Source organism: Heliomicrobium gestii (genome assembly GCF_009877435.1).
In the GTDB taxonomy this organism is placed as follows: domain Bacteria; phylum Bacillota; class Desulfitobacteriia; order Heliobacteriales; family Heliobacteriaceae; genus Heliomicrobium; species Heliomicrobium gestii.
Map to the genome: position 1 here is coordinate 1 of NZ_WXEX01000002.1, position 57,671 is coordinate 57,671.

The following is a 57,671-nucleotide window of genomic DNA, read 5'->3' on the forward strand; positions in this document are numbered from 1 at the left end:
TTATTTGAAAAATAAACTCACCCTCCCATCGGCAATGCTATAATGATATCTACATAAAAAGGGTTATTTGCTAAGGAGGGCACATACTTTGAAATCTCCCTTGTCAGGTTGTCTCCCGCCGTTTTGGCGTACTGGATTAACGATACTTTTACTCGTATGCGTTATGCTGGGACAACCTGCTTTCGTTGCCCAGGCTGCGCCATCGGCCTCTACACCGTCTTCGAGCCCCTCCCCTAACAGCCCTAATGATGCCGCCTTTGAACCACCCCAAGAGATGTATCTGAAAGGGAAGGTCGCCTCCATACTGGCGGAGTATCCGGAAGCGGATCCCCTTAACGCCGACGCTCCATCATCGCTGCTGCGGCAAACCCTCCTGGTGGAGTTGCTCGACCCGCCTTTTCAAGGGCAGACACAGGTGATCACCAACAGCGTCAACCTGCAGAATCCCTATAACGGCATCTACCTCCATCCGGGCGAAGAGGTGGTCGTCTACGGCACCCTAGACGCTCAGGGCCGTTTGCAGGGCGCCGCGATTCAGGATTTGATCCGGCACCGCCCCATCCTCACCGTAGCGGCGATCTTTGTCGTGCTCATCGTCGTTCTCGGCGGTCGTCGCGGCATCGCCGCCCTCGTTACCCTGGCGTTGACGGGCGTGCTCATCTGGTACGTACTGCTCCCGGCCATATTGAAGGGGCAAAGCCCGCTCCTGGCCAGTTCTCTCGTCTGCGCCGTCATCGGCCTGATCGGCACCCCAATCATCGGCGGGTTGAATCGAAAATCACTGGCCGCTGTGGCCGGCATCATCGCCGGCGTCATCGCCGCCGGCCTCTTGGCCTATCTGACGGGGCAACAGGCCCGCATCACCGGCATCGAGTTTGAGTACGCCACGATGATGCTCGCCATCCCGAACCGACCGCCCCTCGACTTGCAGGGCGTCTATTTTGCCGGCGTGCTCATCGGCAGCCTGGGGGCCGTCATGGATACGAGTTTGACCGTCGCTTCGGCGGCCCAGGAGATCCGCCAGTTGCACAAGACTGTGGGCCGGAAAGAACTCTGGCAAGCCGGCATGAACGTGGGGCGCGACACGATGGGCATGATGTCCAGCACCCTGATCCTGGCCTATGTGGGCGGCGCCCTCTCCCTCCTCGTCCTGTTGATGGCTTACGAGACGCCAGCCCTGAAGATCATCAACTCCGACCTGCTCGTCAGCGAGATCATCCGCTCCGCCGCCGGTTCCATCGGCCTCATCCTCTGTATCCCCGTAACGGCCTTCTGTTCGGCCTTTCTGCTTTCAAGCTCCGGAACTGCTACAGACAGCGCAGACGAGGACAAGCGCACTGCCGATTGACGAAATGCCATCTTCTTTCCCACATGGAAGCTACCCCCACACTAACATCCCTGCGCCGCTGAAAATCAGCGGCCTTTTTTTTCGCGCCTTTTCTAAGATGTTGATCGGCACTGGCCGATTCGCCCTCCCCTTGGTGGAAGGGAACGACGACGCCGCGATTTGCCCCTCTCTCCGTTACCGTCTTCATTACCTTGCCCCCGGCCCCTGTTTTTTATTGTCTCCTTCACCACAATCCAGCAACAGGGCGACGTCGAGCTATGGGCGAGCCAGCGCATAGGATGGTATTCTCTGACGGAAAGTAATGAAAGCGCTGCGACCGTTCCATTCATAAGGAAAGGTGGCCTGTGACCCTATGAACAAAAACCGGACGTTGCTCCTGATCGGACTCTTTTTAGCCATGTTTTTCGGCGCCCTCGACCAGACGGTGACATCAACGGCCATGCCGACCATCATCGCCCAACTGGGCGGTTTTCCGCTGATGGCCTGGCTCGCCACAGCGTACATGCTCAGTTCCACCATCGTCGTACCCATTGCCGGGAAACTGGCCGATCAATTTGGACGCAAACCGGTCTACCTCTTTGGACTTGGCCTGTTTATGGCGGCCTCGGCCCTCTGCGGGTTGGCCGGTTCCATGGAGCGGCTCATTCTTTACCGCGCCCTCCAAGGGATCGGCGGCGGGGTGATGATGCCCATGTCCCTGATCATCATCGGCGATATCTTTACCGGCGAGGAACGGGCTAAATTCCAGGGTGTCTTCGGCGGTATCTTCGGCCTCTCCTCAATCATCGGACCCCAGATCGGCGGATGGTTTGTCGACCATTTGGCCTGGCAGTGGGTTTTTTACATCAACCTCCCCTTCGGGCTCCTAGCGGCGCTGTTCATCGCCCTCGGCCTGCGCGATGAGCGGATCCGCGGGAAAGCGCCCATCGATTACAACGGCATCGCCACCTTCACCATCGCCATGGTCAGCCTGCTGCTGGCGCTGAGCCTCGGCGGGACCGAATATCCCTGGCTTTCCTGGCAGATCGCCGGACTTTTCGCCGGCTTCGCCGTCTTCCTCCTTCTCTTTCTGCGGGCGGAAAAAAGGGCCGAGGAGCCGCTCCTGTCGCTGTCTCTCTTCCGCAACAGATCCTATGTGCTGTTAAACCTGATCGGCTTTTTCATGACCATGGGCATGTTTGGGGCCATCATGTTCATGCCCCTTTTCATGCAGGGTGTCGTCGGCGTAACCGCATCGGGTGCGGGAACGACGATGACGCCGATGATGCTGTCCATGATCGTCGCCAGCACCCTAGGGGGACGGGCGCTGCTCCGCCTCGGCGTGAAGCCGCAGGTTCTGGGCGGCCTGCTCATCATGATGGCAGGCTTGTTGCTGGTAACCACCCTGGGTGTCGGCGCGACCCGTTGGACGGCGTCGCTGTACCTGGTGATCATCGGCTTTGGGTTGGGCCTGGTCATGCCTGTGCTGACCATCGCCCTGCAAGAGATCTTCCCTCGCCACCTGCTTGGCGCCGTAACCGCCTCAGGGCAATTCTTTCGCTCCATCGGTGGCACCTTCGGTGTAGCCCTCTTCGGCGCTGTGATGAATCAGGTGTCCGGGCAGTCCCTCCGGCAGGATCTCCTGCCCCTGCTCGCCCAGGCCCCCGCCGTGACCCGACCCGTCGTCGAGCCGATCCGGTCACTGCTGGAGACCAACCCCCAGTCGCTCTACTCCATGCTGCTCCAGGGCGATGTGATGGCCCGGATCCCCGAATCCTTCCGTGTGCTCATCGAACCGGTGATCAAATCCTCCCTGGCTGCATCGATCCACGCCGTTTTCTGGACAGCCGCCGGCGCTACGGTGCTGAGCTTTCTCACTACCCTCTTCCTTCCCACGATCCGCATCTCCCAGGCCGCCACTGGCAAAGGGAGGGATATCGCCGGAGAAGCGGAGCGGCAGGCAAGCGCTGAGCCGGCGCTGGAAAAAGGCCCACGCTAGTGGCGGGCGCCCGCCGGTTTTACCGTTCAACAGGCCAACCAAAAAAAGAGCGCCGCCCCTGTAACAGAGACGACGCTTTGTTGACGACTGTTTTTCCCTTTTACAGTCGAATACCCTCAATCAAACGGTTCAGCCTCTCTACGCTGCGGACGTTATCATCGGTCCGTTCCATCATGGCCTGGACCGTCTGGGCAATGGCCGCCGACTGTTCGGCGATCTCCTCGGCGCCTTTGGCGCCTTCGTCGACAGCCTGGGTCACCTCTTGGATCGCTTTGGCGATCTCTGTCACAGAGGCATTCAGTTCCTGGGCGGTAGCAGAAAATTCGTCCATAATCGCCTTGACCAACACAGCGTCATCCCTGTATTGGCTGCCGACAGCGATCAACTGGCCATAATCGGCCAACACCTGCTCGTCAAAAAACCGCAGCATTTTTCCGGAACTGCCAGACAGATTCGCTACGGCTCCGTTGACCGCGCCGACAGTTGCTTGAATGTCGGCGGCTGCCCGAGAGGACTGGTCGGCAAGCTTGCGAATCTCTTCGGCAACAACGGCAAAGCCCCGCCCGGCATCGCCGGCTCGCGCCGCCTCGATGGCCGCGTTCAGAGACAACAGATTCGTCTGCTCGGTGATCTGCAGGATCGCCGCAGCTAACTGGTTGATCTGGTTCACCGCTTGTGACTCAGCAATGGCCTGCTCGACAAGTCCTTTGACATCTTCATAAACGACCTGAGCCTGATCATAGGAATGCTGGGCTGAATTCCGCAAATCTTCGGCGCGCCCATTGATCTCCAGCGATAAATCCGCCCCTTCACTCGCTTTGACAGCGACATAGTGAGCCGCCTTCTCCATCTCGCCGACGGAAGCGGTGATCTCCTCTGTCGATGCTGCCGACTGCTCCATACCGGCCGAGAGCTCTTCCGTGGCCGCCGAAGCGCGACCTGCCTGGTCGACAACCTGGCCGATATTTTCCTGAACCGACCGGGCGTTTTGCCGGATCGCCTCAGTTGACTCACTGATCTGGGCCGTCATCGCGCCGATGGTCTTTCGCATAGTCAGCATGGCCCGCGCCATGGCCCCCGTTTCATCTTTGGCGCCTGTCAGGTGATCATAACCTTTCTGATCCTCACGGAAATCAAATGCCGCTGTCTGATCGATCAATTTTGTCACCGTTATGACAGGTGCAAGAAAGCGGTTGGCGAGCAGCCACACAACGCCGGCGGAGAGCGCTGTCATCACCAGAGAAAGCAACAGAATGAAGCGCCCCATCTCTTCGACCGGTTTTTCCATATCATCCACACTGCCGGTCAGAACGAGGGTCCAATCCAATTCCGGAATCAGCACATAGGCAGCCAACTTTTGGGCGCCTTCAAAGGAATACTCGAGGTATCCCGGCGTCAGTTCCTGAACGGCTCCCTTGCGCTGTACCAGGTCGCTAATCTCCTGGACAGGGACTTGTTTTCCAAGCATTCTTTTGTCCGGATGGGTGATCAGGTTCCCCTTCTTGTCCACTAAAAAGCCATAACTGCTATCGGCATCAATAAAGCGCAGTTTCGACAGATCAGAGGTCAATTTATCGGCGAACACAGCGAAACCAACTGCTCCGATCGGCTTCCCCTCTCCCGATTTGACAGGGGCTTGATAGACGATGATCTGACTTTCCGTTGATTTTGAGGTCAGCGTTTCACTGATGACCGTTTGTCCAGTCGACATGGCTCTTCGAAAGTAGTCCCTTTCCGATATGTTCACGCCGATCAAACGGGGATCCGTGTCGACAACGATCCGACCTGTAGCATCGACGATGAAGATATGCTCTAGCTCTGGCGCCGCCTGAATCACTCTTTTCAGTTCCTCCGTCTCACTCATGATGAGTGACCGGGCTTTTTCGGCGCTTCCGGGCAAAGCGTTCTGTAGAAGCAAGTCGCTAACGGTTTGCTTCAGCGCCACCATCTCACTTCGCTTTTTCCAACCCTCTCCCTCGCGGACGATGTTTTCGGCTACCGTCAATCCGATCTGGTTGATGCTTCGCTTGATCTGCGCCAACATGATGTCGGCCGACCTGTTATAAGCCAACAGGCCGAGCATCGTTGAGGTGAGGATGATCAACGTCACCATGGTAGCCATAATCTTATACCGGAGCGAAATAGGAACCGCCTCCTATCTTTTAAAAGTGCGATTAAAGGATCGATTGAACGATTTCGCGGTTTCAAAAGGGCTGCTTTCACAGGAGCGATTGACGCTTCTGCCATAACCATTTTATAATCAATTAATGCACCTTGCAACTTTTTACACAATCACAATTCCGCCATTTGTTCTTGTTCATAACATCTTCACCATTTTCTACCTTTTCTCGATTTTCACATTTGCAATTCGAAGGAGGGAACACCGTTGAAAAAACGCATCCTCGTCGTCGTCGACGCCGCATTTATGCGAATGACCTTGCGAAAGATGCTGGAGGAAGCGGGCTATGACGTGATGGAAGCGCCCAACGGCAACGAAGCCGTTCGACTGTGGGAAGAACTGGCGCCCGACCTGGCCACGATGGACATCACCATGCCCGAAATGGACGGCATCAGCGCTGTCCGGGCGATCAGAGCCCTCGACCCCAAGGCCAAAATCGTCATGTGCAGCGCCATGGGACAACAATCCATGGTGGTAGAGGCGATCACCGCCGGCGCAAAGGACTTTATCGTCAAACCCTTTCAGAAGGAGCGAGTGCTCAAAACGGTCGGGAATGTGCTCGAATAATTGAAGCGAGTGTTCAAAGACATCGTGAAAAGCGAAAAAGAGGCAGTGCCATCGACGACGATGGCGCTGCCTCTTTTTATGTTCATCACAGCAGCCTTCCGCTGTTTCGCTGATTAACTTCCGAATTTCCAGGGCTTTTTCAGTTCCGAGATGTTGGATGTTTCCAGCGATTTGACTCGGAGCATCTGCTCCATCTTGTATTGGGCGATGTCATCGGTGAAGAACCATTCAAACATGTTGCATACTTCCTTTCGTCAGGCGGTTCATTGAGAACCGTTTTCATTTAGAAGTATACGCCTCCAATGTGCGTCCTGTCAACCCTGTTCTTGAGAAAACAACCCACTGCCGCCCATTTCTTGCGGCTTCTCTTCTTTCCCATATCCCGCTTTATCCTGAATAGACAGCGTTTTCCCTCTCTATGCATTGCCCTTTGCCTTCATCTTCCCGACTTGGCACTTGCCTCCAATGAAATTATCCGTTATACTCAAAGCATAGACATAACCTCTACAATTCCGCATAAGGTGTCAAAGGGGAGTAGCTCACTGCTGACGGGTCAACAGCCGGCTTGTAAAGGCCTGGCCCTCAGGGTTCTAAGACCAGCAAGACCTTTGATTCAAAGTCGCACTTTGAATCAAAGGTCTTTTTACATAAGTCAGATTCATGATAAAGGGAGTGCGCATGTTGGAATTCCTGGGGAGCATCAGCGGAATAAAATGGAGTGATTTTGCCGAGCCCGCCTTTTGGCTGGCCATCGGGAGCATCATCCTCATCGATTTGATCCTGAGCGGCGACAACGCGATCCTGATCGCCATGGCTTGCCGGAACCTGCCGAGAGAACTGCGGACCCGGGGCATCATCTGGGGCACCCTTGGCGCTATCGCTTTGCGGATGGTCCTCGGAGCAGTCATCATCTATCTGTTGCAGGTGCCCCTGCTGCAAGCGGCAGGTGGGTTGCTCCTCGTCTGGATTGCTCTTAAACTCTTGATACAAGAGGACGACCACAATCATGTGGATGCGCCCAATCGCTTGTGGCAGGCGGTCAAGACGATCGTGATGGCAGACGCCGTCATGTCCCTAGACAATGTGGTCGCTGTTGCCGGCGTGTCCCATGGCAAACCGGGCCTGCTCTGGTTCGGCCTGCTCGTCAGCATCCCCCTCGTCGTCTACGGCAGCCGCCTCTTCCTGGCTCTCCTTGACCGTTATACGATCATCCTCTACGGCGGCGCCGGCATCTTAGGTTGGACGGCCGGCAAGATGCTGATTCACGACCCGCTCCTCTTGTCGAGCCTGCAAACACTGGGCATGCCGCCTCTTTTGCTCAACGAATCCGCTGTCGGGGCTGCCGTCACGGCCATCGTCCTGATCACGGGATGGTTCATCAATGACCGCAAAAAGCGGAAGCCCGCGGGCAGAGAAGCGCAGATCCTGTAACCCCCATAATACAAGGACGACACTCGGCCTGTGACGCACCAGGCGAACGAAGGCATAAAGGGCGATCACGGGGGCATGCTACGGTCGGAGGAGGTGAGCGTATTGTCGCATATCCGGTGCAATGTTGAGGAGTGCCACTACAACAACAGCGAGATCTGCCAGGCATCGACCATCAAGGTTCGCTCCCGTGTCACTGACCACATGACCAGCATCTCTGACGATACGGCCTGCGAAACATTCGTTCCGAAAAAGGTGTGACCTTTTTCTCTCAAAGGCTCTCCCATGTCAAGGGGTTGTCTCATGTACCAGACAACCCCTTTGTTACGCCCTTTTGTAGTGGAATCGGTCACATCCATCTATTACGACATTTATGTTCTGTTTTTCTCAAATATGGACCATGTGTGTTCCACATCAACCGTCAATTCGACCAACGCACCCGGAGACAGGGGATAATCCTGCCATTCGCGCAAAGACATGCGGATTCGCCACACCTCGTTGCTCCGGCAAATCACCATCACCTGCGCGCCTTCCATGGTTACCTCGTCCACCACCGATAACCAGCGGTTGACCCTTCGCCCGGCGGGAGCTTTGGTCTGGTCACAAAAGGGAGGCGTCACCTTGATGTGTTCCGCCCGGACGCAGAGCCACCCTTCCTGATGGGTTGCCGCTTCGTTGCTTGCTCCCTTTCCCCCTCCATCGGTTGTCCAATCGAAGGACTCGGCGACAAATCGTCCGTCCCGGCATTGGACATCGTTGAGGCGTCCGTCTCCCCCATCGGTCGTGACAGGAATCAGGTTGTCCATCCCCATGAATCGGGCAGCAAAGAGGGTCTTCGGACGGTCATACATATCCAGCGGCGCTCCATCCTGCTCGATGCTTCCCTCCCGCATCAACAGCATCTGGTCTCCCAGCCGGATCGCTTCCCCAAAATCATGAGTCACATGGATCACGGCAATCCCCCGTTCCCGATGAAGGCGGCGCAGCAATTCCTGCATCTTGTCGCGTGTCCGGGGATCGAGGGCTGACAAGGGCTCGTCCAACAGTAACAGCGACGGCTCCGTCATCAGCGCCCGCGCCAGGGAAACCCGTTGCCGTTCCCCTCCGCTGAGGTGCCCGGGAAACCGCTCCAGGAGGTGAGCGATTTCCATCGATTCGGCCAGTGCTTCCAGCGATTTTTTGGTTTTATCACTATCGACGCCTTCTTCCTTCGGCACCCCAAAGAGGATGTTCTCACGAACCGATAAGAAGGGATACAGCAGGCTGTCCTGGTAGGCGAGACCAAACCGGCGCCGTTCCGGCGGCAGCGCGGTAATGTCTTTTCCATTAAAAGAGAGCGATCCGCCCGTGGCGGCGCGAATGCCGGCGATCATTTCCAGAAGCAAGGTTTTGCCGCATCCTGTCGGTCCCACGACGACCAGATATCCCTGCGGTTTTACCTGAAAAGTGATATCACGCAATTCAAAGGTTCCCGCCGACAGGTTCAGGTTTTTTGCCTCCAATAATCCCGGTTCTTTCTCCATGCGCTCCAATCGAAAGGCCCCCCTTTTCAAAAAGTTGCGTTATGTCCGCATCCCTGCGCCTGTGACACCACGAAAAATCACCAACACGGTGAGAGCGGCCAACCAGAGCACGGTAGCCGTGGTGAGTGCAAAGGGAAGATCGCCGACAGACACGCTAAGGTAAACAGCGGCAGAAAGGGTCTCCGTCTTCATCCGGGTCACACCCGCCAACATGGCCGTGGCGCCAAACTCACCGAGGGTCCGCGCCCAGGTCATGGCGACACCGCCAAGGATTCCTTTTCGCGCCATCGGGAGCGTTACCCGATAAAAGGTCTGCCACGATGTATGACCGAGGGTGCGAGCCACCTTCTCATAGCGGGGGTCGATGGCGGCAAAGGCTTGACTGAAGGTCTTGATGGCGAAGGGCGTGGCGATAAACCACTGGGCGATGACAACGCCACGGGCGGTAAACACGACATCCTGCCCCAATCGGGACAAGCCGTTGCCCAGGACTGGCCCGAAAAGGATCAGCAAGGCCACACCGGATACGAGGGGCGGCAACACGATAGGGAGATCGAGCAGCGTATCAAGGAGTGCTTTGCCGGGGAATGAATGCCGAGCCAGCACAAAGCCACAGGGAATGGCCGCCAACACGGCGGCGACGGTAGCGAGGACTGTTGTCCCCAGCGTAAACAGGGCGGCAAACTGAAATTCAGGGTTGGCGATGACCTCCCGAAACTGACCGGGCTGCCCATAGAGAAGGAGCACCCCGAACACAGCGGCCATGAACCCGGTCATCAGGACAAAGATCAACCGAAAGGAGCGTTCCATTGCGCCCGCCTCCTTCATCGATTTTCTCCAAAAAAAACTCAATGGCAGAATGGTGCGCTGCATCGCGCCTCTCGCCATTGAGACAGAACTGGTCTATCTACCGGATAAAACTGCACATAAACATACAAAAACGAGCTATGCGAACATGATAATGATCTGCGCCTTGCTTGTCAATCCTTACTTCCCTTGACATAGCACGTCCTTTCCACTATCATTTGAGTAAGGATTCCATCACGTTTTGTCTTATTCCCTTTTATCATCCTGCGCTCGACGGCGAGATTCGTCGTTTCTGTTCAATCTGTACAGAAACCTGAACTCGCCGTTTTTTCGTAACGAATTTCTCGTCTGCTCCTGAACCGCACCAGTGACGATGCAGGGGGAATGGCCATGGTCATCGACATGACGCCCATCTGGATTTCTTTAAAAACCGCAACGGTCACTACGGTGATTACCTTTTTCCTCGGCATCGCCGTCGCCCGTTGGATGACAACCTACAAGGGTACAGGTAAAAACCTGATCGACGGGCTGTTGACGCTCCCGCTGGTGTTGCCGCCGACAGTGGTCGGTTTTTTTCTGCTTTTGCTCTTCGGGAAAAACGGCCCTGTCGGACAGTTTCTGCACCAGATGGGGACGTCGATCATCTTCTCCTGGACGGCCACGGTCATCGCGGCGACGACAGTCGCCTTCCCGCTCATGTACAAAACGGCCCGCGGCGCTTTCGAGCAGGTCAACCCCAACTACCTGCATGCCGCCCGGACCCTGGGCGCCGACGAGTGGACCCTCTTCTGGCGCATCACCGTTCCCTTGGCTTGGCCGGGCATCGTCGCCGGCGTCATCCTCTCCTTCGCCCGCGCCTTGGGCGAATTCGGCGCCACGCTGATGCTGGCCGGCAACATCCCCGGGACAACACAGACCATCCCGGTCGCTATTTTTTTCGCGGCTGAGGGCGGCGATATGGACCGCGCCTTCCTCTGGGTCGCCATCATCGTCACCCTCTCCCTGGGCGTCATCCTGCTGATCAATGAATGGAACAAGATCCAAACGGTGCTGACAGCCCGATTCCTGACAAAGGGGCGCTTGCCATGGAGCTATCGGTCGATATCGAAAAACGATTTCCCGGCTTCTCTCTCCAAGTGAGCTTTGCCACCGCCGGAGAACCCCTCGGCCTGCTGGGCGCCTCCGGTTCCGGAAAAACCATGATCCTGCGCTCCATCGCCGGCATCGTCACGCCTGATCGGGGCCGCATCACCCTGAACGGCCGGGTGCTCTTTGACTCAGAAAAGGGGATCAACCTACCCAGCCGGCAGCGCCGCGTGGGCTTTTTGTTTCAAGATTACGCCGTCTTCCCTCACATGACCGTCGCCGAAAACATTCTCTTTGGCTTACACTACCTCGACATTCCCCAGCAGGAGCAGCGCCGGCGGCTGGAGGAAAAAATCGTCCAGTTTCAACTGGAGGGTTTGGCGGACCGCTTCCCCGGTCAACTGTCAGGCGGCCAGCAACAGCGCGTGGCCCTGGCCCGCGCCTTGTCTGTCGATCCGGACGCGTTGCTGTTAGACGAGCCCTTTTCCGCCCTGGACAACCACCTGCGCAGCCAGATGGAAAGCGAACTGCTGAAGACCCTGTCCGACTATAGCGGCGCAACCCTCTTCGTCACCCACAACCTGGACGAAGCCTACCGGGTCTGCCAGAGCCTGCTCATCCTCTCGAAAGGGCGCGTATCGGCCTTCGGCTCGAAGAAGGGGATCTTTCAAGCGCCGCCGACGATCACGGCGGCCCGACTGACCGGGTGCAAGAACCTGTCCCGCGCCCGCGTCCTTTCGTCCGATCGGCTGGAGGCGCTCGATTGGGGCTGCACCCTACACCTGGCTTCGCCGCCCCCGCCGTCGTCCGTCTATGTGGGCATCCGCGCCCGGCACCTGCGCATCGCCGACGGCCCGGGCGGCGTCAATACCTTCCCCTGCCGGTTAAGCCAGGTGATCGACATGACTGAAGGGAAAACGGTGCTGCTGGAACTGACGGGCGACGCCCCTTTCGATACTTCCCCCACTGAGGGGCGGACCCGACTGTCCTTGTATATGTCAGAGACGTCCTGGAACCGGCTCACGGATCGTCCCTTTCCGTGGTGGGTTCATCTGGATCCTGAACAGCTTTTCGCTGCCACAGACGACCCTGATCGGCCTGCCTGATCAGCCCCTTGGCGGAGCTTTTGCTTTATTCCGATTTTCAAAGCCCCTTTGGGAGAGATCCTATCGACGGAAGCGCGGTGGAAAGGGAGGGAGCGGCATGGTGTACATGACCGACGAGGCGATCGAGCGGCTGCTGAAGGAGGATGTGCCCTACATCGACTTGACATCGTTGATCCTGGGAATCAATGAGCAGCAAGGGCTCATGCGCTTCACCTGCCGGGAGCAGGCGGTGATCGCCGGCACGGAAGTGGCGCAACGCCTGCTGGCAAAATTGGGAGCCGAGACGATCACCCGGGTCGTTTCCGGTACGGAGGTAAAGGCTGGTGATGTCTTTCTGGCTGCCGCCGGGCCGGCCAAGGGTCTGCAGATGGCCTGGAAGGTCTGTCAAAACATTCTGGAATACAGTTCCGGCATCGCCACCCGGACGCGGCGGCTGGTCGAGCACGGGCGCTCCGTTAGCCCTCGCGTTCAGATCGTGACGACGCGGAAGATCTTTCCCGGCACAAAGGAACTAGCCATCAATGCCGTCATCGCCGGCGGCGGGTTTCCCCACCGCTTAGGGCTTTCAGAGACCGTGCTGATCTTCGCCCAGCACCTGAACTTCACCGGCGGTATTGACGGTCTACTGGCAATGATGACGGAAATACGCGCCCGGGCGAGGGAAAAGAAAATCATCGTCGAAGTGGCCGATCTGGAGCAGGCGCTGCGGCTGTGCCAGGCCGGTGTCGACGGTCTCCAATTTGACAAAGTCCCTCCGGCGAAACTGTCGGAAATGGTGGCGGCTATCCGGGCTGTCCATCCAACAGTGACGCTGATCGGCACCGGCGGGATCAACGAACAGAATGTGGCGGCTTATGCGCAGACCGGCGTCGATGTCATCTCGACCACTTGGGTCTATTTCGGCAAACCTGTGGATATGGGCGTGTCCATCACGCCTGCCTAGCCCAGCCTCATCCATAAGAGAAAAGCCAGGGTTCGCCTTTCGCGATGACCCTGGCTTCTTGCGTTATTGCTGCGGTACTTTGAACCCGAACTTCTTGAAGACCCCCGGCCCCTCCTTTTGCATGAAGGACAGAAAATCTTTCGCCTGTTCTTTCTGAGTGGAGAAGGTCAACGAGGCGCAGGGGATCTCGTCGATCACGTTGACAGCCGGGTCGATCTCCAGCACCTCCAACTTGTCTTTTTGATTGGACACACTGCTGTACTCAGCGATGCCGGCATCGCCTTGCCCCATGCCGATCATGGCAGATACCTTGGGGAGTGTTTCCACAGTGGCCAGGATGTTCTTTTCCACTGCGGCAGTGATGCCAAGCTGCTCAAAGGTTTTAAATGCATTTTTGCCGATCGCTGTCGCTTCTTTGTCAGGAAGCACGAGTTTCAATCCGGGACGGGTCAGGTCACGCACATCCCTGATCCCAGCCGGATTGCCCTTGGGGGTGATGATCGCCGGCACATGGTAGGCGATCGGGCCGACGACATTTTCGATGATCCCCTTCTTCTGGGCCGCCTCCACAAAGGGTTTGCCACCGGGGATGTAGATATCGCCTTTTTTCGCCGTTTCTGCCTGGCTGAGCAACGCGCCGGAATTGTTGAAGGTCAATTCGATTTTGACGCCGGTCTGCGCCTCATACTGGGCGGCGATCTCTGTCACCGGCTCTTTCAACCCGGCGCCCACATAGGCGAACAAGGGTTGTCCAGAAGGCGCCGGCTTCACCGCGGCCGGCCGATTCTCCGCCGCTCCCCCTGGGCCTCCCTGTCCTCCGCATCCAGTCAGCAGCGCCGCGGCCAGGGCGAGCAGAACCGCCCCACGGCCTAACCTCGCCCATGTCCCTCTTTTGTTCATCCCGATTCCTCCTTCAACCTTCATCGTTCGTGATGGGAATGAAAATGAAAAATTCTCAAAGGGCAATCCCCCCTTCATCGCCATAAGGAAGAAGGGCGTCTCGCCATTGAGAATCTTCGTCAACGTTGGAACAGCCGACCCGGCTCTATATATAAACCATGGTTCATGGTAAAATTACGGTTAAAGACAATGAAACGGAATGACTGGGGAGGAAACCATCGTGCCGGAGGATACGTCACTGACCCCGGAAGAAGTGGCCGAACGACTGCGCATCAAAAAAAATACGGTTTATGAGATGATCAAACGGGGAGATCTGCCGGCTTACCGGGTAGGGCGTAAACTTCGTGTGCTCTCTGACGCCGTCGATACGTACGTGCGCCAGGGTCAGTCTCCCGAGTCGCCCGGCAACGCCACCGTGGCAACGGCCCCCCTGCCGCCTGCGGCTTCCGGCGCCAACCCTTTTCCCGCCACGGCAACTCCCGCGCCAGGAGCATCCGCTCGCGCCCCCCTACCCACGCCATTTGATCCATGGGCGGCGCCCTTGCCGGGTATGGTGCTCTGCGGTCAGGATCCGCTCCTCGACATCCTGGCCAACCAGATGGAACGGCATCCGCGAGGTACGGCCATCTTGCGCTCCCATGTGGGTAGTTTCAACGGCCTTTTATCCTTGTATCAGGGAACGGCCCACATCGCGTCGGCCCATCTCTGGGACAGCGATTCTGGACAATACAACATCCCCTATATCCGGCGGCTGATTCCGGGGATCCCGACGGTTCTCATCGGGCTCGTTCGCCGGATGCAGGGGTTCTACGTGGCCCAGGGAAACCCGAAAAACATCGCCGACTGGCACGCCTTCTCCCGGTCCGATATCCGCTATATCAACCGAGAAAGGGGCTGCGGGACCCGGGTGTTGCTGGATGAAAAGCTCCGGCAACTCGGCATCGACAGCCAACAGATTGCAGGCTATCGCAAAGAGGTCTTCTCCCACCTCTCCGTCGCCAGCGCCATCGCCAGAGACGAAGCCGATTACGGTTTGGGAACAGAGCGGGCCGCGCGACAGGTGAGCCAGGTGGACTTTGTGCCCTTGCAGAAGGAAGAGTATCATCTCGTCGTCAAAAAAGAGGATTTCGTCAAGCCGCTCTTTCAGAGCTTGTTGGAGATCATCCGATCCGCCGAGTTTCGGGCGGAACTGCGCGGGATGGGCGGCTATGATCTCGACGGCCTTGGCGAGATCGTGGCCGAGATTTGATCGCCCGTCGATCGACAGGCACAACATAATCATACCGTATAAAACAAGCTAAAACAACAAACAAAAGAACAAGAACTTCTGCTTTAGTTATGACGGACTGCCCTCTGAAGCAGGGTTCTTTTTTTGTTTTACCAGGTATTTTTTCAACCCTCATCGTGAAAAGACTTATAAAAAGATAAAGCTTGACATCCCAAGAATATCGTACTATTTTAAAATTACGTTATGTTTCTTTCAGATTCATTTCTTCTATTTTAATCGTAGCCCGATGAATCTCAATGAGGAGATGGCGGTCACACCTGAGCCATCCCATTGAGATTTTTTTGTTGAAAGGGGGTCGTCTGTCTGCTCTTTCCGTTCTCTGAAACAACACCATCGAAATGACGGCACGAAGCAACCCCAATAAAAGGTAAGGAGGCGCTTGATGTGAAACATGGAAAATGGCTTTCCCGTATCTCCCTTCTTTTTTTCCTCGTGGCCACTCTGTTGTCCGGGTGCGGTTCTCCCCCACCGGCGAAAGAGACGGCTGCGCCGGTCAACCTGACCGTCTCTGCTGCGGCCAGCCTGAAAGATGCCCTGACGGAGATCAAAGACCTCTATGGCAAAGAAAAACCGAACGCCACCATCTCCTACAACTTCGGCGCCTCCGGTTCACTGCAACAGCAGATCGAGCAGGGCGCGCCGGCGGATATCTTCATCTCAGCGGCGCCCAAGCAAATGGATGATCTGCAGGCCAAAAACCTCATTGACACGACGACCCGCAAGGATCTGCTGGAAAACAAAGTCGTCTTGATTTCCGCCAAAGATTCTGCCATCACCGGTTTTTCCGACCTGGCAGGAGATAAGGTGAAGAAACTGGCCCTTGGCGAGCCGCAGAGCGTCCCCGCCGGCAAATACGCCCAAGAGGTGTTGACGAAACTAAACCTGGCTGAAGGGGTAAAGGAAAAGACGGTCTTGGCCAAAGATGTGCGTCAGGTGTTGACCTATGTGGAGACGGCAAACGCCGAAGCGGGTATCGTCTATGAAACAGACGCGAAGGTCTCCGACAAGGTCAAAATCGTAACGCGGGCGCCGGAAGGCTCCCACTCGCCGGTCCTCTACCCAGGCGCCGTCATCAAAGACAGCAAAAACGCCAAAGAGGCCGGGGAGTTCCTCAAATACCTGCAAGGTCCCGCCGCGAAGGCTGTTTTTGAAAAATACGGTTTTACCGTCTTGAGCAAGTAAGTCGAACACCGGTCTGATTCCTCCTATCGGCGCTGACGTTTACTCGCTTGATTGACTCTCTAGCGAAAGTATTGTTTGTAGAATTTGGCTGTTGGTTTTTTATTCATCATAAAAGGTTTTTTTCACTATTTGTCGAAATATTACAGTGTTGATGTTCCACCAATCATAAAAAGGAGGAGCCGTTATGAAACTAACCGCCAGAAACCAATTAAAAGGCACAGTCATCGAAATCAAGGAAGGACAGGTCATGGCCGAGGTCGTTTTGGACATCGGCGGCGGCAACCAGGTCACCTCGATGATTTCCAGGGACGCCCTGAATGAGTTGGAGTTGAAGGTCGGCTCCGAAGCGGCGGCGATCATCAAATCGACATCGGTCATGTTGATGGCCTAGTTCACAAATCCCTCCATACATGGTAAGTCCCCAGAGGCATCGCCCTGGGGACTTGCCTTTTTTTGCTGGTGTTGACAACAGTGAGGTCGGTTTGCGATAAAACAGTCGCTTTCCAAAATGTTCACCCTGTGTTCACAGTTCGGACACAATGGCGCGCTACAATAAGACCATCAAATCCCACCAAGACAAATGCGCGAACATTAACACCAGGCTGATCTTCTCGGTCAGCCGGCACCGGCGCAAGAGGATGGGCAGGCAAAAACGTCGAATTAGGCGGATAAGAGAACTTCGCCAGGGAAACGGTGCTCCATAGGGCTTGCCTTATGGAGCATTTTTTCCTTAACCGCGCGCCAGCCTACTTTCGGGCATAAAGGAGTAGTCCTCATGACAGCAAAACGAATTCTGATCGCGGACGATGAATCGCGCATGCGCAAACTGGTCGGCGATTTTTTAAAAAAAGAAGGCTTTCTCGTCACCGAGGCCGAAGATGGCAAAGCGGCTTTGGAATTGTTTTTCCAGCAACCTTTCGATCTGGTGATCCTTGATGTGATGATGCCCGGTTATGACGGTTGGGCCGTGTGCCGAGAGATCCGCAAGCAGTCCCGCGTCCCTGTGATCATGCTGACGGCCAAGGCAGAAGAAGTCGATCAATTGTTCGGTTTCGACCTCGGCGCCGATGAGTATGTGACGAAGCCCTTCAGCCCGCGCATCCTGGTGGCCCGTGTCCAGGCCCTCATTCGGCGGCTGGAGAACAACCAGAAATCCCTTCTTGCCTTCGGCGACCTCCTCATCGACCAAACCGGCCGCATCGTCACCGTCAAGGGGGAACGCGTTGACCTGACGCCCAAGGAGTTTGACCTCCTCCTGCACCTGGCCGGAAACGCCGGCAAAGCCATGAGCCGGGAGCAGGTGCTCAATGCCGTCTGGGATTACGACTACTACGGCGACGCCCGGACCGTGGACACACACATCAAAAAACTGCGCCTGAAACTGGGGGATGCGGGTCAACAGATCCAAACGGTGCGCGGCCTTGGGTACCGCTTTGAGGCGCAGCCATGAGACACTCCATCAAATTCCGGCTCTTTCTGGCCATGAGCGCCATGATTCTCTTCTTTGTCCTTCTTTCCTCCCTTCTCGTCTCCACCAGCCTGGGGAGGTATTACATCTACAAGAAGACGTCCGAGTTGCGCGACAGCAGCCAAATCGTGGCGACGCTGGTTCGAGAGGACCCGTTAGATCTCTGGGCAGCCATGGAACGGTTGGAGCGAACCCGCGCGATCAGCAGCACCCTCATGGACGCAAACATGAACATCCTGTACAGCACCTTTCCCGGCCCTCCGCCTGAAGGCGACCTGCGGCAGGGCACGCCGCCGCCCAGCGATAATTCCATCCCATCCAAACCGGGAGAGGCGCCCCATCCCCCCAACGCCGCGGCGAAAGAGAAAGAGGACTCTCAAAACGGAGACAGCCGTCCGATTATGTCGGATCCTCACCTGGCAAAGTTTCGGGATCAGCAGCTTTTTCAGTTAAAACAAGGGATTGAATATGGTCGCCAACAGCTGGAACGGGGCGAAGCATTCACGGAAATCCGGGAGGATCCCCGGATGCATACCCAGTTCCTCAACGTGATCACGCAGCTTCCCAATGGGGATTACCTCTTTCTCAGCACCCCCCTGGCCGCGATCCAGGAAAGCGCCGCTGTGGCCAACCGCTTCTTCCTCTTCACCGGTCTCATCACCCTGCTCCTCGGCAATGTCATCGTCTTTTTCTATACCCGCCGGTTCACCCGGCCCATCCTGGAGATGAACGACATCGCCCGGCGAATGGCGACACTGGATTTTCAGAAAAAGGTGGCCCCCGGCAGCAAGGATGAGTTGGGGCAGTTGGCCGAGAGCATCAACTCCCTTTCCGATCAGTTGAGCCACTCCATCACAGAACTGCGGGAGAAAAACGCCCAATTGCAGACCGACATCGAACGGGAACGCAAGATCGATGAGATGCGCAAGGAGTTCATCTCCAACGTGTCCCACGAACTGAAGACGCCGATCGCCTTGATCCAGGGGTATGCCGAGGGGCTGAAAGTCAATGTGGCCGATGACGAAGAGAGCCGCAACTACTACTGCGATGTGATCATGGACGAGTCGCGCAAGATGAACAAGCTGGTCTTGGAACTGCTCGACCTCTCTCAGATCGAATCCGGCCAGTTTCATCTGGAACGAAGCGCCTTTGACGCCCTCGCCTGGGCGGAAACGGTGATGGGAAAATTCACGCCTCTGCTGCGGGAACGAGGGATCCAGTGGACCGTTGACGGGGAAGGCGGTCTGTGGGCTGACGCCGATCAAGAGCGGATGGAGCAGGTGCTATCCAATTACCTTACCAATGCCATTCACCATATCACCCCACCCTTTCAACTCACGCTCCGCGTCATCGCTCGCGACGATAAAATCCGCGTCACCCTCTTCAACTCGGGCAACGGAATTCCCGAAGAGGCGCTCGATCAGATCTGGACCAGTTTCTATAAGGTGGACAAGGCCCGCACCCGCGCCTACGGCGGCACCGGCCTCGGTCTTTCCGTCGTCCGGGCGATCCAACGGATGCACCAAAACAGGTATGGCGCTGAAAACGTGCCCGGCGGCGTGCTGTTCTGGTTTGAACTGGACAAAGCGGCAGAGAGCACCTCGATATGACCGCTCTGACCGGGATTCCCTCCCCGGCAGGATTCACTTTGACAGAAAACGTAGGAAACACTCCCACCCTTCCCATCGTAGAATAAATGTTGAGAATACCCAACGAAATCGTAAGGGGGGCTGCGCATGCAGGGACGCTCCGATTCATTCATCACCGGTATTGATGTCTCCAACTATCAGCCCAACGTGGATTGGACCCAGGTCAGCGCTAGCGGCATCGCCTTCGCCTACATCAAAGCGACGGAGGGGATGCGAACACAGGACGCGATGTTTCCGACCCATGCGGCTAACGCGCGAGCGGCCGGCATCCCGGTGGGCGCCTATCACTTCGCCCACCCAGAGTCCAATACACCACAAGACGAAGCGAACAATTTCCTGGCGGCGCTGAATTCGGTCACCACCGATCTGGCGCCGGTCCTCGACCTGGAATCGCCGCCCCAACAAAACAGCGCCCTGACGGGCGATTTTATCGCCAACTGGGCGCGCACCTTCATCAACCTTGTCGCTGAAGCGACCGGGAAAAGGGTCTTTCTCTACACGGGAAAGTGGTATACCGATATGTACGGTGTCACCGGACTGTCTGACATCTCCCTCTGGATCAGTTACTACTCCACCTCTGCGCCGCCCGACTTTGCCGGCTGGACAGAATGGACCATGTGGCAGTATACCGAGTCGGGCACGGTAAACGGCATCTCGGGCAATGTGGACATGAACCTGGCCGTCTCGCTGGACGCGCTGCGCGGCATTGCGACACCGGTCTATGCCACGAAAAAAGTGCAGATCAACGGCAAGCCCTGGATGGACGGCATTGTCGTCAACGATGAAACCTATGTGGTATGGACGGCGCTGCAAGCCTTCAACACGCCCTATACGTACAAGGGCAACGGTGTCATGACCATCGATGGCGCGGATGTGCAAGGCGTCGTCTACAACGGCGACACCTACCTCCTCTGGACGACGCTCGCCAAAAACGTGCAGTCCATCGCTATCGACGGCGGTTGGAACTTTGTCTACTGTCCCACCAAGAAGGTGCAACTCAACGGCAAGCCCTGGATGGACGGCATCGTCATAAACGATGAAACCTATGTGATATGGACGGCGCTTCAGGAGTTTAAGACGCCTTTCACCTACAAGGGCAACGGATTGATGACCATCGACGGCGTGGACGTACAGGGCGTCGTCTACAACGGCGACACGTACCTCCTCTGGAATACGCTCGCCAGGGATGTGCAGGCTCAGCCGATCACCGACGGTTGGAACTTTGTCGTTTCTTAAAAAGGCAGGACCTCGCGTTCGGCAATAACCCCTTCAGCCAATACAGCCCATCCGTTGATGTCGGATGGGCTGTATTTTTGCCTTCGGTTAGTTTGGCTTGCTTGGCCGCCATACCCCGTCGTAAAGGCGGCAATTATTCAGTAGATAGGAACTCAATCGATGCAACCGCATCCCCTCTTCCCACAGTTCGTCGCACTTGTTCTGCAACTGGCCCTCATCCAAGCCGCATGCCAGGATCTCCTTTTCTCTGCTGCGACGCCATACCGCCGTATAGAAGGTCTGGTGGTTCAACACATAGGGATTCAAGGAGTGCAGCCCCCATCCGGCTTTCCTCAGTTCCTCCTGTTTGGCGAGAAAATTGCGGTATGTCCACCCGTACACTTGGATCTCGTCTTGTCCACCCGGCCTCCAAACCGCCGTGTAGAGCGGCGTTTGATCAAGAACCACAACGTTCAAAAGATGCAAGCGCCATCCCTGTCTCCATAACTGGTCGTATTGAGGGCGATATTCTTCGTACCGGCGTCCAAAGACCAGCATCTCCGCTCCCTCGCCGGGCCGCAGGATTGCATTAAACCGCAGCTGGTTGTTTACGGCAACAGTGTTCAGTTGCTGGAGACGCCACCCCTGTCCGTGCAATTCATCGTATTGCTTGCGCAGCTCCTGCGGCTGAAGTTCGTACAATTGGGTCTCCCTTTGCCTATCCTTCCGCCAAACGGCGCTGTACAGGAGCATATCCTTCTCCGTATGGGTATCGAGAATGTGCAGTTGCCACCCCTGATTCCACAAGTCATCATATTTCGCTCGGTAATCATGGTAGAAGGAACCGAAGATTCGTTTTTCATCATACCCAACGGCAAAGGCGATGTATTTAACGTCTTGGACTTCTGTCCCCTGGAGCAGCGTGAACTTAACTGTGTAGAGCCCTCCGGTGAGATTTTCGGCCGGAAGGACGCCTGTAAAGGGTTGTGTCTCAGTATGGCCCGGTGACTGGTTGGGGCGCAATGGGCGGCCCTTGACCTCCACTTCAGGATGGGCGATGGGTCCTGAGACAGGAACCAGTTCACCTTCCTCCGCCCCGGAAAAGAGTTGAACCGTCGCGCTGTATCGATAGGTCGTAAATGTGGTGTTCTGTATGGCAAACCGGTACTCCAGCGCGTCGCCCGGCTCCAGGGAAAATGCGCAACCAAACCGTTTGTTCGCGATCAACGCATGATTGGCATCTTTGAAGTAACATCCGTCGGTATGACCATCGACACCGCCCCACTGCCATGTGCTGATGACAGCGCCTCCTCGTCGCAGGACAAGGCCTCCCGGGGAATTTGTCAGATGCTCTCTCACCCAGAGGGCGCCGCGACGATTTTTTTCCGGACGAGGCGGCGCCAAAAAAAACAATGTCCCAAACCCTTCCTTCTTTACGTCGTCATCGCTTGCGTTCGCTATGGCGTTGATCACATCTTGCCGCAAGTTCTCCCAGGGCATCACAACCCAGTGCCCGCCGCCCGAATCGTTGAGGTAGATATTCTCTCCGTCACTCCCAGTGATCAGTCGCGTATGATGCCATCCTAAAGCAACGGGACGACGGGCCAACCCGCGTTCGCGTTTTCCCCAGAGCACACTCTCCACGTAGGCTTTGAATTCATCCCACCGCTGTCTCCAATCATCAGGATTCCGCGACGGAAACAACCACAGCTTGAACTCAAAGAAATCATTGCGGTAACCGTTGCTAAACTCACCTGCATGTTCTTCATCGAGCATGCCGACAGCCTTCAGCGTATCCTGCCAAAAATAGGCCCGCTCGTGATCCTGCTTGCCCTGTCCGGCAAGATACCATAAGCCGGTTTCGCCCCATAGGCTTCCCAACCCACCGGTGGGCCATTTGCCTTGATGAAACTGCGCGCAGTTGGTCAGCGTGGCGAGGTTGCACCATACGCCTGAATCTTGCCGGTAACAGGGGGCGCTCAAGGGTTGATGGGCCAGTATGGGAAACATATCATTCGGAATAGAGGGGTCAAACTCGCCGAGATCTGCTTGGGGGGGTTGCTTTTTGTCGCGAAGTTGTTTCTCTGACATAGGCATCCTCCTTTACGCATCGAAATAGGTGTTTTTTAGGAAACGATTAGGAAACCTATTCCCTGGTATTTTTACTCATTGTAATTCTAGATATTTGTTCGCTTTCCTTCTAATTTCTTTTTTGAAAAGTAGATGCAACACATTCTTGTTAGCGGTCATCCTTCAGTGCCGCAATTGTCACTCGAATATATATAAAAAAAAGCCAAGTGAACGCTACCGTGCGTTCACTTGGCTTTTTCGTCTGTGGTGTTTCAATCGTAGTGTCTTTTATTCTTTGGCTACCTCTGTCGCCATGGACCTTTGCCCCTGGTCGTTAGCTCCCTTTTCCTGCGCCCGCAGGTGGTGGAGATAGCGGTTCGTCTCGGCCACGACGACGCCGGAAAGGCCGAGGAGGGCGATCAGGTTCGGGATGGCCATGAGGCCATTGACGATGTCGGCTAAGAGCCAGATGGCCTCCAACTTCAGGAAAGCGCCGACTGCCACCAGGAGAATGAAGATGATCCGGTAAGGCATGATCGCCTTGACGCCGAAGAGGTACTCACAGCAGCGCTCACCGTAATAGTTCCAGCCCAGGATGGTCGTGAAGGCGAAGAGGGCCAACCCCAGGGTCAGCATGGCGGTGCCCAGCAGGGGGAATCCGGCGGCGAAGGCGGCCTGGGTCATGGCCGAACCGGCCAGGTCGCCCGACCACACACCGGTGACGATGAGCACCAGGCCGGTCATGGTGCAGATGATGATCGTGTCGATGAAGGTGCCTGTCATGGAGATGAGGCCCTGTTCGGCTGGCCACTTCGTCTTCGCCGCCGCCGCCGCGATCGGCGCGCTGCCGAGACCCGATTCGTTGGAAAAGACGCCTCGGGCGACGCCGTTGCGGATCGCCATCATCACCGTCGCGCCGAGGAACCCGCCGGCGGCAGCCGAACCGGTGAAAGCGTTGCTGATCACCAGTTGAATGGCATGTGGCAGTTGGTCGGCAAAGATAGCAAGAACGCCGACGCTGATGACAACGTAGAAGATGGCCATGAAGGGCACGATCTTCTCGGAAACCGTGGCGATACTCTGGAGTCCGCCCAGGGTAATCAGCGCCACAAGCACGGTGATGACCGCAGCGGTGACGGGAATGGGAACACCGAGCCCTGATTCACAAGCCGTCACAATGGAGTTGACCTGGGGGAAGGTGCCGATGCCAAAGCAAGCGACCAAGACGCCGCTGGCGGCAAACATGATGGCAAGCGGTTTGTACTTGCCGCCAAGGCCATTGACGATGTAGTACATGGGACCGCCGGAGATCTGCCCATTGGCGTCGACAGAGCGGTACTTCACGGCCAGGAGCCCTTCGGCGTATTTTGTCGCCATGCCGAAGAAGGCGGCCATCCACATCCAAAAGAGGGCGCCCGGCCCCCCGGCCTTGATGGCGGTGGCGACACCGACGATATTCCCTGTGCCGACAGTGGCGGCGAGGGCAGTGCAAAGGGCGCCGAAGCTGTTCACATCGCCGTCACCATCGTTTTTGGCGGTGAAGATCAGCCGGAGGGCCAGCGGCAGGCGGGTGACCTGCAGGAGGCCAAGCCGGGCAGTCAGAAAGATGCCGGTGCCAACAAGCAAAATGAGCAGCGGCGGTCCCCAGACGAGACTGTCGATCTGGTCAAGCAGTTGGATCATGTCCACGGTAGTCAACTCCTTCTTGTATTGAGAAAACGAAAAAAAGCCAAATCGATGATTTGACTCTGAAGAGAGGATCTATGAAAAAGTTCTTGTCACTGTAAGGGGCAGATTCGTCTCATTCAACGAACGATAAGACGCATCCGAACCGTTCCCGGTTCACACTGAACCGGTATTGACTGTTGGCCACTTTTCCACTTTCTCGCTCTGTCCTTTTGCCTGAGAGATTGAACAGTCGACTCGACCGCTTTGCCCCTTCGGCGCCCTGTCTGGCAGGGTCTCTCCAGAGTTTCGTCTGCTTGCGGTTCTCCCTGATAGGACAGGGGCCTGAGAGTGTGACTCCTTCGGCGGGTCTGACGACCGCTCTCCCGTAAGCTTCATCCGAATCGATATGGTGTTGTACGGGTGCATTATACCGTTGCTCTATAACGAAGGCAACGTTCTTGTGAAAAGTTTAATTTTTCAGAATCGATCGAATGCAGGCGTACGGTGTAACGCAACCTAAGGTCTACCTTTCGACAAAATGGCTCGATTGCGCTTATTCCTTGACTTGTATTTCCACGCACTGTATCTTAAATATAAATCGATAGCGCATCTCAGCGGCGAGATGTCCTCATTGCGGGACGCTCGCCTTTTTTGGTTATGAACGATAGGCCTGTTTGCGCCTGCGAAAAACGGGGAATGGAAGGGGCGACTGACATGCAGGAACAAGATAGCGAAAGCAAAAAAAGGGAGCCCGCCGAGATGACTGTCATCGCCTTGCGGCCCTGTCCCGTCTGCCGCAAACAAGGCCAGTCAACGGTGCGGCGCGTTACATCCTTTGACGAATGCCCCTCCGGCGCGCTGCTCGTCGGAAAATGGCTCTTTCCCATCCCGTTGGTCCTCTGCTGTGGCGACAGGCAGCCGGCCACACTGGCCAAGCTGATCTGGACACAGCCGGAACCGGGGGAATCGGGCCTGCTGCGGATCGGGTCGCAAGACCTCCCCGTTGTCTCGAAAACTCCCTCGTCCTACGCCGTCGCCATCTCCCCTGACGAATTGGCGGAACGGCAGACCCTCTGGATCGCTCAAGAGGCGCTTTGGCTTCACTATAAACAGGAATACTTGCGTCGCTGCCAGGCCTTTTTCGAGGCCAGTTGGCCCCTGCCCGCCCGGGAGATGGATCCCTGGGCGCTCGTGGATACGCTGGCCAGCATTGATATGCTGCCGCAGGCGTTGCAAAACCTGGCAAAGGATCCCGCAGCGCGGCGACACCCCAGGGGTGATAAAAAACGATATCTGGTCGTCAAAAAGATCAAGGAGTCTGTTGTCCGCGATTACCCGCCAACAGAACTGGAGCGGTTTTTTCATGCCACGGTGACGGCCTTTATCCACTTCGCCCTGCTGCCCGGGATTTATTCCGGCAAGTGGGATGTGGCAGATGGGGAGAAACGCCTCGGCCCCTCCGCCCTCACCTTTGCCCTTCTGACCTTTCCCTTGGTGGACAAGTTGAGCGATATGCGAACGGCCGCCCTCCTGGAACTGGCCGGCGGTGCGGCTAAGGAAAGCGGCGCGCCGATTCACCGGTACGCCAGGACGTTGCAAAAGCAATTGTCGGATAAGCAATCCGACGTCGAACGTCTATCGACAGACTTGGGCCACATGCGGGAGCGATTGGTCGTCGCTGAAAAAAAGCTGCATGAGAGCAGGGAGGAAAGTCGCCGGCTCCGGGACTCCCTGGCGGCGACCCAACAGGAACCGGCGGAATCGGCCTATGCCCGGAAAGTGCAAGCGCTGAAGCGCCGTCTCGAGGACATGGAGGCAGAGTTGAAGGCCCTCCGGATCCAACAAGCGCGGCATGCGCGACGGGTAAAGGTCAGTCACGGGAGCCCCATGCTGATCGCGGCCAAGTTTTTAACAAAAGGGCTCGCCCAAAAAGAGGCGTCCCCTGGCCTGGCGGAAGATGCGGAAAGGGCTGGCGCCGCCTTGCGACCGGTCGACTTCACCCGGCTGGCCGGTCTCACCATCGGCATTTTCGGCGGCATCGGGGACAAGCAGCCTCCCGATGACCTCCCCTGCCGGCTGATCCTGCATGACGCTGAAAAGGAGGCGGCATGGCGAGGAAGCCTGCCCCAGTGCGATGTGCTGGTCGTACTCACCCGAGCCATCTCCCATCAGGCCATGTGGGCGATCAAGGAACACGCTGACGTCACCGGCAAGCCGATCTTTTATTCCCGTCATTTGAGCATCCCCGTGATCCTGCGCAACATGGCCGGTAAACTCGCCAAGGATGACGCCGCTCAAGGCGCTGAACGATCGCCCCATCAAAAATGACCTGGGCAGCCCTGTTTCGAAACAGGCTTAAATCCCCTCTCCTCCTTCGTGCCCGTTCAGGCGGACCTTGCGGTAATCACCGGAAAATCCCTGGTACACCTTCTGCAGTGTCGCCCGGTGCAACAGATCGGCCATGCAGTCACGAATGTTCCCCATCAAGGGACGAAAATAGCAGATATCCTCCTGGCTGCATTTTTTATACTCGGCCACGGAGACACAACCGACCGGCGCCAGCACGCCGTCAAAGTAACGCACCACTTGCCCGATCGTCAGTTCCTCCGGTTGAACAGCGAGACAGTAGCCGCCGTTTTTCCCGGGAACGCTATCGACCCAGCCGTTCGCTTTCAGTTCCAGCATGATGTGCTCGAGGAATCGCTTTGGAATGTTGTTGCGTTTGGCCAGTTCCCGGATCGACACCGGGCCCGCCTCCCGGTTCTCGAGCAATGTAAACAAGGTGCGCAGCGCATAGTCCGTTTTTTTGGAGATCCGCATGATGTCTCGCCCCCTGCCTGCCGTCCCAAGCGCACCGTCACCGCCATCACTATTGATAAAACGTATCAGGCGCTCCGAAGAGATATGCCAAAAAAACCGGCAGAAGTGACAGGCCATCGTCTGTGGCACGGAAATGCCGATAGGGGCGCTCCGATCGTTCTTCCCGTATCCTGGCGGCAATCTGTACCAAAAGGGACATGATCTTATGAAAAACTGCCGGTATTTCCGGCAGTTGGTGGAGAGCACCGTCGATTCGGACATCGCCTAGGGGATAGGCGTTGCCGAAACCTCGGCCGAAGCAGCGGCTTTTCCCTCAACCGATCCACAGTCCTTCCACCCGAACCTGCAATCCGGCGGGCGTCCGGTTGACGTAGTTGACGAGGCCGCTGTGCCGCCAATGCAGCATGCACCGGCGAGGCTGGAAGAAGTAGCGCATCCCGAGTTTGACATCGACGCGCGATTCGCTGATCAGCCCCTCATAGCCCTCGGCGATGTAATAACCCATGTCCTTGTAGCCTTTATTCCGGGGATCCAACGGTCCTGTCACAAACCAGGTGATCACACCGGTCTTGTAGTCGACGGTGTGGACGATCCCGCAGTGGGTGATCGGGCATCCGCAGGACATCCCCAAGGGACGGCCGATCAGGATTTCACCTTTTTGAATCTCCAACTCCCGGGTCAGCATCGGGTTGTGCGGGATGATCACTTCACGGGGCCCCGGATCCTCCGGAAACTGGTCGAGGAAGAAATCAAAGTCCCGGCCCAGGCTGTCTTTCCATCTCCCTTCTTCCGAATCGACCCGGCGTTGCCCCTTTTCGTTTTGAACACCGGCGCCACAGGCGACCGCACAACTTGCCTTGTCGGCTCCGCATCCGGCTGCGTTGGAACCGGTAGCGGGCGCGGCCGGAAACGTCGACGTTGCTGTGAGCGCCGGCGTTTTTCTTTTCGGCTGGGCCGTGCCCAGCTTATGCTCGGACAGGTAAATGCACCGTTTGATCTGTTCCGGATGGCTGTTTAAAAAGTTCCCAAAGTCTTCGCAACTGCGGTAGCCGCAGAGACCGCAGTTCATGCCCGGCAAATTTGTCACGCCGCTCATTCCTCTCCACATGTATCGACCATTGTCCCCATTGCCCTTTTGTGCGCCCGCCCCTACCCGGCCCATGATGTGAGGGGGCGCAGTTCTTTGACGATGCCGGGGAGAAGCCGCAAAAAAGTCTCCACTTCCTCTTCCCGGTTCATCCGCCCCAGGGTGATGCGCAAGCCGCCGCGCGCCTGCAAGGGGTCATAGCCCATCGCCTGCAGGACATAGGAAGGCTCTGTGGCGTGATTGGAACTGCAAGCGCTTCCCGACGATATGGCGATCCCCGCTTCATCCAAGGCAAGGAGCAACCGGATGGCTTCCCCCTCCTGTCCGGCGAAGCCGAGGCAAATGTGCCCCGGCAAACGGCGCAGGGGATGACCGATCAGGTAGGCGTTCGGAATCGCATCCAGCACGCCCCCGATGAGCCGGTCGCGCAAGCGCACTAAACGGGCCGCTTCCTCCACCAGGATGGTGCGGGCGATCTCGCAAGCGGCGCCCAATCCAACAATGGCGAACACATTTTCCGTCCCTGAACGGCGCCCCGATTCCTGTCCGCCGCCGTGAACCAAGGTCCGGATGTTGACGCCTTTGCGGGCATAAAGGGCGCCCACGCCTTTCGGACCGTGAATTTTATGGCCCGACAAGGAGAGCAAGTCGACGGGGCAGTCCTGCATATCGAAGGGAATCTTCCCTGCCGCCTGAACCGCGTCGGTGTGAAAGAGCGCGCCATGGTTGCAGGTGATGGTTGCCAGTTCCCGGATCGGTTGGATGGCGCCAACGACGTTGTTGGCGGCCATGATCGATACGAGTCGCGTGTGAGGGCGCAGCGCCGCCGCCAGTTGTTCCGGCTGAACGAGTCCGTCCGAATCGACGCCCAGGTAGGTGACCTCGGCGCCCCGCTGTCCCAGATACCGGCACGCTTCCAGCACGGCCGGATGTTCGATGGCGCTTGTGATCAGATGAAAGGGCTTTCCGTCGCCGGCTTCAAAGACCCCGATCAGCGCCATGTTGTCGGCCTCAGTTCCGCTGCCCGTAAAGATGATTTCATCGGCTGAACTGTTGAGCAACGCCGCTACTTGCCGGCGCGCCGTCTCCACCGCTTCGCGGGCTTCCCGTCCGAAACTGTGCAGGCTCGAGGGGTTGCCGAAATTGCAGTCCACCCAGGGTTCCATGGCGTTGGCGACGGCTGGATCAACCGGTGTTGTCGCTGAATTATCGAAGTAAATCTCCCCTGCCATCGCTCACTGCCCCCTGTAGAAGTTCTGATTCTCCAGCGAACGAACGACGCCGAAGTGGGATTGCCAGCCCACCTCTTTTTTCCCGACACAGATGGTGCAGGTGCCGACAGGCGGGTTGCCGCGCAGATAGAGCTGCCCTTTCACCTCTGGCGACTCGAGGATGGCCTCCACCAGGGGATCGATGCCGATGCCGTAGAGGGCGTTGACCTCTCGGATGAGGACACTGGGGGCCACATCCTGGATCCGGGCGCGAAAAACCTCCCGCTCCGCCTGGGACACCCGGTCGATCTTGGTGACAACGGCAATATCGGAAAGGGATAACATGGGACCGACCTTCAGCGGCAGATTCATGCCGCTGGTGGCCTCCAGCACGACGATCCCCAGGACCTCTTCCACATAGGGGGAACATCGCAGGCACAAGCCCGCCGTTTCCACCAGAAGCACGTCGCTGCCCTGTTCCTCGGCCCACTCCAGCGCGTCGCCCAGAACCATCACGTTGCAGTGATCGGGACAAAGTTCCCCCGAATAGACCTTCCGCGTGGGAATCTGGAATTCGTCCGCCAGTTCGACATCCTCTTCCGCGTACTGCACGTCGATTTTCAGGAAAGCCACTTTCTTCCCCGCCTGTTGCAGCTTGGGGATCATGTGACGGATGACCGATGTCTTCCCCGTTGTGGCCGGACCTGCAACGATCGCCAGATTCATGCCAACACCTCCAAATCTTCCACCCGCAGCCGTTTTCCCCACCGCAACTTGTCACGCAACTGACAGAGGGTGTCATCGAGAGCGCTCACGCCGACAGAGAGCATTTTTTCATCCTGATTTGTCGTAAGGACTTCGGCGACGCTCCCTTCGCGCATGATGATCCGGAAATCGGACAGGAGCACGATCCGGGGATCATGGGTGACAAACAAAAAGATTTTCTTGTGCTCCCGCAGCAGCTGCAAGGCCCGCGTCCGGTGAATGCCGGCGTTTTCCACCTCGTCAAGCAGCACGATGGGCGTGTCACAGATGATCGTGGCGTCGGCGATCAGCAAGGCCCGCGTCTGTCCGCCCGATAATTCGGTCATCCGGCTGGTGAGAATGATCGGCTCGCCCGTCAACTGGTTGGCGAACGAAAGCACCTGATCGATCAAGGCGTCCACGCCCTGAGCGGTTTTGTTGCGGATGCGGGCATGGGTCTCTAAAAACTTATAGACAGGCAAATCAGAGAGAAAGTTGGTGTGCTGGGTGATCAGGGCGATGGGGTTTTGCGCCGGATCGTAGCGGTAGGCGCTCGGGGCGATGTCGCCGTTGATCAAAATTCGCCGCCCGGTGGGTGTGTTGCCGTTTGCCAGGAGTTCAATGTCGTTGATGAGCGTCGTCTTTCCGGAGCCGGTCGGACCGACGATACTGACGACATTGCCCATTTTCAACTCGATCTGCCGCACCGGTTCCGGCGCCCCTGACCGTCCGTGACCGCCCACGATGGTGATGCTCTCTATCAAGCGCTCCCACTCCTTTGCTTGAATCAATCACGGCAAGGTGGGTCGTCGTTTTGACGAAAAAAAATGTCTTCCCCCACCTGCCGTGATTATGGCAACCGGCGTCTCCGATGAGGGCCTTCCGCCTATCGAAGCACCGAACTGGACCCATCATATTCACGGCCATGCAAATGGTGATGCCTAAAGCCGCCGATTCTCCCAGGGCTGACGGATGACGGACACAGAAAAAGAGGCTGACCCCGTTGTCAGCCTCTTTTTCTGTGCCTTATGGTTGCTTGATGGGCGCTGCCGCCCATCACGACGCAACGGGCGCTGCTTCGCCCACGTGCTGAACCCCTTTTACTAAACCCCGTTGAACCGGAAGAAGATCTGTTTGGCCAAGGAGTCGGGATCGGTAGCCGGGTCGAGGAATTGCACTTTGCGAGCCTCCTGGGCCGCGATTTGAACCGCCTTTTCCCCGCCATCCAGTGAAGGCGCAAAGTTAAACTGGGAGAGGATCTCGACGTTGACCTCTTTGTCACCGCCAACATACTTCTTATCGACGATCAACTCGCCGATCTCCCTGGGGTGCTCCTTGACGTAGTCGGCGCCTTTCATGATCGCCCTCGTGATCGATGCCGCCGCCGCTTCATCCTCCCGGATCACCTTGCCGCTTAAAAGAACGAGGCAGCAGTACTCGTCTTTATAGGGCGGGGTTTTGGCCGAATCGACGATCACGCGGATCTTGCCGGTGTTCTTCTTGATGATGGTGCCGAAAGGTTCACCTAGGGCGATGGCGTCCACTTCCCCCCGATCGAGGGCCAGTTCCAATTCCGTCTTGGGATAGACCTTCCACTCCACATCCTTTTTGTAGTCAACGCCGTTGTTGACCAACTCCCGGGCGAGCAGCATCATGGGGCTCGCCCCCATGGCATCAACACCGACCCGTTTTCCCCGGAAGTCCTTGGCCGATTGGATCGGGGAATCGGCCCGAACGAGGGTGTAGTTGCAGCCGGTGTGAATGCCGGCGCTGAACTTAGCGTCAAGGCCCTGTTCCAGCGGCTTGATCCAGGACATGACGAGACCGCCGATGGCATCCAGTTTGCCTGTGGCGATGCTGTTTTTGCTGTTTTCAAAATCCCCCTTGATCAGTTCCACATCGAGCCCTTCCTCTTTGAAGAACCCTTTTTCGTACGCGGTGAAGGTGGCCGCTTCACAGGTGCTCCCTGTGTAGCCGATTTTAACGCTCTTCAGTTTTGCGGCGCTTCCCGCCTGGGATGCGGGCTGGTCGCTCCCCCTTGAGCTGCAGCCGATCAGCGCCATGGCCGCCAGCAGAAGCATCAGACAGAGGCTGGCGAGCCCCTTCCGGTTAGGATGCATCGGATTCCCCCTTCGCTTTTATTCAGGCCCATGATTGTCCCATTACCATTTGATCAGCCCCTTTTGCCAGATCAATAAGCGATCCCTGACTTGAAAGAGCAGGGTAATGGTACCGGAAAAAATGACGCCCATCACGATCAGCGCCGCCCAAACCTTGGCGTACTCAGCCCAGCCTTGCGCCCAGGAAACATACCAGCCCATGCCGGCTTTGACGCCGAGCAGTTCTGCCACGACAAGGGTGGCGAAGGAAGAGCCCAAGCCCATAAAGAGACCGATGAAGATCGACGGGAGGGAAGCCGGCACAGCCACCTTCAAGATCAAGTACCGCGCATCGGCCCCTAAGGTTCGCGCCACCTCGTAATAGGCTTTGCTCACATTCCCGACGCCTGACCAGGTCATGATCGTGACGGGAAACCAGGTGGCCAGGGCGACCAGGAAGACGCTGGCCACAAAGCTCGTCGGCAGGAGGACCATGGCGACAGGGATCCAGGCGGTCGCCGGGATGGGACCGATGAAGCGCAGGATCGGCGACAGCCAGTAATTGACTGACGAATACCACCCCATCAGAACCCCCGTCGGCAACCCGACGAGGACGCCGAGAAAATACCCGAGAATGAGCAACCGCAAAGAATGGGCGACACTGAGCAGCAATACGTCGGAATCGGTGATCAGAGCCGCAAAGACGGCGCCCGGTGAGGGAAACTGCGGCAAGGGCAGCCATCCGGTTTTCAAAGTGACCAAATCCCAGACGATCGTAACGCCGATCAGGCCCGATAGGAGCGGTATGTTGCGCCGCAGTTTTTCTCGATAGTCCTGCCGCAGGCAGGCGACACCCAGCGACAACAGGTACAGGAGGATGAGAAAGGGAAACCCCTTGGCCAGATAGGCGCCTTTGAGGAAGACCGTTTTGTTGGGTAAAAAGGTATACTCGCCCCAGAAGAGCAGCAGCAAGACCAGGGGCGTCAGATCTGTGGCCAACTCCTTCCACCGTCCGGTTCCCCATCTCACCGGGGTCGAGTCGACCGTGGCTTCTGGCGTGCGAAACATCTTGCTCCCCCCTTTGTTTCAGTTCCTGAAGATGCCCTGTGATGACGATTCATCGTTACGGGCATTTCCATGCAAGGGCGTTCACAGGCTCAATTCGCTTGTTTGCCGGTATCGGTGTCAGCTCGGTGTTAAATCGTGTAGCTTTCGATGGTCTGCGGTGTAAAGCCGAAGATCTCCAGGATGTGCGACCGGATCCTCCAGAAATCGGGGTGACTGCGGCTGCGCGGTCGGCCCAAAGGCACCTCAATGGTCTCCCGGATCTTGCCCGGTCTTGGCGTCATGATCACAATTTTGTCGCTCAGATAAATGGCTTCATCGATGTCATGGGTGACGAAGACGATCGTCGTCCCCCGGTTTTGCCAGATGCGCAAGAGTTCTTCCTGCATCTGCATGCGTGTAAAGGCATCCAGCGCGCCTAGCGGCTCATCCATCAACAGGACTTTGGGATGGTTGACGAGCGCCCGCGCGAGGGCCGCCCGCTGGGCCATCCCCCCGGACACCTGGTGCGGGTAGGCCTTGGCGAATCCCTCCAACCCGACCAGGCGCAGGTACTCGCCCACCTCATGGCCTTTTTCCTTCACGATCCCGCGCGCCTCCAGACCGACGGCGATGTTTTGTTCGATCGTCTTCCAGGGAAAGAGGGTCGGGTTTTGAAAGACCATGCCCCGCAGGTAGTGGGGTCCCTGAATCACCTCGCCATCCAAAGTGACATGGCCTGAGGTGGCCGCATCCAGCCCGGCGATGATCCGCAGCAGCGTCGACTTGCCGCATCCGCTCGGCCCCAGCAAGGAATAAAATTTTCCCGCTTCGATCTCCAGAGCAACCTCTTCTAAGGCATGGATGTCGGGACCGGCGTCCTGCTGAAAGAGCCGGCTGATTCGCTGCGCCTCGATCCGGCCCGCTTCAGCCTCCTGGGAGGAAGCGGGCCGGGGTGCTGCCGCCAAGGAACTCATGGGCCACTCCCTCCTTTAATCCACATCGCCCCTGACCATGGCCAGCCAAGGCGGGATGTTCGCCACCCGGTGAGCCGTTATGCCGGCGGCGGCAAGGCCGATTCCGGTGAATAGGCTGATCGCCGCCCCCGCCGTGATCGCCAGCCGGTCCCAGGTAGGGACCAAAAACGGGATGGCATGATAAGAACGGATGAGCGACAACGTCTCACTGTAGAGCAAACCGCCCAGCAGCAGGCCGATCGCCGCGCCGCCGACCGACAGGAGAAGCGCCTCGGCCAGCACCAATTGGAGCAGTTGCCGTCGTGATGCGCCCAGGGCGCGATAGAGCCCCCACTCCCCTTTTCGCTCCCAGGTGGCGCCGGCAAAGCGAGCAGCCAATTGAATCGCGCTCGCTGCCACCGCCAGCAGACCCGCCCCGGTCAGCAAGGTGAAAATCAGATGCATCTGCTGTTTCGTCTGTTGAAACATCTCGTTCGTCTGCAGGACGCGCAGCGGACCGAGCCGACCGATGGCGTCGGCCACGGCCTTTCCTTCTCGGGGATCGTTGACATGGACGAGCAGTTCTGAGAGCAGGTCTTCCGGAGGCCCGGCCTTTTGCCAGAACCCTTGCAGTTCCTTGCTCCCTTTCGCCAGCCGTCTCGCCGTATCGCCGGGCATCAGGATCGATTTGTCGAGCCCCGTTCCCGTGGCGTCGAGGACAGCGGCGATGCGGAAGAGTTCGCCATGGACAAAGATCCGGTTGCCGGGAATCCCGCCGACGATCTGGCTGCCGACGAGGATCTCGTCGGGATTGAGCTCTTTGCCTTGCAGGGCCGGGGCCAGGGAGGCGAGCGTGCCCCCGATTTGCGGATCGACGCCGATCAGGCGAAGCTCTTCCTGGAGGGTGCAGCAGCTCTCGTTCAGTGTCTGCGTGAAAAATCGCCCTTCCACCTGCCGCACCCCAGGGAGGCGTTCCACCTCCTGGGCGTACTGTTTCGGCATGTAGATGTTCAGGGGCGCGCCGGTGAACAAGGCCTGACCCGGTTCGACATTCACTTCTGCTGGGATGACGAGCAAGTCGGCGCCGACACGATTGGCGCCGACGCGAACGCCCTCCTCCAGCCCCTGATAGAGCAGATAGACCGCCGTGAGGATGGCGACACCGACGGCGATGCCGGTCAGCGCCGCCACCGACTGGACGCGCCGGCGTCGGAGACTTTGCCAGACGATGCGGATCATGATGCTGCGACTTCCTCCCTCTCTTTGCCGGCGACTTTTGCCGGCTCTGCCTCCACCAGGCGGCCCTCTTCGATGACGAAGCGGCGGTCGGCCGAGCGGGCGAGTTCGCGATCATGGGTGGCCACGACCAGCGCGCCGCCGCGCTGGGTCCAATCAAGCAGCAGTTCCGTCACCTTTTTGGCCGTCAGAGGATCCAGATCATTGGTCGGTTCATCGGCCAGCAGCAGCGACGGCTCCATCAGCAAGGCCCTAGCCAGGGCGACACGCCGCTTCTGGCCGTAACTGAGTTGATGGGGTCGATGGTTGATGCGCCCCGATAAGCGCAGGCTCTCCAGCAGTTCCCCGGCTCGCGACCGTTTCTCCTCCGACTTCCCTGCCAAGTGAGCCGGCAGGAGCACGTTCTCCCAAACCGTCAAAGGGCCGATCAACTGGGCGCTTTGAAAAACGATGCCGATATGGCGGTTGCGCAGGAGCGACAGGTCAGAGTCCTTCAGGTTCCCTGTCAATTGGCCGAGCAGCCGGATCTCGCCGGAGCTGGGCGCCATCAGCAGCCCCAGCAGGGACAGCAAGGTGGTCTTGCCGCTTCCCGATGGTCCGAGGAGGGCCAACGACTGCCCCCGGTCGAGTTGCAAGGACAGGGACTGCAGGATCGTCTGGGCGCCATACCTCTTCGTTACGTTGCTCGCCTCTAGGATCAATGATCATGACCTCCTCTCGCCAATGGCCGGTGTCCCTTGCTTCTGAATGGACGCGATTGCGCGGTTATTCGCGTTTCAAAAATGGGCCGCCTCGTTGAAATCGGTGGGGGTTTCCTTCACCTCTCTCGTCAGCCAGGCCAAAAAGCCGCTGTTGGCAATCAGCAATCCTGCCCAGGCGTACATCCAGTGGGCGGTCCGGTGGCAATCCATCGTGTCTTTGGCGCAGATGCCGATCAGCCAACTCTGCGGTATGAGGAAGACGAAAGCGCCGCTGGCGATGAGGAGCAGGCTGAGGACGCGCCGCCCTCCCGATTCTTTGAGGGCCAGCAGGCCGCCCGAGAGCAACAAAGCGAAGATCCCGACGAGATATTCGGCCTGGAAAGCATAGTGGCAGCGCATGGGCACAGCAGCGCCCGACTGGGTGATCATCATCTCCGTGCAGATCGGCGCGAATTTCGGTGTGGCAAGCAGCGCCACGCTGAGGAACATGGAGACGTAAGCAAGCAACGTCCACTTGCGGTCCATGGCTTTTCTGTCCTTTCTTTCCCTTTTCTACCCTTACTTTCCGTGGTGACCCGACCTATCGTTGGCCTGATGACTTTCCACCTGCCCAGTGCTGCGATCCGGCGATGGCTCGCCATCCCGCGAATGGTTCCCCTCCTGCAGATGGTTCTCGCCCTGCTGATTTGTCCCCGCCACCGCAGGATTGTGCCCTGCCGGAGAAACCCCATCCATGCTATGGGTGGCGCCCGCCCCATGGTGGTCGCCGCCGCCGGGTGAAAGGGGATTGCGGTTCCATCCTTGAGACAGCAGCCCGATGGCCAGGACAAAGACGATCAGGGAAAACCAGGTGTAGTTGCGAAGTGTCATAGGCTCCTCCTTCAGCGCTTTGTTCTTGTTAGAAGGCAGGAACGACGGCGCCCTTGTATTTGTCTTTCAGGAATTGCTTTACTTCGGACGATTGCAGGGCGGCGTTTAACTTTTGAATGTCATCGCGCGTCTCATCGCCCTTGCGGACGACAAGCACATTGGCGTAGGGGGAGTCGGCGTCTTCACGAAACAGAGCAGAATTGGGATCGATTTTCGCCTCCAAGACGAAATTCGTGTTGATGACGGCGCCGTCTACATCAGGCAGTGTGCGTGTCAGTTGGGCCGCGTCGACTTCCACAAACTTCAGTTGTTTCGGGTTGTCGATGATGTCCCGCGGCGTCGCCTGGTAGTCGGCCAGCCCTTCTTTCAGCTTGATCAAGCCATTTTTCTGCAACAACACGAGCGCCCGGTACTCATTTGAGGGGTTGTTCGGCACGGCGATGACCGCCTTTTCCGGCAATTGAGCGATGGACGTATGTTTTTTCGAGTAAAGGCCGATGGGCTCTACATGGATCTTGGAGGCCACTGTAAAGGCATAGCCCTTTTCCTTGGAAACAGCATTCAGGTAGGGCACATGCTGAAAATAGTTAGCGTCGATTTGCTTGTCAGCCAGGGCGGGGTTCAGTTGCACCTCATCATCGAGGACAATCACTTCCAGGTTGACGCCCTGCTGTTGCAACTTGGGTTTGACAAAATTGAGGATCTCCGCATGGGGAACATTGGCGGCGCCGACCTTCAGCGTTTTGGGGGCGGACGCGCTGGCGGGAATGCCGGATGAACTGGTTTTGCCGCCGCATCCGGCCAGGATGCCCATGCTGACGAGGGCGACGATGGCCAGAGATAACACCTTTTTCATACTTTGATCGCTCCTTTTCACTTTTTCTTCTATTTATTGAGTGATGGCGCCTGATTATTGGACCTGATGGCGCCGTCGATCGATGGTCAGTGCGAGCCGGTTGCCCGACCACTGGATCCCCTGGACCAGCAATATGAGGACAAGGACGGTGGCCACCATGATGTCGTCACGGTAACGCTGGTAGCCGTAGCGGATGGCCAGGCTTCCAAGGCCGCCGGCGCCGATCGCCCCGGCGGTGGCTGAAAAACTGGTGATGGTGATGATGGCCAGGGTGATGCCCCGCACGAGCGACGCCATCGCTTCTGGGATAAGCACCTTGACGACAATATCCAGGGGCGCTGTGCCCATGGCGACGGCCGCCTCAATCTTCCCCCGCTCCACTTCCTTCAGGCTGTTCTCAATGATCCGGGCCAAAAAGGGGGCAGAACCGATGGCCAGGGGCACCACCGCCGCTGTAGACCCAAGTGTCGTCCCCACCAGCAGCCGCGCTAGGGGCAACAAGAGGACGATCAGGATGATAAAGGGAAAGGAACGGGTCGCGTTGACTGTCGATTCGAGGATCTTGTGAACCGCCGGCAGGGAGAGCAGGTGACCGGGGCTGGTCAATACCAGGGCGACGCCCAAGGGCAATCCCAAGAGGAGTGCAAGCACGGTGGAGAACCCCACCATGTACAAGGTCTCTCCGAAGCCAGTGACCAACAATCCCCACAGGTCATCCTGCACACCGGCTCACCTCCCGATGCTGGAGAAAATGGCGCAGCGTTGCGCTTCGGGGCTTGCGGAAAACCTCATCGGGCGTACCCGCTTCGATGACTCGACCATCTTCCAACACGGCCACATGGCGGCAGATTTGGCGCACCACATCCATCTCATGGGTGATCAGGACGATGGTGACCCCTAAACGCAGGTTGATGTCCTGCAGCAGTTCAAGAATGGAACGGGTCGTCAGCGGGTCCAACGAGGATGTGGCCTCATCGCAGAGCAGCAGTTCCGGCTCCATGGCGAGCGCCCGGGCGATGCCAACACGCTGTTTCTGGCCTCCGCTGAGTTGGGATGGATAGGCGTCCCGTTTTTCCGTCAGGCCCACCAGATCCAGCAGCGTTTTGACACGTTTTTCGATGACATCCTTGGAGAGCCGAGCGACCTCCAGGGGAAAGGCTACATTTTTCCAAACGGTGCGAGCATCGAACAGGTGAAAATGCTGAAAAATCATGCCGATCTTCATGCGGGTCTGCCGCAAGGTTTTGCCTTTCATCGCCATGACATCGTGATCTCGCAAAAGGATTTCACCAGCATCGGGTTCCTCCAGCCGATTCAGGCAGCGGATCAAAGTGGACTTGCCGGCGCCGCTGAGACCGATGATCCCGAGGATGTCTCCCTGTTCTACCCGAAAGGACACATCCTTCAGCGCCTCCACAGCGCCCTGTTGGGTGAGATAGGTCTTGCGCAGATGCTTGACTTCGAGCATGAACCTCCTCCTCACGAAAAAGAACCCTGCGCGTCAACCGCTGTAGACGCGCAGGGGCCTCTGGTGATCCAGTCAGCCCTTTTTCACAATTTGATTGTTTTCGACCGAAGCGTCAGACCTTCCCGAATGAGTCTTAGGCGTCGCGCCTCTGGAAGAGGCTGCCTCCGGGAATTGATCTGCTACCGTCCCGCGACGATGGCGCTGAGCAAATCTTCGGTAAGGCGCAACCCGCCCCGGTACCCCGTATAGCCTCGATCCAGCACAGCCCGGTTGGCGACGGGGAAGCTGACGCTGAGGTGGCCGGCGGCCAGGGTGGCGGCCAGTTCCCGTTCGAGGGAACTGCCCAGGACAAAGGCGGGACTGAAAGCGTTGTAGTACTTTTGGTTTTGATTGGGCGGCCACAGGCGGTTAAAGTGGCTGATGATCTGCCTGCCGTCGCTCTCGAAGACGAGATGGGGCGCCAGCCCCGACGCAAACCCCTGCAACCGGGAAGCCACATCCCCTTGTTCCTGCTCATTAAACCGGTCGGTGACGACAACCAACTCGGGCAACCAGCCCAGATCATCGGCCAGGAAACGGGCCAAGGCCGGCGCGTAGTTGCCGTCGCCGACGACGACGGCGTAGCGCTGGAGATCCATATCGTTGTAGCAGTCGGTGAGCGGTTCGAGGGTGCGATAGTAGTGCCGGCGTTCCGCCCGGATCACCTGGTCGACGACGCCGCGATCCAAGGCCAGCCGTTCCCCCACCCGCAAGAGAAAGTCATCCGTTGCGCCCGGTCCCACCGGCAACGCCGTTTTGAGGAACGGAACGCCATGCCGTTCTTCAAACAGCGCGGCCGCCTGGACACCGTAGACATCGGAAACGACGATATTCAACTCCGCCGACGCAGCCTGGCGGATGGCCGCCACGCTGTCCCGGTCGGTAAAAAAACTGTTTACCGTCAAACCGAGCGATTCGAGCAGGCGGCGCAGTTCTTCGATGTTTCCCCGCCAAAAGACGTCTTGGTACGGCGGGATGCCCCAGAGGTTGACCTTGCCCTTTTGTTTGGACACGCCCCGTTCCACCACCTGGCGAAACAGGGATTGCAACACCAGGTCATAGCCGGTGTAGGCGTTCCCCTTAAACCCCGCCGTCTCGGCAAAGGCGATTGGCGTCCCCTGTTCGCGGAACTCTTCCACCACAGGGGCGGCGTCGTCACCGATCACCTCGGTGACGCAACTGGTCAAGACGACATACAGTTCGCCGTCCATGACCTCCACGGTGTTGGCGATCTGCTGGCGCAAGCGGTCGACGCCACCGAAGACGACGTCCCGTTCTTGCACGTTGGAACTGGGGACGGTCAAACTGCCGCAGTACCCGCCGACCTGCAGTCCTGCGCCGCCGTTCTGGGTCCAGGCGAAGTTGCCGGCGCATCCCTGGGCGGAATGAAGGATGGGGATCGCGCCGGGAATGGCCGTCACTGTGGCCACGGCGCCGCCGGAGGCGCAGGTGTAGCGAGGGCGTTCGACAAAGGCAATCTTACTCATGTCCGTGGCCTCCCTGGGTGCGAATGTAACGGAAAGGATCGGCGGCATACCACTGATCGCGGTAGGGCAGCCGCACATGGCGGGCCAGATTGGCGTGAAAGGCGGGATTGCGAAGCAGACGTCGCAACCGGCGGGCCAGTTCGTAAGCGCCGCGGTAGCCCACATAACTCAATCCGGTGTTGTAGATGACGTGGGCCGGAATCCCCAGCTTCGAGGCGGTCATGTTGCCGTTGGCATGACCCAGGAAGAGGTCGGGCTGGAGTCGTTTGAGCAGGTTGGCTTCCTCAAAGGGCTGCACATTGGCGATATTGATGATGAAATCGTCCTTCGCCTGGCGAGCCAGCTTGGCATATTCGCCTTCGGCAAACTCATCATGGTGGAAGGAGCGGATGCCCCGCACCGCAAAGCCCAGCTCGGCCAGCAGGTTGGCTGTCGCCAGCGCCCGAAACTCGCCGGCGCTGAGAAAAACCGTTTTCCCGGCGAAAAAAGGCGTCAACTCGGCCAAGGCCTGTCGCAGTTCCCGCTCTTCCTGCTCAATGATGCGCTCCGCCGCGTCTTCCAGGTGGAAAAAGGCGGCGATGTTGCGGAGCCACCGGTTTGTGTTTTCAATGCCGATCGGCATATGCTCGATCTGGTAGGGCACACCGTAGGTTTCGTTCAGGTGTTTCAGGATGTAATCGTCATGGGTGGGGCAGGTGCTGATGGAAAGGGCGGCCTGGGTCATCTTGACCATGCTGTCCGGTTCCGAAAAGACGGGAAATATGTTGACCTCCAGCCCCAGCGCCCGCAGCAGGCGCTCCAACTCTATCTCGTCGACGCGGCCCATGGAGGAGACGTTCATCAGGTTCACAGTTTTCTTCCGCCGCTCCGCTTCCACTTCCCGCCGGCTCTCGTCGACACCGGGAAGGGCTGAGGCCTTGCTTTCGTCGCGCCCTTCAAAGAGTTGACGCACGATGCCGTGATACACGGCGTCATAAGCGGTTGCCCAGATCTTTGTCTTGAAGCCCTGGCAGTGGATCGGCACGATACGGGCCGTAACCTTCTCCTGAAGTTGGGCCGCCACCCCGTCGATATCATCACCGATGATGCCGGGCACACAGGTGGATACGACAAAAATGGTTTTGGGCCGGTACCGGCGATCGGCCTCGGCAATGGCGGCGGTCAGTTTTTCTTCCCCGCCGCTGATCACGTCGGTCTCGTTGAGCGCTGTCGACAACCAGAGCGCGTCTTTCGCTTTGCCCGTGCGCTGTGCGCTGCCGGAGCGGGCGTTGGCGTTTTGCGAATGGATGCAGGAGCCGCATCCGTTGGCGCCATGGATCAGGACTACGCTGTCCGGGATGGTGTTCAAGATGGCCAGGGCCGGCAACATCAAACAGATGGAGCCTTGGCGGAACTCCCGTTCACCGTCATCAAAGCGGCAACCCTTTTTTTTGGCAAACCCGCAGACGGTGTCGCGCAAGGCGATGCAGGCGCCCAGGCGCTCTTCCCGGCGCGGCGGTTCTTTTTGCGAAAAATACATGGTATCATCCCCTCGGTGTCGTTGATTCGGAATTATCGGCTCTCGGTTGCTCCTTTCTTGCCCTTCCCCTGTAAACATAAAAAGGCCGAGGGGTACGCGCCTGTGGGGCGGTACACCTCGGCCTCTAGTTTCTCTAGTGGGCCAACTTCCATGGAATTGTATGGTTCAAATTGTAGGGGATAGACATTTTCCTGTCAATATGGTTAAAGGAAAATTCCAAACCTAAATCCTGGCGATGGAGGCTGTTCTTTTTCCCGGGATCGTCGCTTCACAGGGGACGCCGGTCTGGCAGAGCTACACGGCGGTGAATCCCCTAGGTGAACCGGATTGAAAAGTCAAAGAGCTTGATTCTAATTAGATATCTAACTACAATAGGGTTATGCAACAAAAAAAAGCGCTTGTTATGATCAGCCGCATCCGAGAAAAGGCCACCCGATTCATTGTTCAGGAGCTTGAAGGCCATGGCATTGAGGGAATCGTTCCTTCCCATGGCGACATTCTGGTCATGCTTTTTCAAGGCGAAAAATATACGATGAAGGAGTTAGCCGATAAAATCCATCGAACCAAACCGACAGTAACCGTTTTGGTGGAAAAACTGGTCCAATACGGCTTTGTGGAAAAGGAGAAAAGTGACGACGACAGCCGGGTAACCTATATTAAACTGACCCAAAAAGGCGCTGAATTACGCCCGATCTTTGACGAGATTTCCAATAAGCTGAATGCGCTTCTTTACGGAGATTTCACAGACGAAGAAGCCGAACTGTTCGACCGCCTACTGAAAAGAGTCCATGCTCGGTTGTATGAGCAGTGATGGGTCCAAGCGGCTCATTCATTTTTACTCATATAGTTAGACATCTAATTTTTTCATCTGTAAAGGGGGTGAGCAATAGAACCAGCATTCTGAGACGCCGATTGTCAACATAATTTCGAAAGGAGTTTTTGCAAATGCAAGAGGTGATCCAATTTCTCAACGACAACACTACTGTGTTCGTAGCCACCATTGAAGATGGTAAACCGCGAGTCAGACCCTTTCAGTTCATGTTTGAAGAAGGCGGCAAGCTTTACTTCTGCACAAACAACACGAAGGATGTTTACAACCAACTCAAGCACACCCCTTTTATCGAGTTCTCTGCAACAAGTCCGTCCTTTGCCTGGGTGAGGGTCAGCGGGGAAGTTCAATTTAGCGACGATGTAGGGATCAAAGAGAAGATCCTGGAGAAACGCCCTCTGGTAAAGTCCATATACAAGACCGCCGATAACCCCATTTTTGAGGCCTTCTACATCGAACATGGGAAAGCAATCCTCGCCGATTTTTCAGGCAACCCGCCGAAAGTCGTAAACTTTTAAGTTTTTTAAGAGGTCCCCTATCCGGTCACCAAACAACCGCTTAGAACGGCAACACACGAAAAAAGGAGCGCCAATGACAAATGTCAATGGCGCTCCTTTTTTTTACAAAGATGCCGTCGGCGCGATCGCCTCCGCCACATCGTGAGCCTCAACGTTCTTCCGTTCTTCATGGTTGACGTTATGGAGCGACTCATAGACGTTATGGCGCACCCAATTGTATTCCGGTGAGCTGCGCAAGCTGGCGTTTTTGCGAGGCCGGGGGAGGGTGATCGGAATGATCTCCTTGATCGTGCCCGGACTCCCCGTCATGACGGCCACCCGATCGGACAGGAAGACGGCTTCATCGATGCTGTGGGTGACAAAGATGATCGTTTTTCCCGTCTCTTCCCAGATACGAAGCAACTCTTCTTGCAGGTTCTCGCGGGTCTGGGCGTCGACTGCCGCAAAGGGCTCATCCATGAGCAGCACTTCCGGGTCATAGGCCAGCGCCCGGGCGATGGCCACCCGCTGCTTCATTCCCCCTGACAATTCATGGGGAAAGCGTTCTTCGAAACCTTTCAGGCCAACCAGTTCGATGAATCGCCGGCTGATCTCCCGCCGTTCCCGTTTGGGTGTTTTTTTGATTTCCAAACCGAATTCGACATTTTCTTGAATCGTGCGCCAGGGGAACAGGGCATAGCCTTGCAGCACGATGCCGCGATCCAGGTCGGGCTGGCGAATGGGCTTGCCATCGAGGAAGATCGTTCCTTCCGAGGCGGCGGACAACCCGGCGATGATGTCTAAAAAGGTGGATTTCCCGCAACCGCTCGGCCCGACGATGGAGAGGAACTCCCCGCTCTCCACCTGGAGGTGAACATCCCTCAGCGCCACGTAGGCGTCGCCCGACCGGCCGAATCCTGATTTTCTCCGGTAAGACTGGCCGACCCCTTTCGCGATAATCTTGGCCGTTGGCTGCGCTGTCGCCATGAGCGCCTCCCCCTCCTCGCCTCTACAGAGCCCCTTGCTTCTTTGCCTCAACATAGTAAGGATTGTACTCGTTGGTGTAGAGATCCTTGGCCTGGATCTTCCCCTCTTCCAACTCGCCGTTGCGGATCATCATGTCGAGCCAGGCCTGCACATACTCCTCCTTCACCCAATCGTTTTCGTCAAAGTAAAAGCTGCTGCAATCTTCCGGCTTAATGCCCAACCGCTGGGCCACGATCGCCTCCGCTTCTTTGCGGTTCTGATTGATCCACTTCCTGGCCTTGGCCATGGCCCGGTTAAACTTGATGACGATATCGGGGTGTTCCTGGATGAACTTCTCGCTAAAGCCGCGCACGGAGGAGCCGCCGGCCGGACTTTTGACGACTTCAAAGCTGTTCGTCAACATGGTGACGCCGCCATTTTTCTGCGCCCGTTTGATCCAGGGCGGGTGCAAGGTGGCCACATCGATCAGCCCCTGTTTCAAGGCCTGTTCCTGCTGCTTATCGGGCATGACGACAAACTCGACCGCATCTTTCGGCAGGTGATTCTGGCGCAGCCATTCTGTAAAGACCAGGTCGGGACAGGATTTGACGCTGCTGACTCCCACCTTCTTGCCGGCCAGGTCATGAGGCGAACGGATGCCGCTTCCCTCTTTCGTGAAATAGACCATATGGGGGAATTCTTGGCTGTCCAGGATGCCTGGCGTGGTGATCTTCAGTTTCGCGCCTGACAAGATGGCCCGGACGATCGTGTCCGGATGGTTCATGAACAGATCATTGTCGCCTGACAGGATCGCCGCTACGGCCTGGCTGGCTCCGAGGAGGCCCACATACTCCAGTTGGATGCCTTCTTCTTTCAGGTAGCCCAACTCCTCGGCCACCCAGAACTCGTTAAACCCGGTTTGCGACTGAACACGGATTTTGAATAATCCGTCGCCGCCTTTTCCCGCCTCTCCGGCAGCGCCGGTTTCCTTGGGTGAACCGTTGCCGGCGCATCCCGTCAACAACAACGCCGCCACCAGCAGCACGGTCATCCATCGCCATAGGGGCAGGTGAGGTTTTCCCATCGGCTTCCTCCTTCCGGCTCTCCTTCCCGGTCTGCCTGTGATCCGCTTATGGTCTGTTTCCGCCGTTTCTGGTCCGCTTCTAGTCCGGTTCTGGTCTGCTTCTGCTCCGCTTCTGGTCCGCGCAATGTCGCTTGCGGTCACCCTACGGATCGCGGAATCTCCGTATGGCTTCCTACTGATAGTCGCTCAGGATGACCGAGTAGATGTCTTCGGTGAGACGCAAGGCCCCGTCATAGCCGGCGTAGGCCCGGCTCAGGACGAGCCGTTCGCTGATCGGCAGGGAAACGGAGAGGGAATAGCCCTTCAGTTCCCGGGCGCTCACCCGATCCCAGGTGCTTCCGAGGATCAGCGGCCGCTCCCGAAAGCGGATGGCCCGCAACGCCTCCCGCACCTCGCCACCGTCATTGGCGAAAACCACAGGGGGACGGACGCCTTCGGCGATGTTCTCGAAATAGCCGTTGATCGCCTGCTGGTGTTCCGGCGGTGTGTCATCGGTGATGAACTGCACCTCCGGCAGCATCCCCAGATCCTGGATCAAAAAGCGCGTAATCCCCAGGGCGTAGAAGCTGTCGGCGATGGTCACGAACCGCCCGGGCAGGCCAGAACGGGATTCAAAAAGAAAATCGGCGCTGCGCTCAATGTAATAGTAGTAGTGGGCCTCCTGTTCGGCGATGACGGCTTCCACCCGCTCACCGGCGATACCGGCATAATCGGCCAACTGGCGGAGGAAACGGCCCGTTTCGGTCGGTCCGATGGGGAAGATCGGGTAGTGGAAATAGGGTGTTCCAAAGGACTGTTCCAGATGGTGGACCGTTTGCAAACCGACCCAGGGGGAGAGCAGCAGGTTGAATTGCGCCTTCGGCACGCGGCGCAAGGCGTCGACGCCGCCGCCCGGGCCGAAGATGATATTCGGTGTCAGGCCGATCGACTGCAGCAATTGCCCGATCGCCTGCAGATTTCCCGTCCAGAAGGCGTCCTGATAGGGCACGACCGACCAGACGTTGACCAGTCCCGGTTCTACGGCAGAGGCGGATGCTGCGGCAGCCACCGGTTTCAGATACTGATCGATGATCGCCTCCAGGACACGCTCATGGCCGTAAAAATTCGTTCCCTTAAACCCGCCGGTCTCGGCGTAGACCACCGGCTTTCCCTGCTCCTGAAACCGGCGCGCCACTTCGCCCACATCATCGCCGACGATGTCGGCGGTGCAACCGGTCAGGATCACGTAGAGATCACCGTCGATGACGCGCAGCGTGTTTGCGGTCACCTCGCGCAAGCGTTCGTCTCCGCCGAAGATCACCTCTTTTTCACCGCTGTTCGTGCAGGGGATCGAATGACCGCCCGTGTAGCCGGACCCCTGATAGCCGTGATACTCCCCCAGGGCGCTCCACAGCTTCTGGCCGCAACCTGGCCCGGCATGCAGGATCGGAACAGCGCGAGGGATGGCGAGCACCGTTTGCATGGCGCCGAGGGCGCAGACCTGACGGATCTGTTCGACGAATTGAGACATCAGCCCACCTCCTCCGCCGCCTTCAGGAGGGCAAATGCGTCCTGAGACAGCCACCATTCCGTATAGGGCAGCTTGACCTTGCTCGACAGCCGTTGGGCAAAGGAACGGTTCAACTGGGCGTCGATGACGCGGTGACCGAAATCGATCAGCCCCTGGTAGCCAAAGGCGCTGTACTCGTCGGTGACGGCAACCGTCGTGATCCCCAGTTTGGCGGCCCAGACGGCGGTGCCCACATGGCGGGAGAAGTAAATATCGGGCTTGATCTGTCGCAGCAGATTGATGATCTCAAAGTTCTGCTGATCGCCCACACTGAAGGGCAGCCCATCCTGGCGCTCAGCCAACTGCTGGGTCGCTTTGGGGCACTGGCCGTAATCGTGGCGGGCGTCGAAATGCCAGCTCACCGCTCGGACCACATCGAGTCCCAACTCATCAAGGACGCCGAGAAATCCGTGGCCGAAGCCGGGACCCATGCCGAGAACGGCCCGCTTTCCCTGCAACCGGCTGCGGATCTGAGCCAACTCCGGCGCGATGCGCGCCTTTTCCTCGGCGATCAGCGCCTCCACCTCGGCTTGCTTGCCCACCACTTTGCCCAGTTCCCGCAGCCAACTGTCCATGCCGGCGATGCCGTGGGGCGGCAGCGATTTGACCTGGGGCACGCCGTAACGCTGCTCCAGGCCGGCGGCCAGGTAGGTGCCCAGGGTGCCGCAGACGGTCAGCGTCGCCGCCGCCTCAGAGATGTGGGCCAGCTCGTCGACGCTGGCGAAGGGGATGATGAACTGGGGCTCCAGGCCGAGGCGGCCCAGCAATGCGGTGATGCGATCCTTGGCCCGTCCCCAGAAGTTGATGATGTTGACCCGTTCCGGTCGCTTCCGGCGCGGCGGCTGGATGATGCCTTGAAAGAGGGCGTGAAAGGCGGCGTCAAATCCGGAGGCCCACACCTTGGAGCGAAAGCCTTCGCAGGAAACAGGGATGATCGGGATCGCCAGTTCCTCCTTCAGGCTGTCGGCGACACCGGCAATGTCATCGCCGATGATCGCCGAGGCGCAGGAGGTGGTGACAAAAATCGCTTTCGCCTGGAAACGCCGGTGGGCTTCCCGGATGGCGCCTCTCAGCTTTTCGCCGCCGCCGAAGACGGTCTCTTTTTCGCTCATGTTCGTGTTCAACACCGGCAGGTTGCTATAGGGCCAGCGCCGGATGTACTCGCCCCAGTGGTTGGTCACATTTTGCGCGACCGTATCGCCGGCGCATCCCAGGGGCGCATGATTGACGACAGCGGCGTCACGGATCTGCGAGAGCAGCGCCTGGGCGCATCCGGAGCTGCAGGAGGTGGTCTGGGTGAACCCCCGCTCCCTGTTTTTCAGCCGGCAGCCGCCCGCCTGGCAGGCCAGATCGCCCACCGTTCCCTGATACCCTGTCACAGCGCCCAGGCGTGTTTCCCGGATCACCGGTTCCTGGCTGTCCAGATTGATCGTCATGCCCTTCCCTCCTCTGGCGTTACGCCTTCCAGGCCGTAAATCGTTTTTCCAGGGCCACCAGGGTGTAGTTGATGGCCAACCCCACGAGGGACATGGTCACGATGGCCGCATACATCTCCCCGATCTCGAAGCGGATCTCCGAGTCGAAGATCAGGTAGCCCAAGCCGGATTTGGCGCCCATCATCTCGGCGGCGATCAGGATCAGGATGGAGTAGGTGGCGCTGAGGCGAATGCCCGTAAAAATCGAGGGCAACGAAGCCGGTAGCACCACTTTATGAAACAGTGTCAGCGGTGAGGCCCCCATGGATCGGGCGGCTTTGATCAGCAAGGGGTCCACATTCTTGACCCCGGAAATGGTGCTCAAAAGGATCGGCCACTGGACACTCCAAAAGATGATCGCCAATTTCGAGATCTCGCCGATGCCGAAAAGCAGGATGAACACGGGAAACAAGGCCATGGCCGAGGTTTGCCGAAAGGTTTGCAGAAGGGGGTCGATGAATCGCTCAAAGCCGCGAAACCAGCCGATCAACAACCCCAAGGGGATCGATACGGCCAAACCGAGGGAAAAGCCGAGCAACGCCCGCTGTAAGCTGGCGGCGATGTGTTTGAACAGTTCGCCGGAAAGGATCAGCTTCCCCAGCGCTTGGGCCACTTGCGAAAAGGGCGGCAGGAAGGTGCTGTCGACCCATCCCCACCGGGGGGCGATTTCCCAGAGGAGCAAAAAGAGCAAGACTGCGAGCAGCCGGTAGAGACCTTCGCCGAGCCAACTGAGCCCGCGCAGCCAGGGGCTCGCTGTTTGGACTTGCGGCCGCGTTGTCTCGCCTTTCGATCCTCCCGCGATGTCCCTCCCGCCCTCTTCATGAAGCGCCAACGAATAGGTCTGTTCCGTCATCACGGTTCCTCCCCAGTTCATCGTCGGTTCTTGGAAAAGAACAAAAAAGCCAGAACCCTGCTGCCGCATAGGTCCTGGCCTCCAGTTGCCCGGTCAGCCCGACACTTCGTTGCTATGACCCCGTTGTGTCATTCGAATTTGTGTCATTCGAATTTGTGTCATTCGTCAGCGAAGGGAATGGTTCGCCCCACCCGTCCCGGATGATTCCGCTTTTGTCAGGCCTCTTGAAAGAGCGACGTGCTCAGATACCGCTCGCCGGTATCGGGAAGGACAACGACGATCAGCTTCCCGGCGTTTTCCGGTCGTTTCGCCACTTCCAACGCGGCATAGGCGGCTGCGCCCGAGGAAATGCCCGCCAGGATGCCCTCTTCACGGGCTAATCGCCGGCTGGTGGCAAAGGCCTCTTCATTTTTGACTTTGTAGATTTCATCGACGATGGCGGGGTTGAACACTTCCGGCACAAAGCCGGCGCCGATTCCCTGGATTTTGTGGGGACCCGGATCGCCGCCCGACAACACAGGCGAGTCGTAGGGCTCGACAGCGATGACTTGAATGCCCCTTTTATACTGTTTCAAGACCTCTCCGACGCCGGTGATCGTCCCGCCCGTGCCGACGCCGCCAACGACGATGTCCACCGCGCCATCGGTGTCTGCCCAGATCTCTTCCGCCGTCGTTGCCCGGTGGATCTGGGGGTTGGCAGGATTGTTGAATTGCTGCGGGACAAAGGCGTTGGGGATTTCCGCCGCCAATTCGTAGGCGCGTTGAACAGCGCCTTTCATCCCTTGTGATCCCGGTGTGAGCACGATCTCTGCGCCGTAGGCTTTCAAGAGGTTGCGGCGCTCCAGACTCATCGTTTCCGGCATGGTCAGGATCAGCCGGTACCCACGAGCCGCTGCCACAAAGGCCAAGGCGATCCCCGTATTGCCGCTGGTCGGCTCGATGATCACCGTATCTTGCGTAATATGTCCCCTCTCCTCGGCATCCTTGATCAGGGCAAAGCCGATGCGGTCTTTCACACTGCCGGCGGGGTTAAAATACTCGAGCTTGGCCGCCACTTGCGCAACCGCCCCGGCGTTCACCCGGTTCAGTTTGACCAGGGGTGTTTTCCCGATGAGTTCGGTGAGGTTTTCGGCAATTTTGCCCATGGATGGTCTCCTCCTTAGCTTTTTTCCTTTCCATACAAAAGGCGTTTGATTGGATAACGCCTAGATCGCCTTTCGTCACTTGTAGGTGTCCAGCACGCGGTCGTAGATGTCTTCAATCGCCCGCAAGCCGCCGTTATACCCGGCGTACCCGCAGTGCAACACGAGCCGGTAGGTGAGCGGCGGGCCGACCGGCAGCAGGTCGGCCTGGATCTCCCGGGCCAAATCGCGCTCCCACCCGCTGCCAAGAATCAGGGAACGGTGCTGCGGTTTTTCTGCGCCGATCTCTTCCTGAATCAGCCCGCCGTCGATTGAAAAGACGACTTCGGCAGAACGCAGTTCGGAGATGTGTCGGAACTGCTCCCGGATCCGCTCCTGGTGCTCCACCGGCGTATCATCGATGATGTACTGTTTGGCCGGCAGGATGCCCAGTTCGTTGAGCAAAAACTTGGCGAAGCCGGTGGCATAGGTAGCGTCAAGGATCGTGTAAAACCGGCGCGGCAGGCCGTAGCGAAATTCCAACAGAAAATCGGCGGTGCGCTCAATGTAGGAATAAAACTTTTCTTCTTCCTTTTTGATGAATGCCTCGGCCCTGTCTCGATCCAACTGAGCGAAATCGACGAGGCCGCGCAAAAATCTCGATGTCTCCACGCCGCCGATGGGCAGATAGGGGAAGTGGTAATAGGGCGTTCCGTAACGTTCTTGCAAGCTTTTCACGAGATCCACGCCGGGCCACGCCGAGATCAGGATATTGAATTCGGCATGGGGAATCGTCAGCCATTCCTTTATCCCCGCCGAATCAACGCCGAACAGCGTGTTCACCTGCAAGCCGATTCCTTCGAGAATTCGCTTCAGTTCGATCAGATTGCCGTTCCAAAAGGGATCTTGATAGGGAATCGTTGCGAAAAGATTGACCATGTTCTTGATCTTGCCTTGCCTCGGTTCTGCATGCCGCTCGACGTACTGTTCGATGATCGCCCGAACCACCCGTTCGTGGCTCACATAGTTGTTGCTCTTGAATCCCCCCGTCTCGGCGAAGACGATCGGTTTTCCCAGCGCCTGAAACTCCCGGGTGACCTGGCCCACGTCATCGCCCACGATGTCAGAGGTGCAACCGGTGAGCACCACAAAAAGGTCGGCGTCGATCACCTGAAAAGCGCCTTCGATGACCTGTCGCAGCCGGTTTTCCCCGCCAAAGACGATCTCCTGCTCGCTGGCGTTCGTGCAGGGGATCGTGCTGCCGCCGGCATAACCCTCTCCCTGACCGATCAGGCTGGCGATCTTGACGCTGCAACCGGGTCCGGCGTGCACGATGGGCACAGCCCGTTTGATGGCCACGACGGTTTGCTGGGCGCCAAGGGCGCAAGAGAAGCGAGGCTGCTCAATCAACGTTGCCATGGGCGCAGCCTCCTAAAAAAGTGTAGGGGTCCTGGTCCAACCACCAGCGGGTGTAGGGCATCGTGCTGTGTTTGGCCAGGTTAGTGACAAACTCCCGGTTGTCGAGAGTCTCCAAGATTCGTTCGGCGTATCGGAGCAGGCCCTGATAACCGAAACCCAGGTGTTCGTCGCCGATCAACAGGGTGGGGATGCCCAACTTGGCCCCCCACAGGGTCATGCCGCCATGGCGAGCGATCAGCAGGTCGGGCCGCACGCGATGGAGGATATTGACCAGTTCAAAGGCTTGTTTGTTGCAGACGTTGTAATTGGGAATGTCTCCGTAGGTTTTCACCGTATGCGCCAGCATGTCGGAACGCGGATCGCCGTTATCATAGACCGGGTCATGGTGAAAGATCGCCGCTCCTTGCACCTGTAAGCCCAACTCTCGGAGCAAGGCCAGCAAGGCGTGACCGTGGGCAGCACCGGCCGTAACATAGGCGCTCTTCCCTTGCAATTTCGCGCGATAGGCCTCTAGTTGGGGCAGGATTTTCTCTTTTTCCGCCGCGATGATCGATTCCACTTCGGCTGCTTTGCCAAGCACTTTGCCGAGTTCTCGCAACCACGCGTCCGTGCCGGCAAGGCCATAGGCCAGAGGGGCTTTTATCTCCGGCACGCCATAGACCTGTTCCAGGGCCGCCCCGAGGTAACTGCCCAGTGTCGGACAGATTTGGATGGTGGCCGCCGCTTCGGCGATGTGTTCCAGCTTCTCCACCGTCGAAAACGGCACGATGTACTCCGGCTCATAGCCCAACGGGCCCAGCAGATCCGTAAACACGTCGCTGCCCCAGAAGTTGATGATGTTGATCTTGTTGGTCTTGCGCCGCGGCGGCTTGACGATTTTTCTCACGATGGCGTGGTAGGCGGAATCGAATCCGGTGGTCCATATTTTTGATTTAAACCCTTCACAAAAGCAGGCCACCACCGGGATGCCCAATTCCTCAGACAACCGGTCTGTGACACTTTCCACATCATCGCCGATGATCCCCGAAGCGCAGGAGGTGGTCACAAAGATCGCCTTTGGCTTCACCCTCGCATAGGCTTCTCGGATGGTCGCCTCCAGCTTCTGCACCGCTCCAAAGATAGTGTCTTTCTCTTCGATATTGGTGCTGAAGTATCTCCCCATCACCGGGGGGAGCTTTCGCTCCATCTGGCCAACCCGGTAGACAAAATTAAAGGCAAAGAAATCGCCGGCGCAACCCACAGGCGCATGGTTAACCATGGCCGCGTCCTGGATCATGGACAGTTGGCAGAAGGCATTGCCAGAACTGCAACCCATGCACTGGCTGAATGTTCGCTTGTTTTCCCGCAACTTGCCGGCCCTGGCGCACTGAACTAGTTGTCCAGCGGTGCCTTCAAATCCGGTGATCGAGCCGATCCGTATTTCGCGGATGGCCACTTCCGGCGCATCCACATTGACTCTGCATCCGCTCATGACATCCCTCTCGTGTTTTTAGGAAAGGAAAAGGCAGATCCCCCTATCATGAGAAGGGAGATCCGCCTCTGGTGCTTCCAGTCGGCAGATGTCCGCCATCGGCTGTCCTGCTTTTTAAAATGCCCGGTAATATCATACCGTTTTTTGAATATAGTCGGCCAAAGCCCGCTCGATCAGATCGGGGAGCACATGGGATTCGACCCCGCGAACTTTCAGATTCTCGATGGCGCCGGGGCCGATCTGGCTGACCAACACCGCCTTGCAGTCGGCGATGGCATCGAGGGCGGCTGTGCTCTGGCCGTGGCTCTGGTCGTGGCAGTATCGTTGCGTTTTACGGGACTCGACAAAGCGGTAGCTGTTGCCCACGACCTCAAAGATGAGAAAATGCTCGGCATGCCCAAAATGTCGATTGACCACTTTGCCGTCGCTGCTGGCGACGGCTACTTTGTAGGTCAACCTCCATCCCTCCCTTCCTCCTCTGCCTAGATGGCGGCCGCCTGGCTGCGCACCTCGCCGGTCTCCAGCGCCAGCAGGTGGTCGGCCCACTTGGCGGCCCACTCGCGCAGGTCTTTCACATCGAGCGGCGACGGGGTCTTTGACTCGGTATGGTTGGCGATCTTCTCGGCCAACCGGCGATAGACACCGGCCTGGTCGGAATGGGGCGACGCCTCGATGGTGGTCTTGCCTTGCAGTTCCGCCTGGGTGACAGTGACGGAACGGGGCACATACTCGATGACTTGCGTCTTCGTCTGTTGGACGAAATCATCGATGATCGCTTTGGCGTAGGGCGCATTGATCGAGTTGGCGATCACGCCGCCCAGGAGGGCGCCGCCCGATTTGGAGTACTTCTGAATCCCTTTGAAGAGGTTGTTGGCGGCGTAGACAGCCATGAAGTCGGCCGACGATACGGTAAAGACGTGTTCGGCGATCCCCTCGCGCACCGGCACGGCAAAGCCGCCGCAGACGACGTCGCCCAGGACGTCATAGATGACATAGTCCAGATCCAGTTCCTCAAAGGCGCGATGCTGTTTGAGCAGTTGCACCGCCGTGATGATCCCCCGGCCGGCGCAACCGACGCCAGGCGCCGGACCGCCGGCTTCGACGCAGTAGACGCCGCCGAACCCTTCGAAGACGACTTCGCTGAGTTTGACGTTGTTCTTTTCCCGCAGCGTATCGAGGATGGTCGGGATGTATTTGCCGCCGCGCAGGGTATTGGTGGAGTCGCTCTTCGGGTCGCAGCCCACCTGCATCACTTTATAGCCCGCATCGACCAAGGCGGCGCTGATGTTGGAGGTGGTCGTCGATTTGCCGATGCCGCCTTTTCCGTAGATGGCGATCTGTTTGAGTTTTTTGTTGGACATCTCTTTTGCCCCTTCCTGTTTATCCTTTTGTTTATCCTTTTTATCCCTACCCGTGGGAGAACGTCTCAATCGGCCGGTCATAGAGCTGGCCGGCCAAATCGATCCCCTTGCCGGGGATGCCGCAGGCGTCGGCGCGGCACTGGTGGCAATGCCGGAACACTGGCAAATGCTGTTCCGCCGCCTCCCGGGCTGCCTGCAGTTCCTGGCAGTCAGGCGCCCGGTGATGGAGGAAGGCCTGTTGAGGGATCAAGGGGATGATGTTGAAATTGGATGCGCCGGCCTCGGCAGCGGCTTTGGCCACTTCGCCGATCTGACCGTCGTTGATCCCGGGAATGAGCACGCTGTTCACCTTGACGGTCAGCCCCAGCCGGGCTGCCGCTTCAATGCCAGCCAGTTGGGCGTTGATCAGATGGGCCGCCGCCCCTTCTCCCTGCTGCCGTTTCCCTGCGACGGGGACTTCTTCGTAGATCTGCGCTCCGATGGCAGGATCGACGGCATTGACAGTAACGGTGATCGTCAACACGCCGGCCTCAGCGACCTGTTCCGCCTTTTCAGCCAGCCGCAGGCCGTTTGTGCTCAGGCAGTTGATGATCTGCGGATACTTTTGATGAATCAGCCGAAAGGTCTCCAGCGCGTGGTCTGTCGCCAGGGTGTCACCCGGTCCGGCAATGCCGGCCACGGTGATCTCCGGGCACAAAGCCAGCGCCCGTTCCAGCGTTTGCAGCGCCTCTTGCGGCGTCAGCACGCCCCGGCTCACACCGGGCCGCTGCTCCCACTTGTTGTATCCCCGGCGGCAGTAGCCGCACTGGATGTTGCAGGCTGGGCTGACCGGCAGGTGGATGCGTCCGAATTTGAAATGGGCTTCGCCGTTAAAACAGGGGTGCTTGCGCATGAGGTGAGTAAACCGGTTCCCTTCGGCCACCGGCGCATCATGACTAGAATCATGATTTGAACGATCAGCCGCCATCCCAAAGCCTCCTCTCGCTCGGTTCAGGCAAAACAAAAAGGCCGAGGGTACACGCCTCACGGCGGTACACCTCGGCCTCCAGTCTTTCCGGTGGGCCAAAATGCTGGTTTTTCAATCAGGATAGTAGTTATTTTACCTGTATAATATTTCTTTGTCAATACAATGAATGAATTTCCTCTGCTATCCCGTGATATACCGGTAGGGATCGGTGTCATACCAAGCCTCCCGGTAGGGTTGGCGCGTGTTTTCCTTCAACCTTCGTTGGAAAGCCGGGTTCTCCATCAGCCGGGCCGCCCGTTGCGCCACTTCGAAGACACCCCGGTAACCCAAATAACTCTGGGGTGCGCTGAAGATCGGCAGCGTTGGGATGCCCAGCTTTGCCGCCCATAGATTGCTCCCACTGTGCCCCAGATAGAGATCCGGCTGGGCGCGACGCAAGAGATTCACCAGTTCAAAGGGTTGTGTCGTGGCCACATTGACCTCCATCTGCGGCTGCCCTTCTGTGGCCTTCAGGTATAAGTTGTCGCCAAACTCATCATAGTGGTGGGCGCGAAATCCGATGATTTCACAACCCAGTTCCTGCAGCAGCATGGCCGTGGCCGCCACGCGCATCTCGCCGCCGCTCAGGTAGACCCGTTTCCCGCGCAGGGTTTGCCGCAAGGGCGCCAAGGCCTCATCCAGTTCCCGCGTCTCCGCTTCGATCAGCCGTTGAACCTCTGCCTCTCGTTGCAAGGGCTTGGCGATGTCGAGCAGCCACTCATTGGTATTGCGGATGCCGATGGGCATGGTGTTGATCATATAGGGCATCCCATAGCGTTCCTCAAGGTGCTTTAAAAAGTAATCGTCATGGGTGGCGCAGATGCTCACGTTCAGCGCCGCTTCTGTCAACACCCCATAGCGCTCTGGATCGGCAAAGTTCGGATAATAGCGTACCTCCAACCCCAGTGCCCGCAGCAGCCGTGTCAATTCCACCTCATCGGGGTAACCGATGGAGTAGACGTTAAACAGATTGACCGTCCGCTCCTGGCGCTGCTTCCGCTGGGTCTCCTCCCGTAGAGCGCCAGCGGCTGATGCCGTAAACCCTTGGCCCGCTTTCCCCAACAGGTTCCTGGCGATGCCATGGTATACCACATCATAGGCCGTCGCCGAGATTTTCGTCTTAAAGCCCTCGCAGTGCAAGGGGATGATCGCAGCCATCACCTGGTTCTGCAACCGCTTCGCCACACTGTCGATGTCATCGCCGATGATCCCCGGCGCGCAACAGGAAACCACAAAAATCGCCTTCGGACGATGCCTCCGGTCGGCGAGGAGGATCGCTTCTTCCAGCTTCTGCTCTCCCCCGTTGATCACGTCATTCTCATCCAGGTTGGTGGAAAACCAGATCAGCGATTTCGGTTTTTCGCCGCGAATGCTGACGCCATTTCGGAAATGACCGTCCATGCCATGGCTGCTTCCGCCGCACCCGACCGGCGCGTGCATGATCGTCACCGTGTTCGGCACCGTTAGGATCATCGCCAAGGCCAGGCCCATCTGGCAG

The 57,671-nt window shown here is 57.8% G+C and carries 53 protein-coding genes and 1 riboswitch (1 of these 54 running past the window's edge); of the genes, 17 read left to right on the plus strand and 36 right to left on the minus strand.

Annotation, left to right across the window (positions count from 1 at the left end; all coding sequences use genetic code 11):
* The first annotated feature begins 274 nt into the window (after positions 1–274).
* Entirely contained in the window at positions 275–1,348 is a 1,074-nt protein-coding gene (locus GTO89_RS02035) for a YibE/F family protein (RefSeq protein ID WP_207708912.1), read from the plus strand.
* Positions 1,349–1,700: 352 nt separating this feature from the next.
* A complete protein-coding gene (locus tag GTO89_RS02040) occupies positions 1,701–3,326 on the plus strand; it encodes an MDR family MFS transporter (protein ID WP_161260410.1) in 1,626 nt (541 codons plus the stop codon).
* Positions 3,327–3,426: 100 nt separating this feature from the next.
* Here GTO89_RS02040 and GTO89_RS02045 read toward each other — a convergent pair whose 3' ends face one another.
* Complete coding sequence (locus tag GTO89_RS02045) at positions 3,427–5,448, minus strand: methyl-accepting chemotaxis protein (RefSeq protein WP_161260411.1); 2,022 nt, start codon at positions 5,446–5,448, stop codon at positions 3,427–3,429.
* A 264-nt stretch (positions 5,449–5,712) separates the two neighbouring features.
* Here GTO89_RS02045 and GTO89_RS02050 point away from each other — a divergent pair, with 264 nt between their 5' ends.
* Positions 5,713–6,072, plus strand: a complete 360-nt coding sequence (locus tag GTO89_RS02050; RefSeq protein WP_161260412.1) for a response regulator — start codon at positions 5,713–5,715, stop codon at positions 6,070–6,072.
* Between the two features lie 113 nt (positions 6,073–6,185).
* Here GTO89_RS02050 and GTO89_RS17595 read toward each other — a convergent pair whose 3' ends face one another.
* Entirely contained in the window at positions 6,186–6,308 is a 123-nt protein-coding gene (locus GTO89_RS17595) for a hypothetical protein (protein ID WP_268894601.1), read from the minus strand.
* 442 nt (positions 6,309–6,750) lie between these two features.
* Between GTO89_RS17595 and GTO89_RS02055 the strand changes: the two genes are divergently transcribed.
* Complete coding sequence (locus tag GTO89_RS02055) at positions 6,751–7,503, plus strand: TerC family protein (RefSeq protein WP_161260413.1); 753 nt, start codon at positions 6,751–6,753, stop codon at positions 7,501–7,503.
* 102 nt (positions 7,504–7,605) lie between these two features.
* Positions 7,606–7,761 carry a DUF1540 domain-containing protein gene (locus GTO89_RS02060; RefSeq protein ID WP_161260414.1) on the plus strand — a complete coding sequence of 52 codons (156 nt, stop codon included), beginning with the start codon at positions 7,606–7,608 and terminating at the stop codon, positions 7,759–7,761.
* A gap of 110 nt (positions 7,762–7,871) precedes the next feature.
* Here GTO89_RS02060 and GTO89_RS02065 read toward each other — a convergent pair whose 3' ends face one another.
* Positions 7,872–9,023, minus strand: coding sequence for an ABC transporter ATP-binding protein (locus tag GTO89_RS02065; protein WP_235920202.1), 1,152 nt, complete (start codon positions 9,021–9,023; stop codon positions 7,872–7,874).
* Between the two features lie 39 nt (positions 9,024–9,062).
* Entirely contained in the window at positions 9,063–9,833 is a 771-nt protein-coding gene (locus tag GTO89_RS02070; protein WP_235920193.1) for an ABC transporter permease, read from the minus strand.
* 387 nt (positions 9,834–10,220) lie between these two features.
* Here GTO89_RS02070 and modB point away from each other — a divergent pair, with 387 nt between their 5' ends.
* From modB to modD, 3 genes are all read left to right on the plus strand, one after another.
* The gene (gene modB, locus GTO89_RS02075) at positions 10,221–10,970 is read left to right on the plus strand and encodes a molybdate ABC transporter permease subunit (RefSeq protein ID WP_161260417.1); all 750 of its coding nucleotides are present in this window, start codon (positions 10,221–10,223) and stop codon (positions 10,968–10,970) included.
* Positions 10,916–12,022 (plus strand): sulfate/molybdate ABC transporter ATP-binding protein, encoded by a 1,107-nt coding sequence (locus tag GTO89_RS02080; RefSeq protein WP_161260418.1) that lies wholly within the window; start codon positions 10,916–10,918, stop codon positions 12,020–12,022. Before modB ends, GTO89_RS02080 begins: the two co-directional genes overlap by 55 nt.
* 97 nt (positions 12,023–12,119) lie before the next feature.
* The gene (gene modD, locus GTO89_RS02085) at positions 12,120–12,965 is read left to right on the plus strand and encodes a ModD protein (RefSeq protein ID WP_170294337.1); all 846 of its coding nucleotides are present in this window, start codon (positions 12,120–12,122) and stop codon (positions 12,963–12,965) included.
* A 63-nt stretch (positions 12,966–13,028) separates the two neighbouring features.
* Here modD and modA (GTO89_RS02090) read toward each other — a convergent pair whose 3' ends face one another.
* Complete coding sequence (gene modA, locus GTO89_RS02090; protein WP_161260419.1) at positions 13,029–13,865, minus strand: molybdate ABC transporter substrate-binding protein; 837 nt, start codon at positions 13,863–13,865, stop codon at positions 13,029–13,031.
* A 220-nt stretch (positions 13,866–14,085) separates the two neighbouring features.
* Here modA (GTO89_RS02090) and GTO89_RS02095 point away from each other — a divergent pair, with 220 nt between their 5' ends.
* The 6 genes from GTO89_RS02095 to GTO89_RS02120 all read left to right on the plus strand — a co-directional run bounded on the left by GTO89_RS02095 (position 14,086) and on the right by GTO89_RS02120 (position 20,688).
* Entirely contained in the window at positions 14,086–15,114 is a 1,029-nt protein-coding gene (locus tag GTO89_RS02095) for a substrate-binding domain-containing protein (RefSeq protein WP_328793846.1), read from the plus strand.
* A 423-nt stretch (positions 15,115–15,537) separates the two neighbouring features.
* Positions 15,538–16,335, plus strand: a complete 798-nt coding sequence (gene modA, locus GTO89_RS02100) for a molybdate ABC transporter substrate-binding protein (RefSeq protein ID WP_161260421.1) — start codon at positions 15,538–15,540, stop codon at positions 16,333–16,335.
* A gap of 184 nt (positions 16,336–16,519) precedes the next feature.
* The gene (locus tag GTO89_RS02105; protein WP_161260422.1) at positions 16,520–16,726 is read left to right on the plus strand and encodes a TOBE domain-containing protein; all 207 of its coding nucleotides are present in this window, start codon (positions 16,520–16,522) and stop codon (positions 16,724–16,726) included.
* Positions 16,727–17,110: 384 nt separating this feature from the next.
* Entirely contained in the window at positions 17,111–17,785 is a 675-nt protein-coding gene (locus GTO89_RS02110; protein ID WP_161260423.1) for a response regulator transcription factor, read from the plus strand.
* The gene (locus GTO89_RS02115; RefSeq protein ID WP_161260424.1) at positions 17,782–19,413 is read left to right on the plus strand and encodes a sensor histidine kinase; all 1,632 of its coding nucleotides are present in this window, start codon (positions 17,782–17,784) and stop codon (positions 19,411–19,413) included. Before GTO89_RS02110 ends, GTO89_RS02115 begins: the two co-directional genes overlap by 4 nt.
* 126 nt (positions 19,414–19,539) lie before the next feature.
* Positions 19,540–20,688 carry a glycoside hydrolase family 25 protein gene (locus GTO89_RS02120; protein WP_161260425.1) on the plus strand — a complete coding sequence of 383 codons (1,149 nt, stop codon included), beginning with the start codon at positions 19,540–19,542 and terminating at the stop codon, positions 20,686–20,688.
* Positions 20,689–20,775: 87 nt separating this feature from the next.
* Here GTO89_RS02120 and GTO89_RS02125 read toward each other — a convergent pair whose 3' ends face one another.
* Positions 20,776–22,758, minus strand: coding sequence for a hypothetical protein (locus tag GTO89_RS02125; protein WP_161260426.1), 1,983 nt, complete (start codon positions 22,756–22,758; stop codon positions 20,776–20,778).
* A 267-nt stretch (positions 22,759–23,025) separates the two neighbouring features.
* Complete coding sequence (locus tag GTO89_RS02130) at positions 23,026–24,420, minus strand: alanine/glycine:cation symporter family protein (RefSeq protein WP_170294349.1); 1,395 nt, start codon at positions 24,418–24,420, stop codon at positions 23,026–23,028.
* 197 nt (positions 24,421–24,617) lie between these two features.
* A riboswitch (glycine riboswitch) is annotated at positions 24,618–24,717 on the minus strand.
* A 402-nt stretch (positions 24,718–25,119) separates the two neighbouring features.
* Between GTO89_RS02130 and GTO89_RS02135 the strand changes: the two genes are divergently transcribed.
* Complete coding sequence (locus GTO89_RS02135) at positions 25,120–26,733, plus strand: hypothetical protein (RefSeq protein ID WP_161260428.1); 1,614 nt, start codon at positions 25,120–25,122, stop codon at positions 26,731–26,733.
* A 27-nt stretch (positions 26,734–26,760) separates the two neighbouring features.
* Here GTO89_RS02135 and GTO89_RS02140 read toward each other — a convergent pair whose 3' ends face one another.
* From GTO89_RS02140 to GTO89_RS02220, 17 genes are all read right to left on the minus strand, one after another.
* Complete coding sequence (locus GTO89_RS02140; RefSeq protein WP_204758153.1) at positions 26,761–27,225, minus strand: RrF2 family transcriptional regulator; 465 nt, start codon at positions 27,223–27,225, stop codon at positions 26,761–26,763.
* A gap of 313 nt (positions 27,226–27,538) precedes the next feature.
* The gene (locus GTO89_RS02145; protein ID WP_204758154.1) at positions 27,539–28,312 is read right to left on the minus strand and encodes a (Fe-S)-binding protein; all 774 of its coding nucleotides are present in this window, start codon (positions 28,310–28,312) and stop codon (positions 27,539–27,541) included.
* A gap of 62 nt (positions 28,313–28,374) precedes the next feature.
* Entirely contained in the window at positions 28,375–29,544 is a 1,170-nt protein-coding gene (locus tag GTO89_RS02150) for a cysteine desulfurase family protein (RefSeq protein ID WP_161260430.1), read from the minus strand.
* 3 nt (positions 29,545–29,547) lie between these two features.
* On the minus strand, positions 29,548–30,249 hold the full coding sequence (locus GTO89_RS02155) for a GTP-binding protein (RefSeq protein WP_161260431.1): 702 nt from the start codon (positions 30,247–30,249) through the stop codon (positions 29,548–29,550).
* Entirely contained in the window at positions 30,246–31,031 is a 786-nt protein-coding gene (locus GTO89_RS02160; RefSeq protein WP_161260432.1) for an ATP-binding cassette domain-containing protein, read from the minus strand. The genes GTO89_RS02155 and GTO89_RS02160 overlap by 4 nt, the downstream gene beginning before the upstream one ends.
* A 339-nt stretch (positions 31,032–31,370) precedes the next feature.
* Positions 31,371–32,387: an ABC transporter substrate-binding protein gene (locus GTO89_RS02165; RefSeq protein ID WP_161260433.1), complete on the minus strand. Its 1,017-nt coding sequence runs from the start codon at positions 32,385–32,387 to the stop codon at positions 31,371–31,373.
* A gap of 42 nt (positions 32,388–32,429) precedes the next feature.
* Complete coding sequence (locus GTO89_RS02170) at positions 32,430–33,434, minus strand: ABC transporter permease (RefSeq protein ID WP_161260434.1); 1,005 nt, start codon at positions 33,432–33,434, stop codon at positions 32,430–32,432.
* Between the two features lie 128 nt (positions 33,435–33,562).
* A complete protein-coding gene (locus tag GTO89_RS02175) occupies positions 33,563–34,387 on the minus strand; it encodes an ABC transporter ATP-binding protein (protein ID WP_161260435.1) in 825 nt (274 codons plus the stop codon).
* A gap of 15 nt (positions 34,388–34,402) precedes the next feature.
* Positions 34,403–35,605: an ABC transporter permease gene (locus tag GTO89_RS02180; RefSeq protein WP_161260436.1), complete on the minus strand. Its 1,203-nt coding sequence runs from the start codon at positions 35,603–35,605 to the stop codon at positions 34,403–34,405.
* The gene (locus tag GTO89_RS02185; protein WP_161260437.1) at positions 35,602–36,303 is read right to left on the minus strand and encodes an ABC transporter ATP-binding protein; all 702 of its coding nucleotides are present in this window, start codon (positions 36,301–36,303) and stop codon (positions 35,602–35,604) included. The genes GTO89_RS02180 and GTO89_RS02185 overlap by 4 nt, the downstream gene beginning before the upstream one ends.
* A 75-nt stretch (positions 36,304–36,378) precedes the next feature.
* On the minus strand, positions 36,379–36,828 hold the full coding sequence (locus GTO89_RS02190; protein WP_161260438.1) for a DUF4418 family protein: 450 nt from the start codon (positions 36,826–36,828) through the stop codon (positions 36,379–36,381).
* Between the two features lie 33 nt (positions 36,829–36,861).
* Positions 36,862–37,173 (minus strand): hypothetical protein, encoded by a 312-nt coding sequence (locus GTO89_RS02195; protein WP_161260439.1) that lies wholly within the window; start codon positions 37,171–37,173, stop codon positions 36,862–36,864.
* A gap of 28 nt (positions 37,174–37,201) precedes the next feature.
* Complete coding sequence (locus GTO89_RS02200) at positions 37,202–38,029, minus strand: MetQ/NlpA family ABC transporter substrate-binding protein (protein WP_161260440.1); 828 nt, start codon at positions 38,027–38,029, stop codon at positions 37,202–37,204.
* Positions 38,030–38,083: 54 nt separating this feature from the next.
* Complete coding sequence (locus GTO89_RS02205; RefSeq protein WP_161260441.1) at positions 38,084–38,752, minus strand: methionine ABC transporter permease; 669 nt, start codon at positions 38,750–38,752, stop codon at positions 38,084–38,086.
* Entirely contained in the window at positions 38,742–39,497 is a 756-nt protein-coding gene (locus tag GTO89_RS02210) for a methionine ABC transporter ATP-binding protein (RefSeq protein WP_161260442.1), read from the minus strand. The genes GTO89_RS02205 and GTO89_RS02210 overlap by 11 nt, the downstream gene beginning before the upstream one ends.
* Before the next feature lie 179 nt (positions 39,498–39,676).
* A complete protein-coding gene (locus GTO89_RS02215; protein WP_161260443.1) occupies positions 39,677–41,023 on the minus strand; it encodes a nitrogenase component 1 in 1,347 nt (448 codons plus the stop codon).
* Complete coding sequence (locus GTO89_RS02220; protein ID WP_161260444.1) at positions 41,016–42,542, minus strand: nitrogenase component 1; 1,527 nt, start codon at positions 42,540–42,542, stop codon at positions 41,016–41,018. Before GTO89_RS02220 ends, GTO89_RS02215 begins: the two co-directional genes overlap by 8 nt.
* Positions 42,543–42,945: 403 nt before the next feature.
* On the opposite strand from GTO89_RS02220, the gene GTO89_RS02225 reads away from it, so the two are divergent.
* Positions 42,946–43,353 (plus strand): MarR family winged helix-turn-helix transcriptional regulator, encoded by a 408-nt coding sequence (locus tag GTO89_RS02225; protein WP_235920194.1) that lies wholly within the window; start codon positions 42,946–42,948, stop codon positions 43,351–43,353.
* Positions 43,354–43,487: 134 nt separating this feature from the next.
* Complete coding sequence (locus tag GTO89_RS02230; RefSeq protein WP_161260446.1) at positions 43,488–43,889, plus strand: pyridoxamine 5'-phosphate oxidase family protein; 402 nt, start codon at positions 43,488–43,490, stop codon at positions 43,887–43,889.
* Positions 43,890–43,991: 102 nt separating this feature from the next.
* On the opposite strand, the gene GTO89_RS02235 is transcribed toward GTO89_RS02230, so the two are convergent.
* The 12 genes from GTO89_RS02235 to GTO89_RS02290 form a co-directional block, all read right to left on the minus strand.
* Complete coding sequence (locus tag GTO89_RS02235; protein ID WP_161260447.1) at positions 43,992–44,855, minus strand: ABC transporter ATP-binding protein; 864 nt, start codon at positions 44,853–44,855, stop codon at positions 43,992–43,994.
* A gap of 22 nt (positions 44,856–44,877) precedes the next feature.
* Positions 44,878–45,918, minus strand: coding sequence for an ABC transporter substrate-binding protein (locus GTO89_RS02240; protein WP_161260448.1), 1,041 nt, complete (start codon positions 45,916–45,918; stop codon positions 44,878–44,880).
* A gap of 172 nt (positions 45,919–46,090) precedes the next feature.
* Complete coding sequence (locus tag GTO89_RS02245; protein ID WP_161260449.1) at positions 46,091–47,428, minus strand: nitrogenase component 1; 1,338 nt, start codon at positions 47,426–47,428, stop codon at positions 46,091–46,093.
* The gene (locus GTO89_RS02250; RefSeq protein WP_161260450.1) at positions 47,428–48,903 is read right to left on the minus strand and encodes a nitrogenase component 1; all 1,476 of its coding nucleotides are present in this window, start codon (positions 48,901–48,903) and stop codon (positions 47,428–47,430) included. Before GTO89_RS02250 ends, GTO89_RS02245 begins: the two co-directional genes overlap by 1 nt.
* Positions 48,904–48,922: 19 nt before the next feature.
* Positions 48,923–49,795: an ABC transporter permease gene (locus GTO89_RS02255; protein ID WP_204758155.1), complete on the minus strand. Its 873-nt coding sequence runs from the start codon at positions 49,793–49,795 to the stop codon at positions 48,923–48,925.
* Positions 49,796–50,010: 215 nt separating this feature from the next.
* On the minus strand, positions 50,011–50,940 hold the full coding sequence (gene cysK, locus GTO89_RS02260) for a cysteine synthase A (protein WP_161260451.1): 930 nt from the start codon (positions 50,938–50,940) through the stop codon (positions 50,011–50,013).
* Positions 50,941–51,015: 75 nt separating this feature from the next.
* Positions 51,016–52,335 carry a nitrogenase component 1 gene (locus GTO89_RS02265; protein WP_161260452.1) on the minus strand — a complete coding sequence of 440 codons (1,320 nt, stop codon included), beginning with the start codon at positions 52,333–52,335 and terminating at the stop codon, positions 51,016–51,018.
* Positions 52,319–53,806: a nitrogenase component 1 gene (locus GTO89_RS02270; RefSeq protein WP_161260453.1), complete on the minus strand. Its 1,488-nt coding sequence runs from the start codon at positions 53,804–53,806 to the stop codon at positions 52,319–52,321. The genes GTO89_RS02265 and GTO89_RS02270 overlap by 17 nt, the downstream gene beginning before the upstream one ends.
* A 132-nt stretch (positions 53,807–53,938) precedes the next feature.
* Positions 53,939–54,262 (minus strand): NifB/NifX family molybdenum-iron cluster-binding protein, encoded by a 324-nt coding sequence (locus GTO89_RS02275; RefSeq protein ID WP_161260454.1) that lies wholly within the window; start codon positions 54,260–54,262, stop codon positions 53,939–53,941.
* A 26-nt stretch (positions 54,263–54,288) separates the two neighbouring features.
* A complete protein-coding gene (gene nifH / locus GTO89_RS02280; protein WP_161260455.1) occupies positions 54,289–55,167 on the minus strand; it encodes a nitrogenase iron protein in 879 nt (292 codons plus the stop codon).
* Between the two features lie 46 nt (positions 55,168–55,213).
* Positions 55,214–56,059, minus strand: coding sequence for a radical SAM protein (locus GTO89_RS02285; protein ID WP_407929483.1), 846 nt, complete (start codon positions 56,057–56,059; stop codon positions 55,214–55,216).
* A gap of 255 nt (positions 56,060–56,314) precedes the next feature.
* Positions 56,315–57,671, minus strand: the 3' portion of a protein-coding gene (locus tag GTO89_RS02290; protein WP_161260457.1) for a nitrogenase component 1. Its footprint extends 149 nt past the window's final position; the window shows 1,357 of its 1,506 coding nt (coding positions 150–1,506); its start codon lies off the right edge, out of view; it ends in the stop codon at positions 56,315–56,317.

Excerpts from the sequence above, each read along its gene's own strand:
- GTO89_RS02140 (WP_204758153.1), bottom strand. The coding sequence starts at position 27,225 with ATGCGGATCTCCAAAAAAACGGACTATGCGCTGCGCACCTTGTTTACA.
- GTO89_RS02245 (WP_161260449.1), bottom strand. The coding sequence starts at position 47,428 with ATGTCTCAATTCGTCGAACAGATCCGTCAGGTCTGCGCCCTCGGCGCC.
- GTO89_RS02155 (WP_161260431.1), bottom strand. The coding sequence starts at position 30,249 with ATGAATCTGGCGATCGTTGCAGGTCCGGCCACAACGGGGAAGACATCG.
- GTO89_RS02225 (WP_235920194.1), top strand. The coding sequence starts at position 42,946 with ATGATCAGCCGCATCCGAGAAAAGGCCACCCGATTCATTGTTCAGGAG.
- cysK (WP_161260451.1), bottom strand. The coding sequence starts at position 50,940 with ATGGGCAAAATTGCCGAAAACCTCACCGAACTCATCGGGAAAACACCC.
- GTO89_RS02070 (WP_235920193.1), bottom strand. The coding sequence starts at position 9,833 with ATGGAACGCTCCTTTCGGTTGATCTTTGTCCTGATGACCGGGTTCATG.
- modA (WP_161260419.1), bottom strand. The coding sequence starts at position 13,865 with ATGAACAAAAGAGGGACATGGGCGAGGTTAGGCCGTGGGGCGGTTCTG.
- GTO89_RS02255 (WP_204758155.1), bottom strand. The coding sequence starts at position 49,795 with ATGACGGAACAGACCTATTCGTTGGCGCTTCATGAAGAGGGCGGGAGG.
- GTO89_RS02135 (WP_161260428.1), top strand. The coding sequence starts at position 25,120 with ATGCAGGAACAAGATAGCGAAAGCAAAAAAAGGGAGCCCGCCGAGATG.
- GTO89_RS02115 (WP_161260424.1), top strand. The coding sequence starts at position 17,782 with ATGAGACACTCCATCAAATTCCGGCTCTTTCTGGCCATGAGCGCCATG.
- GTO89_RS02210 (WP_161260442.1), bottom strand. The coding sequence starts at position 39,497 with ATGCTCGAAGTCAAGCATCTGCGCAAGACCTATCTCACCCAACAGGGC.
- GTO89_RS02240 (WP_161260448.1), bottom strand. The coding sequence starts at position 45,918 with ATGGGAAAACCTCACCTGCCCCTATGGCGATGGATGACCGTGCTGCTG.
- GTO89_RS02285 (WP_407929483.1), bottom strand. The coding sequence starts at position 56,059 with ATGCGCAAGCACCCCTGTTTTAACGGCGAAGCCCATTTCAAATTCGGA.
- GTO89_RS02065 (WP_235920202.1), bottom strand. The coding sequence starts at position 9,023 with ATGGAGAAAGAACCGGGATTATTGGAGGCAAAAAACCTGAACCTGTCG.
- GTO89_RS02250 (WP_161260450.1), bottom strand. The coding sequence starts at position 48,903 with ATGACGATCAATCTGGACAGCCAGGAACCGGTGATCCGGGAAACACGC.
- GTO89_RS02265 (WP_161260452.1), bottom strand. The coding sequence starts at position 52,335 with ATGGCAACGTTGATTGAGCAGCCTCGCTTCTCTTGCGCCCTTGGCGCC.
- GTO89_RS02190 (WP_161260438.1), bottom strand. The coding sequence starts at position 36,828 with ATGGACCGCAAGTGGACGTTGCTTGCTTACGTCTCCATGTTCCTCAGC.
- GTO89_RS02110 (WP_161260423.1), top strand. The coding sequence starts at position 17,111 with ATGACAGCAAAACGAATTCTGATCGCGGACGATGAATCGCGCATGCGC.
- GTO89_RS02230 (WP_161260446.1), top strand. The coding sequence starts at position 43,488 with ATGCAAGAGGTGATCCAATTTCTCAACGACAACACTACTGTGTTCGTA.
- GTO89_RS02105 (WP_161260422.1), top strand. The coding sequence starts at position 16,520 with ATGAAACTAACCGCCAGAAACCAATTAAAAGGCACAGTCATCGAAATC.
- modB (WP_161260417.1), top strand. The coding sequence starts at position 10,221 with ATGGTCATCGACATGACGCCCATCTGGATTTCTTTAAAAACCGCAACG.
- GTO89_RS02165 (WP_161260433.1), bottom strand. The coding sequence starts at position 32,387 with ATGCATCCTAACCGGAAGGGGCTCGCCAGCCTCTGTCTGATGCTTCTG.
- GTO89_RS02195 (WP_161260439.1), bottom strand. The coding sequence starts at position 37,173 with ATGACACTTCGCAACTACACCTGGTTTTCCCTGATCGTCTTTGTCCTG.
- GTO89_RS02125 (WP_161260426.1), bottom strand. The coding sequence starts at position 22,758 with ATGTCAGAGAAACAACTTCGCGACAAAAAGCAACCCCCCCAAGCAGAT.
- GTO89_RS17595 (WP_268894601.1), bottom strand. The coding sequence starts at position 6,308 with ATGTTTGAATGGTTCTTCACCGATGACATCGCCCAATACAAGATGGAG.
- modD (WP_170294337.1), top strand. The coding sequence starts at position 12,120 with ATGGTGTACATGACCGACGAGGCGATCGAGCGGCTGCTGAAGGAGGAT.
- GTO89_RS02055 (WP_161260413.1), top strand. The coding sequence starts at position 6,751 with ATGTTGGAATTCCTGGGGAGCATCAGCGGAATAAAATGGAGTGATTTT.
- GTO89_RS02220 (WP_161260444.1), bottom strand. The coding sequence starts at position 42,542 with ATGTATTTTTCGCAAAAAGAACCGCCGCGCCGGGAAGAGCGCCTGGGC.
- GTO89_RS02035 (WP_207708912.1), top strand. The coding sequence starts at position 275 with ATGTATCTGAAAGGGAAGGTCGCCTCCATACTGGCGGAGTATCCGGAA.
- GTO89_RS02270 (WP_161260453.1), bottom strand. The coding sequence starts at position 53,806 with ATGAGCGGATGCAGAGTCAATGTGGATGCGCCGGAAGTGGCCATCCGC.
- GTO89_RS02180 (WP_161260436.1), bottom strand. The coding sequence starts at position 35,605 with ATGATCCGCATCGTCTGGCAAAGTCTCCGACGCCGGCGCGTCCAGTCG.
- GTO89_RS02045 (WP_161260411.1), bottom strand. The coding sequence starts at position 5,448 with ATGGCTACCATGGTGACGTTGATCATCCTCACCTCAACGATGCTCGGC.
- GTO89_RS02150 (WP_161260430.1), bottom strand. The coding sequence starts at position 29,544 with ATGGCAGGGGAGATTTACTTCGATAATTCAGCGACAACACCGGTTGAT.
- GTO89_RS02130 (WP_170294349.1), bottom strand. The coding sequence starts at position 24,420 with ATGATCCAACTGCTTGACCAGATCGACAGTCTCGTCTGGGGACCGCCG.
- GTO89_RS02040 (WP_161260410.1), top strand. The coding sequence starts at position 1,701 with ATGAACAAAAACCGGACGTTGCTCCTGATCGGACTCTTTTTAGCCATG.
- GTO89_RS02215 (WP_161260443.1), bottom strand. The coding sequence starts at position 41,023 with ATGAGTAAGATTGCCTTTGTCGAACGCCCTCGCTACACCTGCGCCTCC.
- GTO89_RS02120 (WP_161260425.1), top strand. The coding sequence starts at position 19,540 with ATGCAGGGACGCTCCGATTCATTCATCACCGGTATTGATGTCTCCAAC.
- GTO89_RS02200 (WP_161260440.1), bottom strand. The coding sequence starts at position 38,029 with ATGAAAAAGGTGTTATCTCTGGCCATCGTCGCCCTCGTCAGCATGGGC.
- GTO89_RS02235 (WP_161260447.1), bottom strand. The coding sequence starts at position 44,855 with ATGGCGACAGCGCAGCCAACGGCCAAGATTATCGCGAAAGGGGTCGGC.
- GTO89_RS02170 (WP_161260434.1), bottom strand. The coding sequence starts at position 33,434 with ATGTTTCGCACGCCAGAAGCCACGGTCGACTCGACCCCGGTGAGATGG.
- GTO89_RS02175 (WP_161260435.1), bottom strand. The coding sequence starts at position 34,387 with ATGAGTTCCTTGGCGGCAGCACCCCGGCCCGCTTCCTCCCAGGAGGCT.
- GTO89_RS02080 (WP_161260418.1), top strand. The coding sequence starts at position 10,916 with ATGGAGCTATCGGTCGATATCGAAAAACGATTTCCCGGCTTCTCTCTC.
- nifH (WP_161260455.1), bottom strand. The coding sequence starts at position 55,167 with ATGTCCAACAAAAAACTCAAACAGATCGCCATCTACGGAAAAGGCGGC.